This window comes from Saliphagus sp. GCM10025334 (genome assembly GCF_042663485.1).
GTDB lineage: Archaea > Halobacteriota > Halobacteria > Halobacteriales > Natrialbaceae > Natronosalvus.
This window is the reverse complement of the sequence record NZ_JBHTAF010000003.1, coordinates 1-55103: the sequence shown is the minus strand read 5'-3', so window position 1 is coordinate 55103 and position 55103 is coordinate 1. Positions and strand designations below refer to the sequence as shown.

At 65.1% G+C, this 55103-nt stretch carries 56 protein-coding genes and 2 rRNA genes (1 of these 58 running past the window's edge); 23 read left to right on the top strand and 35 right to left on the bottom strand.

From position 1 onward, the window contains the following. Positions 1-2077 carry the 3' portion of a S8 family serine peptidase gene (locus tag ACFQO4_RS12450; protein WP_500261231.1) on the top strand. The gene continues 110 nt to the left of window position 1, outside the view, so the window shows 2077 of its 2187 coding nt (coding positions 111-2187); its start codon lies off the left edge, out of view; it ends in the stop codon at positions 2075-2077. Positions 2078-2155: 78 nt separating this feature from the next. Here ACFQO4_RS12450 and ACFQO4_RS12445 read toward each other — a convergent pair whose 3' ends face one another. Beyond that, positions 2156-3271, bottom strand: coding sequence for a Gfo/Idh/MocA family protein (locus tag ACFQO4_RS12445; RefSeq protein WP_500261230.1), 1116 nt, complete (start codon positions 3269-3271; stop codon positions 2156-2158). Between the two features lie 155 nt (positions 3272-3426). On the opposite strand from ACFQO4_RS12445, the gene ACFQO4_RS12440 reads away from it, so the two are divergent. Next, entirely contained in the window at positions 3427-4668 is a 1242-nt protein-coding gene (locus ACFQO4_RS12440) for a trans-sulfuration enzyme family protein (RefSeq protein WP_500261229.1), read from the top strand. Between the two features lie 45 nt (positions 4669-4713). Here ACFQO4_RS12440 and ACFQO4_RS12435 read toward each other — a convergent pair whose 3' ends face one another. Further along, positions 4714-5814: a M48 family metalloprotease gene (locus ACFQO4_RS12435; protein ID WP_500261228.1), complete on the bottom strand. Its 1101-nt coding sequence runs from the start codon at positions 5812-5814 to the stop codon at positions 4714-4716. A 127-nt stretch (positions 5815-5941) separates the two neighbouring features. Between ACFQO4_RS12435 and ACFQO4_RS12430 the strand changes: the two genes are divergently transcribed. The 6 genes from ACFQO4_RS12430 (at position 5942) to ACFQO4_RS12405 (ending at position 12453) form a co-directional block, all read left to right on the top strand. Then, entirely contained in the window at positions 5942-7075 is a 1134-nt protein-coding gene (locus ACFQO4_RS12430) for a DUF4129 domain-containing protein (protein ID WP_500261227.1), read from the top strand. Next, on the top strand, positions 7072-7734 hold the full coding sequence (locus ACFQO4_RS12425) for a DUF7269 family protein (protein ID WP_500261226.1): 663 nt from the start codon (positions 7072-7074) through the stop codon (positions 7732-7734). The genes ACFQO4_RS12430 and ACFQO4_RS12425 overlap by 4 nt, the downstream gene beginning before the upstream one ends. After that, positions 7731-9371 carry a DUF58 domain-containing protein gene (locus tag ACFQO4_RS12420; protein WP_500261225.1) on the top strand — a complete coding sequence of 547 codons (1641 nt, stop codon included), beginning with the start codon at positions 7731-7733 and terminating at the stop codon, positions 9369-9371. The genes ACFQO4_RS12425 and ACFQO4_RS12420 overlap by 4 nt, the downstream gene beginning before the upstream one ends. After that, positions 9368-11011: a DUF7519 family protein gene (locus ACFQO4_RS12415; protein WP_500261224.1), complete on the top strand. Its 1644-nt coding sequence runs from the start codon at positions 9368-9370 to the stop codon at positions 11009-11011. The genes ACFQO4_RS12420 and ACFQO4_RS12415 overlap by 4 nt, the downstream gene beginning before the upstream one ends. Positions 11012-11233: 222 nt before the next feature. Further along, positions 11234-11824, top strand: coding sequence for a 50S ribosomal protein L15e (locus tag ACFQO4_RS12410; protein WP_253436580.1), 591 nt, complete (start codon positions 11234-11236; stop codon positions 11822-11824). 194 nt (positions 11825-12018) lie between these two features. Next, entirely contained in the window at positions 12019-12453 is a 435-nt protein-coding gene (locus tag ACFQO4_RS12405; protein WP_500261223.1) for a universal stress protein, read from the top strand. Between the two features lie 52 nt (positions 12454-12505). On the opposite strand, the gene ACFQO4_RS12400 is transcribed toward ACFQO4_RS12405, so the two are convergent. The 3 genes from ACFQO4_RS12400 to ACFQO4_RS12390 are packed head-to-tail and all read right to left on the bottom strand — an operon-like array spanning position 12506 to position 14898. After that, positions 12506-13099 (bottom strand): NUDIX hydrolase, encoded by a 594-nt coding sequence (locus tag ACFQO4_RS12400; protein ID WP_500261222.1) that lies wholly within the window; start codon positions 13097-13099, stop codon positions 12506-12508. Positions 13100-13111: 12 nt separating this feature from the next. Beyond that, on the bottom strand, positions 13112-13732 hold the full coding sequence (locus ACFQO4_RS12395; RefSeq protein WP_500261221.1) for a DUF7109 family protein: 621 nt from the start codon (positions 13730-13732) through the stop codon (positions 13112-13114). Positions 13733-13758: 26 nt separating this feature from the next. Then, positions 13759-14898: a glycosyltransferase family protein gene (locus ACFQO4_RS12390; RefSeq protein WP_500261220.1), complete on the bottom strand. Its 1140-nt coding sequence runs from the start codon at positions 14896-14898 to the stop codon at positions 13759-13761. Positions 14899-15127: 229 nt separating this feature from the next. On the opposite strand from ACFQO4_RS12390, the gene ACFQO4_RS12385 reads away from it, so the two are divergent. After that, positions 15128-15298: an HVO_0758 family zinc finger protein gene (locus tag ACFQO4_RS12385; RefSeq protein WP_254157149.1), complete on the top strand. Its 171-nt coding sequence runs from the start codon at positions 15128-15130 to the stop codon at positions 15296-15298. Here ACFQO4_RS12385 and ACFQO4_RS12380 read toward each other — a convergent pair. The 4 genes from ACFQO4_RS12380 to ACFQO4_RS12365 all read right to left on the bottom strand — a co-directional run bounded on the left by ACFQO4_RS12380 (position 15295) and on the right by ACFQO4_RS12365 (position 19149). Then, complete coding sequence (locus ACFQO4_RS12380; RefSeq protein ID WP_500261219.1) at positions 15295-16407, bottom strand: aldo/keto reductase; 1113 nt, start codon at positions 16405-16407, stop codon at positions 15295-15297. The genes ACFQO4_RS12385 and ACFQO4_RS12380 overlap by 4 nt on opposite strands. Before the next feature lie 87 nt (positions 16408-16494). Further along, positions 16495-17640 (bottom strand): DHH family phosphoesterase, encoded by a 1146-nt coding sequence (locus ACFQO4_RS12375; RefSeq protein ID WP_500261833.1) that lies wholly within the window; start codon positions 17638-17640, stop codon positions 16495-16497. Between the two features lie 137 nt (positions 17641-17777). Continuing rightward, a complete protein-coding gene (locus ACFQO4_RS12370; protein WP_500261218.1) occupies positions 17778-18683 on the bottom strand; it encodes an SDR family oxidoreductase in 906 nt (301 codons plus the stop codon). 40 nt (positions 18684-18723) lie between these two features. Then, positions 18724-19149 carry a DUF5791 family protein gene (locus ACFQO4_RS12365; protein WP_500261217.1) on the bottom strand — a complete coding sequence of 142 codons (426 nt, stop codon included), beginning with the start codon at positions 19147-19149 and terminating at the stop codon, positions 18724-18726. A gap of 325 nt (positions 19150-19474) precedes the next feature. On the opposite strand from ACFQO4_RS12365, the gene ACFQO4_RS12360 reads away from it, so the two are divergent. Then, positions 19475-20488: an outer membrane protein assembly factor BamB family protein gene (locus tag ACFQO4_RS12360; protein ID WP_500261216.1), complete on the top strand. Its 1014-nt coding sequence runs from the start codon at positions 19475-19477 to the stop codon at positions 20486-20488. 21 nt (positions 20489-20509) lie between these two features. Here the strand turns inward: ACFQO4_RS12360 and ACFQO4_RS12355 are convergent, their stop codons facing one another. From ACFQO4_RS12355 to ACFQO4_RS12345, 3 genes are read right to left on the bottom strand one after another with little or no spacing between them, the layout of a single operon-like run. Further along, a complete protein-coding gene (locus tag ACFQO4_RS12355) occupies positions 20510-23800 on the bottom strand; it encodes a DUF7286 family protein (RefSeq protein WP_500261215.1) in 3291 nt (1096 codons plus the stop codon). After that, positions 23788-24909, bottom strand: coding sequence for a DUF7284 family protein (locus ACFQO4_RS12350; protein ID WP_500261214.1), 1122 nt, complete (start codon positions 24907-24909; stop codon positions 23788-23790). The genes ACFQO4_RS12355 and ACFQO4_RS12350 overlap by 13 nt, the downstream gene beginning before the upstream one ends. Continuing rightward, complete coding sequence (locus ACFQO4_RS12345; RefSeq protein WP_500261213.1) at positions 24906-25472, bottom strand: DUF7285 family protein; 567 nt, start codon at positions 25470-25472, stop codon at positions 24906-24908. The genes ACFQO4_RS12350 and ACFQO4_RS12345 overlap by 4 nt, the downstream gene beginning before the upstream one ends. Before the next feature lie 88 nt (positions 25473-25560). Between ACFQO4_RS12345 and ACFQO4_RS12340 the strand changes: the two genes are divergently transcribed. Continuing rightward, on the top strand, positions 25561-26646 hold the full coding sequence (locus ACFQO4_RS12340; protein WP_500261212.1) for a tubulin/FtsZ family protein: 1086 nt from the start codon (positions 25561-25563) through the stop codon (positions 26644-26646). Positions 26647-26750: 104 nt separating this feature from the next. Here ACFQO4_RS12340 and ACFQO4_RS12335 read toward each other — a convergent pair whose 3' ends face one another. The 5 genes from ACFQO4_RS12335 to ACFQO4_RS12315 all read right to left on the bottom strand — a co-directional run bounded on the left by ACFQO4_RS12335 (position 26751) and on the right by ACFQO4_RS12315 (position 30290). Then, positions 26751-27107, bottom strand: a complete 357-nt coding sequence (locus tag ACFQO4_RS12335) for a hypothetical protein (RefSeq protein WP_500261211.1) — start codon at positions 27105-27107, stop codon at positions 26751-26753. A 136-nt stretch (positions 27108-27243) separates the two neighbouring features. Next, positions 27244-28428: a DR2241 family protein gene (locus ACFQO4_RS12330; protein WP_500261832.1), complete on the bottom strand. Its 1185-nt coding sequence runs from the start codon at positions 28426-28428 to the stop codon at positions 27244-27246. 55 nt (positions 28429-28483) lie between these two features. Then, entirely contained in the window at positions 28484-29359 is an 876-nt protein-coding gene (locus tag ACFQO4_RS12325) for a CbiX/SirB N-terminal domain-containing protein (protein ID WP_500261210.1), read from the bottom strand. Positions 29360-29444: 85 nt separating this feature from the next. After that, the gene (locus ACFQO4_RS12320; protein WP_500261209.1) at positions 29445-30083 is read right to left on the bottom strand and encodes a DUF7524 family protein; all 639 of its coding nucleotides are present in this window, start codon (positions 30081-30083) and stop codon (positions 29445-29447) included. A 9-nt stretch (positions 30084-30092) separates the two neighbouring features. After that, positions 30093-30290 carry a methytransferase partner Trm112 gene (locus ACFQO4_RS12315; protein WP_312908819.1) on the bottom strand — a complete coding sequence of 66 codons (198 nt, stop codon included), beginning with the start codon at positions 30288-30290 and terminating at the stop codon, positions 30093-30095. A gap of 146 nt (positions 30291-30436) precedes the next feature. Between ACFQO4_RS12315 and ACFQO4_RS12310 the strand changes: the two genes are divergently transcribed. After that, the gene (locus ACFQO4_RS12310) at positions 30437-32107 is read left to right on the top strand and encodes a GAF domain-containing sensor histidine kinase (RefSeq protein WP_500261208.1); all 1671 of its coding nucleotides are present in this window, start codon (positions 30437-30439) and stop codon (positions 32105-32107) included. A 91-nt stretch (positions 32108-32198) separates the two neighbouring features. Then, complete coding sequence (locus ACFQO4_RS12305; protein ID WP_500261207.1) at positions 32199-34424, top strand: hypothetical protein; 2226 nt, start codon at positions 32199-32201, stop codon at positions 34422-34424. An 84-nt stretch (positions 34425-34508) separates the two neighbouring features. Here the strand turns inward: ACFQO4_RS12305 and ACFQO4_RS12300 are convergent, their stop codons facing one another. After that, positions 34509-35897 carry an adenylosuccinate synthase gene (locus ACFQO4_RS12300; protein ID WP_500261206.1) on the bottom strand — a complete coding sequence of 463 codons (1389 nt, stop codon included), beginning with the start codon at positions 35895-35897 and terminating at the stop codon, positions 34509-34511. A 271-nt stretch (positions 35898-36168) separates the two neighbouring features. Here ACFQO4_RS12300 and ACFQO4_RS12295 point away from each other — a divergent pair, with 271 nt between their 5' ends. After that, on the top strand, positions 36169-36474 hold the full coding sequence (locus tag ACFQO4_RS12295; RefSeq protein ID WP_254157134.1) for a hypothetical protein: 306 nt from the start codon (positions 36169-36171) through the stop codon (positions 36472-36474). Position 36475: 1 nt separating this feature from the next. Here the strand turns inward: ACFQO4_RS12295 and ACFQO4_RS12290 are convergent, their stop codons facing one another. From ACFQO4_RS12290 to ACFQO4_RS12255, 8 genes are all read right to left on the bottom strand, one after another. After that, positions 36476-38989 carry a DUF7527 domain-containing protein gene (locus ACFQO4_RS12290; protein ID WP_500261205.1) on the bottom strand — a complete coding sequence of 838 codons (2514 nt, stop codon included), beginning with the start codon at positions 38987-38989 and terminating at the stop codon, positions 36476-36478. 84 nt (positions 38990-39073) lie between these two features. Beyond that, on the bottom strand, positions 39074-39352 hold the full coding sequence (locus tag ACFQO4_RS12285) for a UPF0058 family protein (RefSeq protein ID WP_500261204.1): 279 nt from the start codon (positions 39350-39352) through the stop codon (positions 39074-39076). 110 nt (positions 39353-39462) lie between these two features. Then, positions 39463-40152 carry a uracil-DNA glycosylase gene (locus tag ACFQO4_RS12280; protein WP_500261203.1) on the bottom strand — a complete coding sequence of 230 codons (690 nt, stop codon included), beginning with the start codon at positions 40150-40152 and terminating at the stop codon, positions 39463-39465. Positions 40153-40236: 84 nt separating this feature from the next. Further along, on the bottom strand, positions 40237-40458 hold the full coding sequence (locus ACFQO4_RS12275) for a DUF7976 family protein (RefSeq protein ID WP_500261202.1): 222 nt from the start codon (positions 40456-40458) through the stop codon (positions 40237-40239). Positions 40459-40488: 30 nt separating this feature from the next. Beyond that, positions 40489-41598 (bottom strand): Mrp/NBP35 family ATP-binding protein, encoded by a 1110-nt coding sequence (locus ACFQO4_RS12270; RefSeq protein WP_500261201.1) that lies wholly within the window; start codon positions 41596-41598, stop codon positions 40489-40491. Between the two features lie 90 nt (positions 41599-41688). Further along, positions 41689-42153: a DUF6653 family protein gene (locus ACFQO4_RS12265; RefSeq protein WP_500261200.1), complete on the bottom strand. Its 465-nt coding sequence runs from the start codon at positions 42151-42153 to the stop codon at positions 41689-41691. A gap of 32 nt (positions 42154-42185) precedes the next feature. Then, complete coding sequence (locus ACFQO4_RS12260) at positions 42186-43001, bottom strand: hypothetical protein (RefSeq protein WP_500261199.1); 816 nt, start codon at positions 42999-43001, stop codon at positions 42186-42188. A 112-nt stretch (positions 43002-43113) separates the two neighbouring features. After that, positions 43114-43449, bottom strand: coding sequence for a DUF7969 family protein (locus tag ACFQO4_RS12255; protein WP_500261198.1), 336 nt, complete (start codon positions 43447-43449; stop codon positions 43114-43116). 112 nt (positions 43450-43561) lie between these two features. Between ACFQO4_RS12255 and ACFQO4_RS12250 the strand changes: the two genes are divergently transcribed. The 5 genes from ACFQO4_RS12250 to ACFQO4_RS12230 all read left to right on the top strand — a co-directional run bounded on the left by ACFQO4_RS12250 (position 43562) and on the right by ACFQO4_RS12230 (position 47587). Then, positions 43562-44413 (top strand): eIF2B alpha/beta/delta subunit family protein, encoded by an 852-nt coding sequence (locus ACFQO4_RS12250; protein ID WP_500261197.1) that lies wholly within the window; start codon positions 43562-43564, stop codon positions 44411-44413. A gap of 172 nt (positions 44414-44585) precedes the next feature. Beyond that, positions 44586-45503 carry an aspartate carbamoyltransferase gene (pyrB, locus tag ACFQO4_RS12245; protein WP_500261196.1) on the top strand — a complete coding sequence of 306 codons (918 nt, stop codon included), beginning with the start codon at positions 44586-44588 and terminating at the stop codon, positions 45501-45503. After that, the gene (gene pyrI, locus ACFQO4_RS12240) at positions 45500-46000 is read left to right on the top strand and encodes an aspartate carbamoyltransferase regulatory subunit (protein WP_500261195.1); all 501 of its coding nucleotides are present in this window, start codon (positions 45500-45502) and stop codon (positions 45998-46000) included. Before pyrB ends, pyrI begins: the two co-directional genes overlap by 4 nt. Before the next feature lie 241 nt (positions 46001-46241). Beyond that, positions 46242-47069: a hypothetical protein gene (locus ACFQO4_RS12235; protein WP_500261194.1), complete on the top strand. Its 828-nt coding sequence runs from the start codon at positions 46242-46244 to the stop codon at positions 47067-47069. A 65-nt stretch (positions 47070-47134) separates the two neighbouring features. After that, positions 47135-47587, top strand: coding sequence for a universal stress protein (locus ACFQO4_RS12230; RefSeq protein WP_500191573.1), 453 nt, complete (start codon positions 47135-47137; stop codon positions 47585-47587). 21 nt (positions 47588-47608) lie between these two features. Here the strand turns inward: ACFQO4_RS12230 and ACFQO4_RS12225 are convergent, their stop codons facing one another. The 5 genes from ACFQO4_RS12225 to ACFQO4_RS12205 form a co-directional block, all read right to left on the bottom strand. Continuing rightward, the gene (locus ACFQO4_RS12225; RefSeq protein WP_500261193.1) at positions 47609-48055 is read right to left on the bottom strand and encodes an RNA-binding protein; all 447 of its coding nucleotides are present in this window, start codon (positions 48053-48055) and stop codon (positions 47609-47611) included. A 70-nt stretch (positions 48056-48125) separates the two neighbouring features. Next, complete coding sequence (locus ACFQO4_RS12220; RefSeq protein ID WP_500261192.1) at positions 48126-48356, bottom strand: DUF1918 domain-containing protein; 231 nt, start codon at positions 48354-48356, stop codon at positions 48126-48128. Between the two features lie 84 nt (positions 48357-48440). Further along, positions 48441-48722 (bottom strand): hypothetical protein, encoded by a 282-nt coding sequence (locus ACFQO4_RS12215; protein WP_500261191.1) that lies wholly within the window; start codon positions 48720-48722, stop codon positions 48441-48443. Continuing rightward, positions 48719-49564, bottom strand: a complete 846-nt coding sequence (locus ACFQO4_RS12210; RefSeq protein WP_500261190.1) for a succinylglutamate desuccinylase/aspartoacylase family protein — start codon at positions 49562-49564, stop codon at positions 48719-48721. The genes ACFQO4_RS12215 and ACFQO4_RS12210 overlap by 4 nt, the downstream gene beginning before the upstream one ends. 111 nt (positions 49565-49675) lie before the next feature. Beyond that, complete coding sequence (locus ACFQO4_RS12205) at positions 49676-50368, bottom strand: type 1 glutamine amidotransferase domain-containing protein (RefSeq protein ID WP_500261189.1); 693 nt, start codon at positions 50366-50368, stop codon at positions 49676-49678. A gap of 240 nt (positions 50369-50608) precedes the next feature. On the opposite strand from ACFQO4_RS12205, the gene ACFQO4_RS12200 reads away from it, so the two are divergent. Further along, on the top strand, positions 50609-51067 hold the full coding sequence (locus ACFQO4_RS12200) for an Hsp20/alpha crystallin family protein (RefSeq protein ID WP_500261188.1): 459 nt from the start codon (positions 50609-50611) through the stop codon (positions 51065-51067). A gap of 5 nt (positions 51068-51072) precedes the next feature. Here the strand turns inward: ACFQO4_RS12200 and ACFQO4_RS12195 are convergent, their stop codons facing one another. Then, complete coding sequence (locus ACFQO4_RS12195; protein WP_500261187.1) at positions 51073-52089, bottom strand: DHH family phosphoesterase; 1017 nt, start codon at positions 52087-52089, stop codon at positions 51073-51075. Positions 52090-52314: 225 nt separating this feature from the next. Between ACFQO4_RS12195 and ACFQO4_RS12190 the strand changes: the two genes are divergently transcribed. The 3 genes from ACFQO4_RS12190 to ACFQO4_RS12180 are packed head-to-tail and all read left to right on the top strand — an operon-like array spanning position 52315 to position 54335. Then, positions 52315-52563, top strand: coding sequence for a hypothetical protein (locus ACFQO4_RS12190; protein WP_500261186.1), 249 nt, complete (start codon positions 52315-52317; stop codon positions 52561-52563). 50 nt (positions 52564-52613) lie between these two features. After that, the gene (hisD, locus tag ACFQO4_RS12185) at positions 52614-53909 is read left to right on the top strand and encodes a histidinol dehydrogenase (RefSeq protein ID WP_500261185.1); all 1296 of its coding nucleotides are present in this window, start codon (positions 52614-52616) and stop codon (positions 53907-53909) included. Between the two features lie 57 nt (positions 53910-53966). Beyond that, complete coding sequence (locus tag ACFQO4_RS12180) at positions 53967-54335, top strand: HesB/IscA family protein (protein ID WP_500261184.1); 369 nt, start codon at positions 53967-53969, stop codon at positions 54333-54335. A gap of 5 nt (positions 54336-54340) precedes the next feature. Here ACFQO4_RS12180 and ACFQO4_RS12175 read toward each other — a convergent pair whose 3' ends face one another. The 3 genes from ACFQO4_RS12175 to rrf (ACFQO4_RS12165) all read right to left on the bottom strand — a co-directional run. Continuing rightward, positions 54341-54541, bottom strand: a complete 201-nt coding sequence (locus ACFQO4_RS12175) for a dodecin (RefSeq protein WP_254157105.1) — start codon at positions 54539-54541, stop codon at positions 54341-54343. Positions 54542-54793: 252 nt separating this feature from the next. Then, positions 54794-54915 (bottom strand): 5S ribosomal RNA (gene rrf / locus ACFQO4_RS12170). Positions 54916-54984: 69 nt separating this feature from the next. After that, positions 54985-55103, bottom strand: a 5S ribosomal RNA gene (rrf, locus tag ACFQO4_RS12165); the annotation flags it as partial.

Below are 55103 nucleotides of genomic sequence, written 5' to 3'. Positions count from 1 at the left end.
GGACACGTCGGTGCTCGACGACCAGCTCGACACCGCGACCGACGTGCTCCAGGAGGTGATCGTCGTCTTCGACGACGCCGAATCGGTCAGCCTCCTCGGAGACCTCGACCTGCAGGCGGGCCTCGTCGAGTACGAGGTGCTCCCGATGGCCTACACCGCCCTGACCGGCGATCAGCTCTCGACGGTCGCCGACTGGGACGCAGTTCGGCGGATCGCCAAGGCCGTCGAACTCGAGTTCTACAACGACGATTCGCGAGAAGCAACGGGCGCCGACGCGGTTCAGTCGGACCTCGGCTACGACGGCTCGTCGGTCGACGCGGTCGTCATCGACTCGGGCTTCTCCGGGCCGCACCCGGACTTCGACGGGCGACTCGAGTCGAACTGGCAGTGGGTCGACGATCCGCTGGGTGATCCCGACCCCGACTGGATCGACCTCGGTGCCGGCGCGGACACCGACGACCTGGGACACGGCACTCACTGCGCCGGCATCGTCGCCGGTGATGGGTCGGCGAGCGACGGGCAGTACCGCGGGATGGCCCCCGGGGCCCGCGTGTCGGTGTATTCGACCAACGAAGCCGTCTACCTGCCGTTCGTCGTCGGCGCGTGGGATCACATGCTGGCCCGGGCGGACGACCCCGACGACGACTTCGATCCCGACGTCGTCTCGAACTCCTACGGCGTCGCCCGCGACGTGCGGTACAATCCGAACGACCCCGTCAACGTCGCGTCCTGGGAGGCGTTCCGTCGCGGAATCGTTCCCGTGTTCGCGGCGGGCAACGACGGGCCCGATCCGGACACCCTCTCGCGGTTCGCCAAGGCGCCGCACGTCCTCGGCGTGGCGGCCACCCGCGACGACGAGCACGTTACCGATTTCTCCTCGCGCGGGCGCACGCCAGACGAGGACCGCGAGACCAACTACGACCGCCGAAAGGCGCTGAAGAACCTCGAGAAGTTCCACGCCGCGATGACCCGGGGACAGTACGTCGTCGACACCGAGTCGTGGGCGGGCGAACTCGGCCCCACCGGCACCGGGAGCGACTACTACGAGTGGGTCGCGCCGAAAAACGCCGACGTCCTCGAACTCGACCTCTCGTTGACGCCGGACGGCGAGCAGATCACGCTCACCGTCCACCGGGGTTCGAAAGACGGCGAGGAGGTCGCCAAACTCGGCGAAGAGCCCGTCTACCAGCACCAGACGCTGACGACGGACGTCGAGGGCGGCGAGACCTACTGGATCGAGGTCGAACCCGCGACCAACGTCGTGGTCACCTACGAGATCGACCTCGAGGCGTTCGAACAGCTCGGCGAGCCGTACCGGTATCGGCCGGTCGGGCTCTATCGCCCTAGCGTCGCGGCGCCGGGCAACTCGGTGATGAGTACAGTCGGCCCGACCGATCCCCTCGACGCGCTCGAGCCGGACGAGGAACTCTACTACTCGCCGATGACGGGGACGAGCATGGCCTGCCCGGCCGCGGCTGGCATCTGTGCCCTGGTGATCGACGCCGCGCGAAAGAACGGCCACGACTGGTCTCCCGCGGACGTCATCTACACGGTCGAAGCCCAGGCCCGCGACGCCCACACCGCCTACACGCCGTGGAACGCCGGCGCCGGCTTCGTCGACGCACCGTCTGCCGTTCGGCGAGCGGAGATCGGTGACTTCGCGAAGCACAACGACGTCGAACTGGCCGATCCCGACACGCCCGAGACGCTCGAGGTGGCGGGTGCTCGCGAGGACGACGGGTCGACGTTCACCGCGGGCCAGACCAATCGCGTCGACGTGACCGTCGAGTCGGTCTCACACGAAGCAATGGTGCGGGACGTCGTCCCCGTCGAGTGGTCGGTCGACGACGCCTACGGTGACGTGGAGCGAGTCGAGGAGGACGGCGACGTGCAGTACGTCTACTTCGGGACCGCGGTTCCGGGTGAGACGGCCACGTTCACCTACTTCGCGGAGGCACCTGAAGAGACGGGGACGTACACGTTCGGCCCAGGTGAGGCGAACGCAGCCAAAACGGACGACGACTGGGTGGCGTTCGGCGATTCCGACGACAACACCGTCCTCGGCGTGGAAACCTGAGGCGGCCCCTTTCCGTTTCGGTTCGAGGTTCGACTCGAGCCGCATCCTTCAGGAAAATAGTTCCGCGACGCTTCCCGACTACTCGAGGCCCACCCACTCGCCGCGTTCGTCGCTTCGCTCGACGGCGTCGAGGACCCGCTGGGCGGCCAGGCCGTCCTCGAAGCTCGGTTCGTACCCCTCGCCAGCGTCGACCGCCGAGAGGAACTCGTAGTTCTCGTGGACGAAGGTGTGCTCCCAGCCGATGACGTGCCCCGGGGGCCACCAGTGATCGACGTAGGGGTCGTCCTCGTCGGTGACCAGCACGGTCTCGTAGCCACGGTTGCCCTCGCGCAGGACCTCGAGTTCGTTCAGCCGCTCGAGGGAGAACTTCAAACTCCCCTTCGAACCGTGAACCTCGATCGTGTGGTCGTTCTTGTGCCCCGTGGCGAACCGCGAGGCCTCGAGCGTGCCCATCGTCCCGTTCGCGAACTCGACCTGTGCGGAGTAGGCGTCGTCGACGGTGACGGGGCGCGTCTCCCCGTCCCCGGTGGGCCGTTCGTCGACGAACGTTCGGAGGTGTCCGCTGACGCGCTCGATATCGCCAGCGAGGTCGTCGCTGCCGACCAGAAAGCGCAGGAGGTCGACCGTGTGCGAACCCAGGTCGCCAAGGGCGCCGGATCCGGCCATTTCCTCGTCGTTTCGCCAGGACCACTCGGCTTCGGGGTTGACCAGCCAATCCTGGAGGTAGCGCCCGCGGACGTGGTGGATCTCCCCCAACTCGCCCGCCTCGAGCAGGTTCTTCGCGTACTGAATCGCCGGCACGAACCGGTAGTTGAACGCGGCGCCGGCAGGGACGCCGGCCTCGCGGGCCGCCTCGGCCATCTCCTCGGCGGTTTCGAGTGTCGGCGCGAGCGGCTTCTCGCAGAAGACGGGGGTGCCGGCCTCGAGGGCGGCGATGGTTGGTTCGGCGTGCACGTGGTTCGGCCCAAGGTTGTAGAAGACGTCGACCTCGTCGACGACGTCGGCCCAGTCGGTGGCGGTCGACGCGAAGCCCAGGCGGTCGGCAGCGTCCGCGAGGGCGTCCTCGTCACGGCCGATCAACACCTGCCGCTCTACGTCCGGTGCGTCGGGGAAGAACATCGGGAGCCGTGCGAGCGCGTTCGCGTGCGCCTTGCCCATGAATCGATACCCCAGTACGCCGACAGAGAGACTCATGGCCGCATATTCATTCGCACGGTAGTTATTGGTTTGCGTCTCGACTCGATTCTCCCTGCTTTCGGGTGAAAAATAGCTGCTGATAATACGAGAGTGAGGCAAATATTACTGGTAGATGGAAAGGTATTACCGGCAATCTATCGTGAGCGTCGAGCATGGAACAGGAAGATTCTGACCTTGCTGCGTTCGAGACCCGAGCCGTCACCGCCGGCGAGGAGCCGTTCCGCGTCGGGAGCGAAGCGGGCGACGTCAGCACCCCCATCCACCTCTCGTCGACGTTCGCCCTTCCGGGCCTCGACACCGATCTCAGCCTCGAGGACGTCGATCCCGACCGTGGCGAGTTCCTCTACTCTCGACTCTCGAACCCGACGCGACACGCCCTCGAGAAACGGCTGGCGAGCCTCGAGGGTGGCGAGCACGCGATGGCCTTCTCATCGGGTACTGCCGCGATCTTCACGACCCTGCTCTCGGCCGTCGAACCCGGCGATCACCTCGTCGCCGGCGACGACCTCTACGCCGGTACCCGACGGATGCTCGAGTCGGTGTTTCGCGACCGCCTCGGCGTGGACGTCACGTTCGTCGACGGGAGTGACACGGCGGCCGTCGAGGCCACCGTCACCGACGACACGGTGATGGTCTGGATGGAGACGCCGACGAACCCCCGGATGGGCCTGTGTGACGTGGCCGCGATCGCAGAAATTGCCGAGAGCTACGACGCTCTTCTGGGCGTGGACAACACCTTCGCCAGCTCCTACTTCCAGCGCCCGCTCGAACTGGGCGCCGACGTCGTCGCCCACAGCACGACGAAGTACCTGAACGGGCACTCGGACTCGATCGGCGGCGCCGTCGTCACGAGCGACGACGACCTCGCCGACGAGATCGAGTTCCAGCAGCAGGTCGGCGTCGGCGACATGCTCGCGCCCTTCGACAGCTACCTCGTCCTCCGAGGGCTCAAGACCCTCCCGATGCGCATGCGCCAGCACGAGGCGAACGCGATGGCCGTCGCCGAGTTCCTCGAGGGCCACGAGGCCGTCACCGACGTCTACTATCCCGGCCTCGAGTCCCACCCTCAGCACGACCTCGCCACTCGACAGATGGAGGGCTACGGCGGCATCCTCTCGTTCGAACTCGACGGCGAACTCGAGGACGCGAAACGCTTCCTCGAGGCGGTCGAGGAGTTCACCCTCGCGGTCAGCGTCGGCGGCGTCGAGAGCCTAATCGAACTTCCGGCGGCAATGACCCACGAACCCGTTCCGCGGGAAGAGCGAGAAGCCGTCGGTATCACCGACACGCTGATTCGTGTGTCCGTCGGCGTCGAGTCGGTCGACGACCTGCTCGCGGACCTCGAGTCGGGGTTCGCGGCGCTCGATGCGCCGTCCGTGGCGGCCGACGACTGAGACCGACGCCGTCGGGCGCAGGCCGTTCCGGCGCCTCCAGGATCGTTACGCGCCAACGCGAGACGACGTTTCTAGCTCGGCAGTCAGTTCGCGGAGCCGTGCGATTCGCTCGGCCGTCGGCGGGTGTGCGTACGTGTCCACCTGGTAGGTTTGGCTGTTTTCCTGCCCTCGCCCCAGCTCGTCACTGCCCCCGCAGTCGAACCCGTTCGGAAGCAAGCACATCCCCTCGAGGCCACGGTAGTGGCCGCCCCTCGTCGCCCCGTCCTCGACGCGGGCGTCGTTCGCCGGGACCGTCGCCTCGCCGTCGAGGCGCTCGAGGACACCCGCGAGCGTTGCCGGGTCGCCGGTGGCGAGGGCCCCGGCGCGGTCGGCGACGAACTCCCGCTGGCGCGAGAGGCTCCGGCTGAGGAAGACGACGACGGTTGCGACCACGCCGAGAACAATCCCGCCGACGACGACGGTGACGCCGAGCGCTACCGCGAGTTGCAGGAGTCCGTTCGGGGTGAACACCGGCGCGTCGATGAACGACGACCCGAGGAGTGCCGCGACGAGCAGGAGTCCGCCGTAGACGTACGGCCGGGTCCACCGCGGCAAGTGATCCCCGAAGACGACGTGTTCGTCGGCGATCAGCGCCGGGAGGAACGAGGCGAGGGTCATCACTGCCGCATCACGGTTCTTCAGGTGTGCGAGTTCGTGGGCGAGGACGGCGTCGAGTTCGGCGGCATCGAGCGTCTCGAGGAGCCCCTCGCTGACGACGATGGTCCCCGAGCGGACGCCGCCGACGGCGAAGCTGTTTGCCACGTCGGTGTCGGCCACCGCAACCGTCGGTACGGCAACGTCTAGCTGGGCGGCGAGTCGCGTCACGCGGTCGGTCAGTTCCGGCCGCTCGTCGGGTCCCAGTACCGCGGCGTCGGCTTCCGCCAGCAACTCGAGGCGTGCGTACCGCAACTGGACGGCGAGTAGACACCCCAGCCAGAGCGCCGCCGAGAGGAGGTATGCGACGCCGCGAGAGAGCCCGACGCCGTCGAAGACGGGGACGAGCCAGGGCTCGAGCAGTGCGACGAAGACGAGGGCGAGCACCAGGTTGGCGAGGACGACGGCGCCGAGCGTCGTCGCCATTCGTCCGAGGAGTTCGCGAGAGACCATGCACCGGGTTGAACCTGTCGCTCGAAAATAGTTTCGTCGCGCAGACGTCGCGACCGTCAAACTGTCCGATCGACTACCGGTCACAGTGGTAACATTTTTACGGGTCGACCACGCACGAAGCGATAGTGTGGGATACGACCGCCACAACGCCGCCCTCGTCGTCTGTTGTGTCCTCGCGATCCTCGCCGCCGCCGCGTTCCTCCCCGCGGCCGGCTACGGCGACTACCCCGACCAGGACGCCGTGAGCGACGACCACTACCTCGACCTCGAGTCCGGACCCGAGAGCGACGGCGAGAACGGCACCGACGACCGCGACAGCGAGCGAAGTGACGAACCCGACGCGAACGAGTCGACGCCCGACGACGAGGTATCCGACGACCGGGTAAACGACTCGGACGGCGAGGCGTCGAACGAAACGGACGACGAAAACGAAACCGTCGGCGACGAAAGCGGTGGCGCCGAGACCACCGACGAAGGCGACGACGATAGCAGTGCCAGCATCGGTATCCTTCCGGCCGCCGGTTTACTCCTCGCCTGTCTGCTCGTCGTCCCGATTGGCCTGCTCTGGCGGGCGACGCACCCCTCTCGAGCCCCCGGCGTCGCGAACGCCGATGTGACGATTCCGGACGGCTTCCTCCCCCGATTGCAGTTTCGACTCAAGCGAATTCCCCAGGTGACGATGACGGCGACGATCGGACTCGCACGAGTGACGCCAGCAGTCGTCGACGGCGTCGTCGGAGCCGGCCGAGCTATCGGATCCGGGATCGGGCTGGTCGGCCAGGGTCTCGGCCGTGGGCTCGGTTCCACGCTCGTCTCGATTCCGGCCGGTCTGGCAGGGACTCTGAGTTCTCTCGGCGGGCTCTCGATCTCCGGCGGCGTCGCGTCGCTCTTCGGTGGCTTCTCCCGTCGCCGGGCGTCCAGCCGTTCGGGGTCGAGAACGGCCACTCGAGGCAACGGCGACGGCGACGAAGACGAGGACGAAACACGGGACGACCCCGGTCCGCAGACGGTCGAAGATGCCTGGGCCGCGCTGACCGAACTCGTCTCCGTGCGGCGGGATCGATCGAAGACGCCGGGTGAATACGCCAGTGCGGCGGTCGACGCTGGCTTCCCCGAATCCGCCGTGTCGACGCTCACCGAGACGTTCCGACAGGTACGGTACGGGAACTACCCACCGACGGACGACCGTATTCGTCGGGCTCGAGCGGCCTACGACCGAATTGTCGCGACGGCCCCCCACGAGGACGGTGATCGGGAGTGAAGCGGACGCTCCTGCTCCTCGTCGGAGCGGGCGCCCTGCTGGCGACGCTCCTGGCGACGACCGGATCGATCCCCTCGGCGGCGGGCGCCATCGCCCGGGACGGGGTCGTCCTCGTCGGCGGCGGCGTCGCTGTCCTGCTGGGGCTGGGCGTCCTGCATTCGGTCGCGGCAGAGTCCGATACCGGACCGAACGCACGATTCGGACGTGCGGACGAGCGCGTCGAGCCGGACGTCGAGCGGATCGGCGCCGATCTCGAGCGTGCGCTCGAGCGAGGGCCCCTCGACGAGCCCCGGGACCAGCGTGTGCTCCGGGTGCGGGCCCGAAACCGGACCCGGGTCGCCGTAACTGACGCGGTGATGACGACGCTGATGGCCGGCGGCCACGGCGTGGACGAGGCACGAGAGCGGGTGCAGTCGGGGACGTGGACCGACGACGTGCGGGCGGCCGCCTACCTGTCTGGATCGGTTTCGGTGCCGCCGAAGTTGCGACTGTTCGACTGGCTCGCCGGTCGCCAAGAACAGCGACAGCTCGAGGCGGCGCTGGCCGAGTTAGCGGCGCTGCGGGAGGTACCGATCGAGAATCACCTCGCGACGCGGTCGGATTCCGGAACCCGTCGATCCGACGCGTCTTCCCGACCGCGAGGGAGGGCGGACCCATGAGCGACGCGAACGCGCTCGATCTCGGCGGCGACGGGGGCCACGAGGGCGGCTCCGAGACGGTTCTCGACCAGGAGACCGGCGCCGACTTCCGTTCGGAAACGGGATCGCGGGTCTCACAGACGGCGGCTTCGCCGGATTCTGGTACCACCTCCGGTGAGGAGAGCGAGTTATCACGATCCTCGAGTGATGGCGAGAACGGAGACGAGAGCGCTGGCGGGAGCGGAGACGAGACTGAGCGTACAGGCGTCCTCACAGACGACGAACGGTCCGTTCGAACGGCGGGGACCGTCGCCGACCAGCAGACTGACTCGAGCGACCGCTGGACAGTCGCTCTCGGAATCGCTCTGCTCGCTATCGGCACCGGCGTCCTGGCTCGCGACGCAACCATCTTCCTCTCGTCCGTCGTCGCCCTCACGTACGCGGCTTACGGCTATGCGACGACGCCGCCGTCCTCGACGTTCGACGTCGAGCGCGGACTCGAGCCGTCAGCCCCGGTCCCCGGCGAGTCCGTTTCGGTCACCGTCGAGGTGACCAACCGGGGGAGCGACGCCGTTCCGGACGTTCGGGTGGCCGACGAGCCGCCGGTCGACCTGGCGGTCGAGGGGGAAACCCGGGCGATCGGCAGTCTGTCTCCGGGCGAATCGGTCGCGCTCGAGTACGTCGTCCGCCCTCGACGGGGCACGCACGTCTTCGGTGACGTCGTCGTCGAAACCCGGAACGTCAGCGGGAGCGAACGGCAGATGACGCGGTACGAGTTCGGGAGTGACGGCGATGACGATAGCGACGGTCCCGGCAACGGCGAAGACGACAGCGATAGCGGTGACGAGGAGGAGGAAGCGAACGCAGGCCGCCTGTCGTGGAACGACGCACTCGAGCGGCTCCCGCTCGCGGGCCAGACGATCCAGCACACCGGCCGAGTCGAGACCGACGTCGGGGGCGAAGGGCTCGAGTTTTACTCGCTTCGCCCCTTCCAGCCGAGCGACCCGATGCGTCGTGTCGACTGGAAGCGACTCGCCCGCACCGGCGAGTTGACGACCATCGAGTTCCGCGAGGAGCGGGCCGCGTCGGTCGTCGTGGTCGTTGACGCACGAGACGACAACGTAGTCGTTCGCGAACCGGGCGAACTCGACGCCCGGGCGCTCTCGGTCCGGGCGACCGAGTGGCTGGCGACCACCCTGCTGGCCGAGAACAACCGCGTCGGCGTCGCCCTCTACGGCGGTCGCGGCGATTACCTCCTCCCGCGAACCGGTCGAGACCAGCTGGCTCGCGTTCGCCGGTTGCTCGACGGGGAGTGGTGCGGATCGTTCGGTCGCCCCTCGTGGCTCGCCCACGGCGATCGCGCAGTCGACCGGTTCTGCCGGCACCTGGCCGACGAGAAACAGCTCGTCTTCGTGACCCCGCTTCTCGACGACGACCCGGTCGCGTCTGCCCGGCGATTCCGCGCGTACGGCCACGAGGTGACGGTCGTCTGCCCGGCGGTGGCCGAAAAGTCCGACGGCACGGCGGCACTCGAGCGCCTCGAGGCGGACCGTCGGCGGTCGACGCTTCGCAGCCACGGCGTTCGCGTCGTCGAATGGCACCCTGACGAGTCGCTCCACGTCGCGATCGACCGGGGCAAACGGCGGTGGTCCTCGTGAGTGCGGAGTGCACGAACGAATCCGCGGATCTCGGAACGGCCGCCACACTCCTGGCGGTGTTGACGACGGTCGGCGTATGCTGGGGGGCTGGCGTCGAACTCCCGGGGACGGTGGCTGGCCTCGGCACACTCGGAGTGGTTTGGGGCGTCACGCTCGCCGCGTCGGATCGGCTCGGTCGACGGGCCGTCGGCAGCGTGCTCGTTACGGGAGGTCTGTTCGCAGTTTTCGTCGGGTTCAACGTGGCCGTCGTCGAGGGTGTCGTCGAGGCGCTCCTGGTCGCCGGGGCTTCCCTGGCGATCCTCGCCGTCGGCGCCGCCGGGGTCGACGCGACGACCGACTGGGCGTCGTTCGCCTGGCCGGTTCGCGATTCCACGGTGACGTCCCTGCCCGTCGTGGCCGGGACGTACCTGCTGGCGACTGGCACTGTCGGCACGCTGTTTTTCGCGACGGCGGTGATACTCGAAGCGCTGACGAGCAGTACCCACGCGAGTGTTCTCTCCGTCCTCGCGTTGCTCGCCGTGGCGGTGCTCCTGGCTTCGTGTGTAGGGACCGTCCTCGAACAGGCCTATCCCGACCGGAGGTCACCGCTGACGTTTCGGTCGGTGGTGGGCCGCGTCGCCGACCTTCCAACGGGTTCCTACTACGTCCTCGTCGTCGCCGGCTTCGTTCTGGCGGCCCCGGGAACGGGTGACGCGATCGACTCGGTGCTGCGGGCGATGGGACCAGTCGGAACGCTCGTGCTGGTCGTCCTGGGGAGCGGCGGCCTCCACGTCGTTCTCCTGGGTGTGGCCCTCGGCGCGGTGGTGATCTGTTTCGGGTGGCTGGCCGCGCCGCCGCTTCGCGCCTGGTTCGGACCGTACCCGCTTCGAACAGCCGCGTTCGCGACCGGCGGCGTGGTCGTTCCACCCGTGGCGTTCCTCGTCGCATCGGCCGTCCCATCGATCGATCCGCTGCTGGCGGTCTGGGCGGTGTTCGGTTCGCTGCTGGCCGTCGTCGTCGTCGAGGTGGCGATCGCGTCGCTCGCCTCGGGAGTCGACGAACCGCGGCGCTGGCTTCGGCGATTCGGCTGTGGCTCGATACTGGGCGTCGCCTTCGTCGGATCGCGCGTGGGTACGAGTCCGCTCGGCGTATTCCTCGCCGTCGCCACGGCGATCGCGGTCTGGGACCTCTCCGAGCGAACCCAGGGGATACGAACGCACCTCGGCCCGTCGATCGATAGCCGGCAGACGGAACTCGTTCACGCGGCGGCGACGGTCGTCGTCGGCGGCCTCGGGGTCGGCCTCGCCGCCCTCGCGATGTACGGCATCGGCGCCGTCGATCCCCCGAGTCAGCGCTGGCACGCCCTCGCTCCTGTGACGCTGGCGCTCCTCGCCGTACTCGCGCTCGCCGGTTCGATCGGCGTGGACGCGGACTGGGCCTCGATGTCGACCCTCCGCGGCGTCGCTCGAGACGGCCTCCGGATCCAGGTTGCCGCCGTGCTCGTCGTCATCGTACTCGTGCTGGCCGCCGCGACCCTGGTCGGCGCGGTCGACGCGCTACTGGCGGTCGCTCTGTTGATCGGCCTGCCGATTGCCGCACTATGGATCGTCGGTCGCCTCTCCGGCGGCGACTTCAAACAGCCACCGCCGGGCGGATATTGACGAACGAATTCTGTGCCTCGAGCGATCCCGTTCAGTCGAGTGCACTCGCGAACGGACGGTTCGAAGCGCTTATACCCGCCACGCTGATAGCACCAATCGACTCGTCGGTCCGCGGGCGACGGCGGGCACCTGTTCGGCTCGCGCCACAGGTTGGAATGTGGAAGCTACTCGCGTCTCGAACGCGAGATCGCTTCTGAACCGGGAAACGCCCGCAGACTACCAATGGCACGAAGCTTCTACTCCCACATCAAGGAGGCATGGAAGAACCCGGGCGACGGCAAGCTCGGCGAACTGCAGTGGCAACGCAAGCAGGAGTGGCGCAAAGAAGGCGCCATCGAGCGAATCGAGCGCCCGACGCGACTGGACAAGGCGCGCGAACTCGGCTACAAAGCGAAGCAGGGGATCGTCGTGACGCGCGTCGCCGTCCGCAAGGGGAACGCGCGCAAGCAGCGACACAAGGCCGGGCGCCGGACGAAGCGCCAGGGCGTCAACCGCATCGGTCGCCGGAAGAACATCCAGCGCATCGGTGAAGAGCGCGTCTCTCGCAAATACCCCAACCTCCGCGTCCTCGCCAGTTACTGGGTCGGTGAAGACGGCGGGCAGAAGTGGTTCGAAGTGATCCTCGTCGACCCGAACCACCCCGCTATCCAGAACGACGACGACCTCAACTGGATCTGTGCCGACACGCACAAGAACCGCGCCTTCCGCGGGCTGACCAACGCCGGCAAGTCCAACCGCGGTCTCTACAACCGCGGCAAGGGAACCGAGAACGTCCGTCCCTCGCTGAACAGCGGCAAGCGCAGTTCCGAGTAATCGGCGACGTCGAGCGGTCGAGCACTCGAGTCGCACTTTTTGCTCCCTCGCGAGCGTCGCTGTCGTATTCGTTCGCGTGTACGGTCACCCGAGCGCCGCTGCCGTTTCCATTCGAATCCAGCTACGCGAGCGAGCGTTCCAACCTACCAGGGACGGTGGCTGATATTAACATACTGGAACGTGTACGTCCACCCATGCAAGATCGAATCCTGGTTCCAGTCGACGGCTCCGACCGCGCGGCAGACGCCCTCGAGTTCGCGTTCGAGGAGCACCCGGACGCGACCATCGTCGCCCTCCACGTCATCGACCCGGCCGACCTCTACGGGGCGCCCGGTCTCGAGGGAGGTGCGATGATCAACTACGAGGAGATCCACCGACAGAGCAAGGAACGTGGTGAGACACTGCTCGGGAACGTCGACGAGAAGGCGGCCGACCGCGGCGTCGACTGCGAGACCGAACTCGTCGTCGGGCGCGTCGCGCGCTCGATCATCGACTACGCCGAGGAGAACCCGGTCGAGCAGATCGTGATCGGGAGCCACGGTCGGCGGGGTGCGAGTCGAATTCTCCTGGGAAGCGTCGCGGAGACGGTCGCTCGTCGCTCGCCAGTCCCCGTGACGATCGTTCGGTGAGTCGGTCCATACGGGTCTCCTGGCACATCCCTACCACGGCGGGTCGTCGATACTAATACTGCGAGCGTTCGACCCGCTCGGGCGCCTCGAAGGGCGTCGACAGCTCGAGTAACTGGACGAGAATGCGCCCGGTTGCTCCCCAGACGGTGTAGCCATCGACGTGAAAGTAGTGGATAACGATGTCGCCGTAGTAGGGGTGGTCACGTCTGTCGTACTCGTAATTGTCCGGGTCGAGGAACCCCGAGAGCGGCAGGACGACGATTTCGGCGACTTCGCGCTCGTCCGGGTCGTACGATCGATCGGGAATTCGCCCGACGAACGGCGTGACGGCGTACTCCGTGACCGTTCGAATGTCGTCTAGCTGGCCGACCACGTCGACCGCCGACGGCTCGAGACCGATCTCCTCGTCGGCCTCCCGGAGAGCTGTCTCGAGGATCGAGTCGTCCTGGGGCTCCCTGCCGCCGCCGGGAAAACTCATCTGGCCGGGGTGTTCCCCGAGGTGATCGGCCCGGCGCGTAAAGAGGAGGTGGTCCTCGCCGTCGCGGTCGATCACGGGGGCGAGCACGGCGGCGTCGTACGGCTGGTCGTCGATCTCAGTCGGCTGGAAGTCGGTGACCGCCTCGAGTGTGAGCCGTCGGGTCGTCATACTGATCCTCGGTCAGGCGTCCTCGAGCGCCTCGATGAGTCTAGTTCGTTCGGCTGTCAGATCGAGCGGCGCCCATGCCTCGAGGTCGTAGCTCAGGTCGATCAGGTTCTCGATGGCCGTCTCGTCTGGGTGCTCGCTACCGTCGTCGCTCTCGTCCACGTTCTCGGGCTCGTCCATGCTCTCGCCCTCACCCTCGAGCACCGCCTCGACGTCCGCCAGAAACCGGTCTCGAGCGGCCTCACCGACCGCGTCCTGGTCGGGGTCGCGCGGCGACACGTCGAGAATGTGTGGGAGGTCCTCCGCGTGCTCGGGGGTGCGAGGGAACGCGGTCGGCCCGGGGACGAAGAGCGCGCCCCCGTCCTCGTTGGCGTTGCCGTCGCTGTCGCTGTCGTCGTCCTCGGAACCTCCATCGGTGGCACGACCAGCGTCACGAGGTTCGTAGCGAACCAGTGCGAACGCGTCCAGCGACGCCTCGATCGCACCCGCCGCGGCGTCCTCGTCGACCGACTGCCCGTCTGCGCGGAACGCGACCTCCGAGAGGGCGCGCTCGAGTTCCGTCCGGGTGAGCCCGCCGAAGAGATCGACGATCCCGGCGAGTTCGTCGCTCGTCCGCTGGTCGAGTCCGGTCCCCATAGCTCCTGCAACGAACGAAGCGGTGATTAGTCTTGCGTGGCCGACTCGAGCGAGGGAGCCGAAGGAGCCCACCGCGTCGCCGCCTGGACGAGCGCGTCCGGATCGACGGGCGCTGACGTCCAGGGTGGGAGCCGTCGTTCCCGTTCGGGTGGGGTGAGCGACCTCGCGTAGCGAGTTACCTGCTCACGTTCCCCGTCTCGATCGTACGAGAGACCGTTGAACGCCGCGTCGGCTCGGTACTGGTCGATCAGCCGGTCGGCGACCGTGCGATATCGTGTCGTCAGCGTTCCGTAGTCGATATCGACGTCGTTGGCCTCGAGCACGCGAAGAATAGAGGAGGCGACGTCCCGGCTCATCCCCTCGAGGCCGGATTCGCCGTCGACGACCCGGTGGTCGTGTCGGTGGATACCGAGATCGACCTGCGCGGATCCCTCGAAGCCAGCGTGTTCGAACGCGTCGCCGAGGGTCGCCACCTCGAGCCCCCACGCTCGGGGCGGCCGGAGTCGACTGGCGAAGTCGGCCGTCATCGCGAACTCGCCTGCCAGCGCGTATCGAAACGCGGCGAGGTACTCGACGACGGGATCGTCGTGCTCGGCACGGAGCGCCTCGATGAGCGGTTCGTAGAGGAGCCGACAAAGCCGTCCGTAGAGTTTGCCGTCCTCGACGCGCGCGTAGTATCCCTTCGAGAAGTCGTAGCCCATCGCCAGCGGCTGGAGCAACCGGGCGACGTGGTCCGGTCGAAAGCTCGTCGCGTCGGCGTCGTGGACGACGACGTACTCCCCCTGGGCAATCGCTGGACCGAGCGCGAGCCACACGTCGCGCCCCTTCCCTAGTTCGCCGTCGAGCCCTTTCCTCGTCAGCAGATCCTCGACGGCGGGTGCGTTACACCACAGTACCTGGGTCGGCAGGTCGAACGACTCGACCCACGCCCGAAACGACTCGATCCGGTCAGGGTCGGCCCGGACCGGAACGATCACGCGCTCGGGCGCCGACCGAATCGACTCGAGTGCCGACAGGACGCCCGTCGCCGCGGGACGCTCCTGTTCCCGATCGGTCATCGGCACGACGACAGCCGTCCGGTCGAGAACGGGCTCGAGGCCGTCGAATCCGATGGGGGCATCCGTCAGTCGGTGGAGCGTGGCGACGCGCTCCTGGGTGTACTCCATCGATGAACCGTTCGGCTGGAGGGTAAAAACGGCGACGAATTCGGCGAAGCCCGCCTCGAGGCTGTTATTTCGACTATCTCAACTCTACGAACGGGACGACCAGCCCGTACGAGGCCCGGAACCCGTGGCAACGCGCTTTGGCCCGTATCTACGCGGGGTCAGTGACATTCGAATCGAAATAGTTCCGAGACACCGGTCTTTTTCTTCTCCACCTTCGTAGAAGGTCAACATGAAATCTATCCGGAAGGCGCTCCGTGAAGGGGAACTCGAGAAAGACACCTACGAGCGAGTGACCTGCGCCGAGTGCGGGAAACCGCTGAAGACGGAGAACGACCCGGACACGATTACCACGATCCGGCGGTGTCCGAACTGCGAACGGGAGTGGAAGGAGATACGTTAGGACTCGTCGGAATCGCTATCTGGCCCGACGAAGAGGTCGTCGAACGTCGACGCACCGAGCGGGTCGAATCGTCCGGCGTCGACGTTCTCCTCGACGTGTTCGGGTCGGCTCATGCCGACCAGCGACGTCGTTACCCCCGGTGCCGACCGCGCGAAGTTGATCGCCCGCTGGACCGGCGAGTCGCCCTCTAGGACCGCCGCCACGTTCTCGGGGAGGCCGTTCGTCAGCTCTCCCTGTGCGATGCTCGCGCTCGTGAACACGTTGAGCCCGGCTTCGGTGGCAAACTGGAGGACGCTCTGGGGCCCCTCCGGACCGGGCTGACTCGCGACCGTGAACGCGTCGGCCATCGCGACGTTGAACGGCAGCTGAATCGCCCGGAAGTGCGTGCCACCCGTGCCCGCTTCGCGTGCGGCGGCGCGGGCGCGCTCGACGACTTCGGCGAGCGAGAGGTACGACGGGTGATCGTCCGGGACCCGGAACGCCTCCCAGGTCGCCACGCCGTAGTGTGAGAGGTCCCCCGCGGCCGCCCGCTCCTCGAGACGAACGAACGTCGCCTCGAGCTGGTCGTAGACGGCCTCTCGGGACCGCTCTCGTAACTGGGTCTCCGGGTTGTGCACGTAGTAGAGGTCGACGTGCGTGTCGAGGTTCTCGAGGGACCGATCCAGCTGGTCCTCGATGTAGTCGGGGGCGATGCAGTGGCTCCCCGCGACGAGATCCTCGCGGTCGACGAGTCCAGGCTCCACGTAGGTTTCCCTGACGTACTCACCTGGGTCGTCCGGGCGCTCGCCGTCGAAGGAGACGAAGCCGCCCTTCGTCGCGACGAAAATCGCGTCGCGGTCGACATTCGTCCGCTCGAGGGCCCGTCCGACAACGCGTTCGCTTCGCTGGCACCGGTAGTTGATCGCGGTGTCGATCACATTGGACCCGCACTCGAGCGCTCGCAGGATGGCGGCCTCGTAGTCCTCGTCGACGTCGTCCGTTGGTTCGCCGAGGTAGGTCCCGAGGCCGATGCTCGAGAGCAGGCCGTCGCCGTAGCGCCGGAAGTACGTTCGCCCGAACGCCTCGTAGTGGTCGTCGCGGTACTCCCAGGTCGCCGGTCCGGAAGCCATGTCCTCCACTTGGAGTGTCGGCGGTAAAAGCACAACTCTCCCGGGTTTCGAGTCGTGCGGTTCGACGGGCAGCCAGTAGCGACGGCGTCAGGAACGCTCGCCCGACATCGCCGAGAAGACGCGGTTTTCGAACTCCGGTTTGCTCACGCCGTCGGAGGGACCGATCCCGTTCATGTGATCGACCGACACTTGGCCGCCGCCCATGCGCGCGTGACCGCCCGCGTTTGCCATCGGGATGTCGCTGACTGCGTGGCGAAGGGCTTCACCCATGTGAACGCGGTCGTCTCGAGAGCGACCGGAGAGGTGAATCGTGCCGTCGTGTTCGCCGTAGACGACGACCGCCGTCACGCCCTCCAGGTGCATCAACTCGTCTGCGGCCTGGGGAATCGCGTCGACGTTACCGATCTCGCCGACGTCACAGATGGCGAACGATCCCTCGATGCGCTTCTTCTGGATCGCGTCGGCCTTGATCTGGAGTACGTCGTCGCTCACCTGCGGATTCGCGATCCGGTCGAGTTTCTCCTCGTCGATGGCGCGAAAGAGAAACGACGCAGCCTGGAAGTCGGCCGCCGAACACCCTTTCGTGAGGTGGTTCGTATCCGAGAGGATGCCGTAGAGCAGCCCCGTCGCCAGTTCCTCGGTCAACTCCACGTCGCCACCACCGGAGTCCTCACTATCGACCAGGTCGACGCCGGTCTCCTCGAGGTACTCGACCAGGATCGTCGACGCGGCGCCATACTCCGTTCGCACGTCGGTAAACGTCGTTCCCGTACCGTTTCCAGGGTGGTGATCGACGACGACGAGCGGTTCGACCATCTGAGCGCCGGTGAACCCCCTCGGCGTGTTGTGATCGACCAGTACGACCGTCTCGGAGTCGATGTCCGAAGCCGACTCGACGGTCTCGAGTTCGAGTTCGAGTACGGTTCGAAACGCTCGATTCTCCTGGTGGCGGATCTCGCCTGGATAGTAGAGCGTCGCGTCGGTGTCGACGCTCTCTGCGATCGCCGCAACGCCCATCGCCGAAGCCATCGCGTCCGGATCGGGGTTCGGATGCATCATCACCGCCACGTCGTCGTACTTCGTGAGGAGCCGTCGCAGCCGATTCCCTGGCGATCGGTTGAACCAGCGAAGAACCCACCAGCCACCGAGTGCGAGGGCCACGAGTCCGACGACTCCCAGCGAGAGGACGAGCGGGTCGATCACCCGTAACGACTCGATGGACTCGCTGACCATCCCGACGCCACCACTAGCACCATCGGCCACGGGATCGATTCGTGTGCCGCCCCGGGTTCCCATACCCCACACTCAAATTGAATGCCCATGAAGGTTCCCCTCGATTGTAACGTCCAAGAACCGCCTGTAATAACTGTCTACGATGGAGAATTCTCCAGATATGCCGTGATCGCTGACTCGTATCCTTCTCGATAGGTCGGGTACTCGAGATCGTATCCCAGTTCGCGCAATTTTGCGTTCGAACACCGCTTTGCTGTGAGGATTCGTCGCCGGGCCGCCGCCGAGAGATCCCCGGTCTCGAGTCGCTCTGCTTTCGTTCGCTTCTCGGGCGGCTCCAGGCCACATCGATCGGCCAGCCAGTCAGCGAACGCCCACTTCGACGCCGGTTCGTCGTCGACTACCTGTACGATGTCGCCGCGAGCGAGGTCGTGCTCGAGGAGGTATCGGATCGAACCGGCGGCATCGTCTCGGTGAACCATGTTCAGGTACCCCTCGGTGACCGGTCCCTCGAGATAGCGCTCCAGGCGGTACCGGTCCGGCCCGTAGAGGCCGGCAAAGCGAGCGACCGTCCCCTCGAAACTGTCCCCGTACTCGGGCGGCCGCTCGAGGGCGATTCGCTCGGCCGCCGCCAGCACCTCGGTCTTCTCGGTCGTCGGCTCGATCGGCGTCTCCTCGTCGACCCAGTCCCCGCCGTGGTCGCCGTGAACGCCCGTCGAGGACGTGTAGACGAGGCGTGTCGGCTGATGGTCTCGTTCGCCGAATACTCGGATCGCGGTCTCGAGTCCCTCAACGTAGACCTTCCGAGCGGCGTCAGCTCCTCGACCGCCGCTGCTCGCAGCGAAAACGACCGCGTCGGCGTCGGGGACGTCTTCCAGCGACGATGCGTCGGTTACGTCGGCCTGGACGGCCTCGAGACCGACGTCCTCCAGCGTCGCGAGTCCGTCGGCGGATCGACGAACGCCGATGGCCTCGTGGCCTCGTTCCTCGAGCTGACGGCCCAGTTCCAGACCCACGTATCCACAGCCGAGAATAGCGACGCGCATACCCGTACTCAGGAAGCCGGGTGCATAACGACTGCGCTCTTCACGTACCGCGCTCGACAATCGCGTGTTGAATCGCGACGTACTCCTCGAACGTCATCGGTGCGCGGCGTTCGATCTTCTGTTGAATCTCCGTGGGACCGAGGTCGCCATCGACGTCAGCCGCGAGTGTATCTACGTCGACGACGGCTGTCGTCATCCCTAACAGCAGGTGTTCACCCGCGAGCTCGACGATCGTCTCCGGGTCAGGTTCGCCGTCCTCGAGCGACTGAATTTGGGCGGCCTCCTCGAGGGTCAGGTTTGGTGCCTCCCCGTCGCGGAGCGCCTCCAGTTTCGATCGGTCGACGTCGGTTTTGGCCTCGGATTGGTCGAGGCCAGCGTGTTCGAGTGCCGAACGAAGGTCGTCGGCGTATTCGGTTCGAAGCGCGGTAGCGGATTCAGGGACGGAAAGGCGCTGCTCGTAGAACATATCTGGGAGAAGGTTGGTCAGCACCAAGTCGGTTTTCATCGACGTGTTTCGATTCGATATTCCGATATTGAGATCATAAAATCAAGTCAGTACATTATTATACTTTTGCTTCATCTGTCGGTCAATGCCTTCCCAGACGAGACGACGATGGCTCGCAACGTGCATTGGTGCAAGCGTCACGAGCCTCGCCGGGTGTGCAGATTTTGGCAGTTCCGATTCGCCAGAGACTAACTCGAACGACTCTAAATCCACTGGTTCGAACGATGGCGGACTCGTTTCGGGTGGACCCCGAGAAGGATCATCGGTCTCGAGCGACGAGTGGCCGATGGCCGGCGTCGACATTCAGAATACGGGATATCATCCGACAGCAACCGGCCCAACGGACTCGGTTTCGGAGCGATGGCGACTCGAGACCGGTGGCCGGATTACGGGTGGAGCAGCGATTGCTGATGGGACGGTGTATATTGGAAGTTGGGATTCAACATTTTACGCGATTGATTTGCTCGAGGGAGAAGTCGAATGGTCAGTAGATCGAGGTGCGTCAATGTTTCCAGAGAGTGCTGCAGTAAATGGGGAAGACATCTATGTAGTTGATGGAACAGGTAACTTAATTGCATGGAATAGACAAACCAGCGAACGCGTCTGGGATACGTTCAGTGAAAACCTTGCTATATTGAGTAGCCCACAAGTATTTGGGGGAACAATTTTTGCAAATACAGACGAGGATCGAGTTGTTACGATAAATTCTGAATCAGGAGAAATTCTGTGGACATACGAAGTTGAAGGTCGAGGATCAGAAGTGATCGCTGTATCGAACGATATCTTGTACGCAGCGAGTGTCCCTTCAGCAGTATATGCTATCGACATTAACACGAAGGAGTTAGTGTGGAAAACAGATATTGACGAAAGAGTCATGGGGTTATCTGTTGGAGAAAACCATGTTTACGCCGGAATCCGTCAAAGTCAATCCGTATATGCATTAGACTTAGAGACTGGTGATATTGAATGGCAATGTGATGTTAGCAATACAGTTGTCACTCCAATTAGTTATCATGATGGTTTCGTCTATGTCACCACTCGAGACGGTGTTGCATGTGTAGACGCAATTACTGGTGAACTAGAGTGGACGACTCAAACTGGTGGAGTTTGGGGGAGCGTTTCCCTCTCAAACGAATTGGCATATACGGGATCAAAAGATGGAGTCTATGCATTCGACAGAACAACTGGTGATGAACGGTGGTACTTCGAGACCGATGGAGAAGTCGCGTCGGAACCAGCTTTTGTTGATGGCATCCTTCTCGTCGGAACGAGAGAGGGAACGATCTATGCGCTCGAGTAAGTGGAGTTTCGAAGAACTCTCTTAGGAGCTACAGGCTACTGTCTCGCTGTTTTCGAGATGCCCAACATCGGGCCACGTTTCCGTACATTCAGTTCTAACCCCTGTACGATCACCAACTCCTTGTCCACCAGGTGGAACAACAATTACGACGACCGTACTCCCTCGAAACGATATCGCCTTATTCGAACCTAGTCGCTTCTGGTTGCCACCGATATTTACTGAAACGTTCTTGTCCTCTCGAACATAAGTCGTTCCTCCAGTATCCAGCGGCGTTCCAGTATTGGCTGCGACTTCAAATCGAGCGTACTTTGCTGCCACATCCACGTCCCACACGTTCGCCGTCGCAACCCAGTATCCCGGAACTGGTGTAATTGGAATGCCAGCAGGAACACGTTTCGGTGCATCGCCTGTCAACCAGTTCTCTTCATCACTAATGACAATATCACCATCTTCGTTGATAATCTCTGCATTTTCTAACCGTTTCTCGATTACGTCATCAGTTATCTGGTCGATCTCTGCTCGTATTTCAGCATCTATCTCCTCTAATCCAGATTGGAAAGAGATAGTCTCGTTCGCGATATTCTCAGTAATAATTGGGCGGGCAATCGCCATAACCTTTGCTTCCCATGCACTTTGTCGCCCATCAAAGTCACTGGGGTAATCCTCAGCCACTTCTTCTACAATTACTTCAGAAATTGGTTTCGTAATATTCCCATCTCCGAGGTCGATAGCTGTCTTATCGATCGATCCATGTCCGTCAAGATATGATTCAATAGCTGATTCGATGCTAACACGTTTCTGTTCAAAATCTGGATCTTCTATACCATATAACTCCGAAGAGACACTGTCTGAGATATCGTAAGAGATACTTGAGAACCCGGTTCCAATTGCAGATTCAATCTGTGTTATCTCCCCCTCTAAATCAGCACCCACCGCCTCCGCCAACTTCGCCGCCCGCAACGTCTCCCCCGCCGTCCGCATCGGCACCCGCTGCTCTTCCTCCCCGAGATCCAACCTCGGAATCTTCGACAGAATACCCGTCATCACCGAATCGTACGGAATCGAGAAGTAGTTCGCATTTCGCGTCGCCATCGGCGCAAATTCCGAATCGTTCCCCACCGCTGGCACCCGATCAGCCGTCACGTTCTCCGTCACCAGATACGACGGCGATCCCGACACCCGATAGCTCACCCCCTCGAGCAACGGAACCTCCTCGATCGGCTCCGGTTCCGGTTCCGACGCGCTCATCGCCTCCTGCATGTACGCCGTCGCATCGCCGAGCCCCGAATTCGCCTCCTCGAGTTCGTCGTCCAATCCGGCCATCACGTCGTCGTGCGTTTCGGCAACGGCTTCCAGGTCAGAGAGCAGGAGTTCGAAGTACGCGAGACGAGCCTCGTACATCGCCTTTTCCGCCGGGTCGGCGTACGGACCTTGTCGATCGAGGTAGGCGTCCCGTTCGCCCTCGACCTCCGCGATCAAATCCTCGACGGGTCCGTCCTCGCCAGATTCTTTGATCATGTCCGCACGTTCGAAGGTCACCTCGAGGCCCTCGAGGTCGTACTGGATCGCGGTGAGATCCTCGACCACGTCGGCCTCGAGGACGCCGTATTCGTAGTCGGCATCGAGTCGTTTTCGCGACGGGATCCCGAGGGAGCGCTCGAGGTCGGCTCCGGAATGAGCCTCGACGGCGGCGTCCGAAATCAGCGTCTCGAAACTGGTTTCGGTGCGTGCGCCGACGAACGCGTTCGCCGCTCTGTCGGGGACGTCACTGAAGTCGCTCGAGTAGACGCCGGCCCCGCCGTACTTTCGGTGAACGCCGTACTCGGTTCGGGCCTTGACCTTGGAGTCCGGGCTGTGATCGGCTTCGTACAGACGAACGCGCACGTCGAACGTACTCGTCGCGGTCGCGTTGGTCTCGATCCGTTCGGTCTCGTTCGTGCGAGTATCGTTCCAGGTCGCGGTGCGTTCGAAGCCGTTGACGACGGTGGCGTCGTAGGTGTAGTACGAACTCGCCCGACCAGGATTACGGACGGTGACGTCGGTGACCGTCGTGTTACGGTACGTTCTCGGCGAGCGATCCAGACGCTCCCAGTGTGCGCCTTCGTCGGGCGGGGCGGGTTCTGCTCGCGTGTGTGTTTCGTCGATAGTGACGCTCGAGGCGGCGTCGACGGTATAGACCCGATCGAACGCCGCCGGGATCGAGTGCTCGTTGTCTTCGTCGAACATGTATCGAAGCGGCATGTACGCACTCTCGCTGACCGCGATCGTCTGTTCTTCGTCCATCCCGGGTGCGTGACCGGAGAGGTCCTGTAGTGACGGCGCTTCGGGCGGGTTGCCGCCGACCTGATCGCCGTAGACGTACTGGAAGGAATCACACACGTCCTGGCTGTCGATGCTCGGCGATTCGCCGTCGTTGTAGCCGCCGTAGAGGTCGTCGCCGTCTTTGGCGGCGAGACAGAGCCAGGCCTGGCGCATGGCGTCGCCACCGTCGACGTCCTGGGTCCCGAAGACGCCGCGCTGGGTCGCGTAGGCGGCGCTGTTGGCCGTCACCTCGACGTGGCGATTGGCGATCACCTCCGAGACCGGCATCCCGGCGTACTGGGCGTAGCCGCGGGCCCACGCGAGCGGGTATAGCCGCCCACTGAATTGCCGGCCAAAGCCCGATCCCTCGAGCGCACCGGTGTTGAGTGCGGTCTCGTAAGCGGCTGTCCGGCGCTGGAGTTCGAATAGTGGCGTCGGCACGGAGACTGCCACGGGTTCGACGCGGCTCGCGACCGTCTCGCCGTCGTGTTCGACGGTCGTTCGGACACCGTCGATCGTCACCTCGAGCCGGCCGGTGTCGTCCGCCGAGACCGTCACCCGGTCCATCCCACGTTCGAGCGACTCGAGGTCGGTCGCTGGCGGGACGGAAACGGTCGTGGTCGTTCCGCGGACGTCCTGCCCGGCGCCCGCGAGGTTCCTCTGTACGTTCAGGTAGATCCGAAGGGCGAAGTAGTTCTCGAGAATTTCGCGGTCGCTACTGGCGTTGACGAGGTCTCCGTAGGGAGTGTTCGCGGGTTCGATAATCGGCTCGCTAGCCACCTGGTCGGCCGCGTCAAGGGTCGCGTGTCGGATGGCCGTTTGCGTCGCGGCGGTCGTTCGGTCCATGGCGATAGCGGGATCGACGTCGGTTTCGGGGGCTGGTCGTGACTCGAGTGCGCCAACGAGGGTGATACTGCTGACGAGCAGCAATACGCCGATGAGCGCGAACGGGACTCGTCCGCGGTCGTCGTCCGCGAGCGAGATGGTGGGCGTTCGGGTCACGTCTCCCACACCCGTACGACGATGGTGACGTCCTCGACCGCGATGGTGTCCACGGCTTCTTCAGGGGTATCGAACCGCGCTTCCATGTCGGCAGCCATCGATTCGGCGAGGGCGCCGACGAGGTGTGCGTTCGCCGCCTGTGCGTCGCTATTAGACTGTTCGAGCGGGCCCTCGAGATCGGCAGGGTTGATCCCGTCCAGGGCAGTCGCGAACCGTTCGTACCGATAGACGGTTCGATCACGGTCGAGGCCGCCGCGTTCGAGTACGAGCGACGTCTGCTCCGGCGGGAAGTACCCCTCGACGATTGCCGTGGAAACGCTGGTTGCGATTGGGTGGTACGCCTCTATTCCCGGATTCTCGTCCTCGTCCTTGTTCCCGTTCTCGCCGCGACTCTCACCCTCGTCCCCGCCCCCACCCTCGTCTCCGCCGAAATCGGCGGAGTCGAAACGGTCGAAATTGAAGCCGCTGGGTACGGTCATCGAGACGCTACTCACGTCGGCGGTCGGTGAGGGGGTCGGACCGATGCGTGCTCGGCCCTCGAGCGGCGCCCCCTCGTAGGGCGTCCAGTGGGCCGCCACGGCGACGTCACCGTCGACGACAGCGAATTCGCTGACGATCGGTCCCTCGATCGCCGTCGCGAAGAGGCGACCGTCCTGCGTGAGCGGTTCGTCCTCGAGCGACACGTTCGCGAGTGCGGCGTCCGCGAGAACGCCAGCGGCCGGACCGTGTGTTACGCGCGTGAGTTCGCTCCTGCTGTAGTCGTCCGGATCGTCGTAGGCGTCCTCGGGAGCGCGCTCGAGGGCCGGTTCGAGTGTGTATTCGACGCTGACTGTCGTCGAGCCGAGCAGTTCGACCGCGTGGGTCGCCGTTTCGGGGGTGTGGCCGGTGTCCTCGTCACCTGCGAGATAGATGCCGAGAACGCCGACGGCGGCGCTCATCAACACGAGACAGAGTGCGACGTCGAGGACCGTGCTGACGGCTCGTTCGTCGCCGATGTAGCGCCGCCGAGTGCTGATATTAGCCGCGGCCGTCTCGGTATCGGCCGTGGACGACTCGAGGCCAGGTACTGGCGACAAGAGGCCAGATACTGACGAAAAGAGATCGGGTACTGACGTCACGACCGGACCTCCACGTGGAGCGTAGCGCTCGACACCTTCCCTGAGGGGTCGAGGATAGCTATCGGACGGGTCGCGGTGTCGTGAGCGTCCGATTTCCCTCCGAGAGTTGAGGCGGATGAGGGCGGGCTATCACCCGTTGCAGAGCCACGCTCGTACCCACCGTCGACGTACCTCGCCCAGCGTCGCGTTTCTGGGTGACCTTCCTCGAGTGCCAGTATCGTCACCGTCACGGTCCGGTCGCTGGGCAGTCGATCCGTCGGGATCTTTGCGACCGGGTCGTCCGGTCCGGTCGGATCGTAGACGCCGTCGGCGGCGATGGTCGCGTGCACTGCCTCGAGCGTAGGTTCTGCAACGAAGCGGTCGCTGCTCGTCTGTCCCATCCCTGAGAGTGCGCCGGCGTACACGCCGAGTGCGAGACAGACCGTGGCGACGGCCACGAGTGCGGCGAGCGGTTCGGTTTGGCCGCGCCGGTTCGAGCGGTCTATCGGTGGACCCGTACTCGGGTGAGGCAGGCCCTCGAAGTACCGTCGAATTACCCGGCGAGCGGTGGGAAACAGGAACATGCCCCTCTCTGGCCGCCCCATCGTATATAAACGTCAGACCGTGAAAATGATCCGGAACGTTCAACTTGATTCCCTCGGAGTCCTGCATATGAAAGTAGCCCTGATTGGTATCGGCCAGGCCGGCGGGAAGGTGGTCGAGCACCTCACGAAATTCGACGCTGAAATGGACTTCGACGCCGTCCAGGGAGCGTTCGCCATCAACTCCGCGACCCCGGACCTCCAGTCGCTCGAGCACGTCGAGACGCACCTGATCGGTGCCGACCGGGTGAACGGACATGGCGTCGGTGGCGACAACGAACTCGGTGCGGAGATCATGCAGTCGGACGTCCAGGAGGTACTGGGCGACCTTGACGGCCACGTCACCTCCAGATCCGAGGCAATCTTCGTCGTGGCCGGTCTCGGCGGCGGCACCGGGAGCGGCGGCGCGCCGGTCCTCGTCCACCACCTCCAGCAGGTCTACGACATTCCAGTGTACGCGCTCGGCATCCTCCCCGGGCGAAACGAAGGGTCGCTGTACCAGGCGAACGCGGGCCGATCGCTGAAGACGATCGTTCGCGAGGCTGACGCGACGATCCTCGTCGACAACGACGCCTGGCACAGCCAGGGCGAGAGCGTCGAGAGCGGGTTCGAGTCGATCAATCAAAACATCGCGCAACGATTCGGCTTGCTCTTCGCGTCGGGCGAGGCCGTTGAGGGCGTCGGCGAGAGCGTCGTCGACTCGAGCGAGGTCATCAACACGCTCCGGCAGGGCGGGATCGCCGCACTGGGGTACGCGAGCGCGCCGTCGAGCGACGACAGCACGCAGAACATTCGAAGCGTGATGAGCGTCTCCCGGCAGGCGTTGCTCACCGGGACGAGTTTGCCGGAGGCGCGCGTCGGCGACGCGGCGTTGCTGGTCATCGCGGGGAAACCGGAGACGATTCCGCGCAAAGGCGTCGAGAAGGCGCGGCGCTGGCTCGAGGACGAGACCGAGAGCATGCAGGTTCGAGGTGGGGACTTCCCGCTCGATAGCGATCGGATCGCCGCGCTGGTCCTGCTGGGCGGCGTCGAACGCTCCGACCGGATTCAGGAGTTCCTCGACCGCGCACGTGCGGCACAGCGCGCCGAAGACGAGAAAGCGGCCGGCGACCCCGCGGACGCGTTCGCGAACGACGAACTCGAGAATCTGTTCTGAAGGCTGTCGGCCTTCAAGGGAGTGCCGGGATTCCCTCGGTCGTCGAGCCCCCTCGATTATCGACCATCGATCACTCGACGTGGACTCCGCTCACCACTCACCGCTCACTCGCTCGGGTTTTCGTCCTGTACCTCGACGATCTCCGCCTGCTCGAACGTTTCGATCCCGCCCTCGAGTCTGACCTGGATGGTCTTTCCGGGGAGCGCCGAATTGTCGTCCTCGTTCGACCGTTGGGGGACGGAGACGGCGGTGACGCCGTCGATCGTGACGTCGCGACGCTGGATGGGATCGCCCTCGTACTCGACGGTTTCCCAGGTTTCGACGTCGAACTCTTCGATATCTTCGCCGAAGTACTCCTCTGACTCCCGTTCGATCGAGTCCGCGGTCTGGGATTCGCCGGTCGTTCGGTTGTCGTCGAACTGGACTTCCTCGTGTTTGTACTGCTCGAGCTGGACGAGCATGCCATCAGTTACCACTCGAGCGGGCAAAACGCTGTGTGCGGCGTATGCAAGAGACCCGTACCTCGAGCGTACGGAGAAGGAGCGGTACTCGAGACTCGAGGAGGCCGACGATCCCATCTCGAGGGGGTTCGGCTCGCTAGCGACCGGCCGCTTCCTCGCCGAGCGAACCGTCGTCCATTCGCTTCGCGCGGAGGTATCGCGCACGGTAGCGGTTCGCGCCGTCGTAGACGTCCGCCTCGCGGATCTCGCCGACTCGTCCGTCGGCGACGGCGTCGACAATTTCGGCCAGCTGGTTCATCTCACTGGTTGTCAACTCGAGTTCCCACGTCTTCTCCTCCTCGCTCTCGAGGATGGCCCACTTCCGGGCCGCCGCGATGACGAGCGAGCAGGGTTCCCGGCAGGGGAAGACGCCGTCGCCGGGGTCGGTGTCGATCGGATCGTCGGGTGTGTACTCCCACTCCCGACGTTTGAGACACTGGGAGTCGACGCAGCAGGCCTCGGTCAGCCACTCGAGGGCCTCTCGCGGGAGTTCGTCGATCATGTCGTAGATGCCGGTCTGGCGCTCGGCCGTCTCAAGCCAGTGGTCGACGTCGAGGTCGCCGCGTCGCTCGCGGTGCCAGTTAGCGATGGTGGCCGGGTAGATCGTGCGGACGGTTTCGACGAGGTCGTCACCCGACAGGTCGGCGAAGCGCCACCCCGTTACGAGCGTCGGCGCGGTCTTCAGCGGCCGGTACCGCCCGTCCTCGTCGTAAGTGACGATTTCGCGAGCGTCGCGAGGGTCGTCGTGATCCTCGAGCGTCTCGTCGGTGGCGTCGGCGTCCTCGACGTGACGGATCTCGTAGACGCGCTCGCCGCGGCCAGCGCGGTCGCCGTTTTCCGTCGCGAGGCGAGCCGTAATCTCGAGTTCGCCCCAGTGACGGACGAAGCCCGACTCGAGGGCGTCGTATCGTTCGCGGACGTCGCCCGCGTCCGTTTTCGTCTCTCCTGTCTCGACGTCCGGATCGTCCAGCGGCGCCCCCTCACACCATCGCAAGAACGCGCGCCGAGCGGTTCCACGGCCGCCGACCGTCTGCTCCCAGACGTACCAGTTCGTGACGTAGGGGGCGATCGGTTCCAGCGTCCGGCGGAGGTCGTCTCTCGACGCTGGGCCCGCGCCCGCGTCAGCGACGGTCGACGTCTCGAGTTCGACGATCGCGGTCGGGGTCTCGAGTCGGTAGGCTGACTCGTCCGTGACCCGTTTCGCGATCAGTCCGTCGAAGTCGATCGTCGGTTGGCCGTCCTCGTCAGACTCGCGGATCGTCTCGAGGAGCGCCTCGAGCACCTCTTCGGCTACTCGCCACCCCGTCGCCTCCAAGTCGGGAGCGTCTTCGACCACGTCAGTCACCCGCCGCCGGCGTCTCGCTCGTCCAGGACTCGACTTGCTCGAGCGCGTCGCCGACGTCGGCGCCGGCGTCGATCGCACGTTCGAGGATCACGTCGGCCATCAGCGGTTCCGTTCCGACCGCTCCGGCGTACCAAATGCGCTGGCCGTCGACGATGCCGGGCACGTCCCAGCCCGTTCGGTAGTCGTCGGTGAGCCGCATGTCCTCGGGGATGTCCTCCTGGGTGTGAAAGCCGTCGGCGACGAACAGCGGGACGACGACGACGTCCTCGGTTTCGAAGAAATCGGTGACGTCGTCGACTTCCGGCTCCTCGTCCATGTAGAGGGCCCGCACTTCGTCGAAGCGATCCATCTCGCGGATGCGCTCGGTGTGGTGTTCGATGGCCTTCGCGGAGTTCTCGTTTCGCTCGGTCCCGTGACCGACGACCGCGAGCCCAAACCCGGGGCCGACGTCGGGGTCGTCGGTCACCGTCTCGGCGCGCTTGACGATCACGTCGGTCATCGCGTCGTGGGTCCCAACGGGGCCGCAGTAGTGGACCGTCTTCTCGGCGTCGCCGACCTCGAGCGTGACTTCGGTGGCGTCGGTGCCGTCGGAGTCCCACAGGTCGGGGTCCCAGCCTTCGAGGCGGAGTTCTCGCGGGATCACCTGTTCGGTGAAGTATCCCTCGCTGATGAACAGCGGGACGACGAACACCTCGTCTGCTTCCACCGTGCGTATCACCTCCCGGAAGTGGGGCTCTTCCTTCCAGAATCCCTCCCGAACCTCGTCGAAGGCGCCCGTCTTCCGGATCGTATCCGCGTGGTCGTACGTCGGCTGTGCGGAGTCCGGATTCAGGTGCGATCCGTGTGCCACGATGACCAGCGCTTGCATACTTGGCCGTTAGGATGGCAGCGGTTTATCGACTTCGCTGTCGGTACGTTCGGTGTCGGCGTCGGTGTTTTCTATCTCCTACCCTCTACCCCGGAGGCTCGAGCCGTCCGACCAGCAGGGCGACCGCGACGACGACCCCGACCGAGACGATCAACACGCTGACGTACGCGACAGTCCCGCCGATGACGGCTGCCGTCGACCAGGCAATCGCGATCGCGAGAACGGCGAGAGCGAGGACGCCGAGGGTCCCGGGATCCAGGCCGCTGACGGCTCGAAGCTGTTCGACGGTGCGCTCGAGCGCCGTCGGCTCCGGCTCCTCACGGGCGGGTTCGCCGAGCGTCTGGTCGACGTCGACCGGCCGGGTCGTCGGGAGCAAGGTCACCGCGAGCGTCGTTTCGGTCGCGCCGTACCCCGTCGAGAGGACGATCGATCCCTCGAGCGGCGCCTCGAGCGCCACCGGATCGAAGTCGATCATGATGGGGGTCGGTCGGTCGGGGTCGACGTAGTGGTTTCCGTCTCGAGTGTTTCCATTGCCCCCGTTCAACGCCTCGATCGACGCGGCACCCGCTAGCTCGCCGGTCAGCCGGCAGTGAACGTGTGCCGGCCCGCCCTCGCTCTCGAGTCGGATCTCGAACGGGTGGCTCGCCTCGAGCGAGCTGGCGCTGGCGGTGAGGCTGTCGGACCCGGTTCGATCGACGGTGACGGTGGCCGCGTGACGGGACACGAGATCACCTTATGCCGGCGATTGTTCGCGCATGTCCGGAGGGAGCAGGTTCGGAATGCCGTCTTCGATCGGGTACGATTCGCCACAGCTGGTGCAGACGAGCGATCCCGAGATAATCTCGTCGTCCTCGTCGTACTCGGGGTCCTCGAGTTCGAGGTCGTCTTTGTCGAGCGGGCAGCAAAGGATCTCCAGCAACGACTCGTTCATGGTTCGACAGGGGACCGCATCCAGCAAAAGGTTTCGGGAACGGCCGCGTGTCGACGATTGGCTGACGGTCGTGAACATTTATATGAGTGGGTGAGAAGGAGAAAGCGAGACGACGGCGTCGAACGCTGGTCTCTCTCCTCTCGACTATGGTTGCTTCGAAGACCGTCGAATCCATCGGGCGACTGGGCGATATTGCGACGACACTCGATGCGTGTGCGTCCGTCGAATCGGTCTACGAGCACGCGGTGATCGCGGCGGCGGACGCGCTGTCGTTCGAGGCCGCGAGCATCTGCACCCTGAGAGATGGGCACTTGTTCCCCCGGGCAGTGTACGCGAACCACCTGATCCCAGGCCAGGCCCTCTCGGCTGACGCCGGCATCGCCGGCCGAACGCTCGCAACCGGGTCCACCATCGTGGTCGACGACCTCCGAGACGACGCCGACGCCGCCCCGACGTGTGACTCCTTTCGCTCGGTCCTCTCCATCCCAATCGCCGACGACAGCGTATTCCAGGCGTTCTCGTCGGAACCAGGCGCGTTTTCCGACCTCGACCGACAAATCGGCGAGACGCTCGTCGCAATCGTGGTCAACGCTCGAACCAGCGTCGAGCACGAGGCAGCACTGGAGGCCGAACGGGATCGATTCGCCGCGCTGTTCGAGAACATTTCCGACGCGGCTGTCCAGTACCGAATCGAAGGCGAGAGTTACCGGATCGAACGCGTCAATTCCGCGTTCGTTCGCGTCTTCGGGCGCGACGCCGAATCGATCGTCGGCGAATCGATCGCGGACGTACTCGAGGCACCCGACGACGGAGGTGACGACCCCACCCGAACACCGCTGGTCGAACACGTACCCGACGGCGAAACCGAAACTGAAGTCGTCAGAAACACGCCCTCCGGACCGCGGCCGTTCTTGCGTCGAACGGTCTCGGTCGCTACGGGCGGCGAAACGATCCGAGGATACCGGATCTACACCGACCTCACCGAGCTGAAAGTCCGGGAGCGCGAACTCGAGCGACAGAACGAGCGTCTCGATCAGTTCGCGAGCATCGTCAGCCACGACCTCCGAAATCCCCTCACCGTCGCGAACGGCTATCTGGGGTTCGTCCGAGACGAACTCGGCGACGACCACGATGCCGTCGCCGCAATCCAGCAGGCTCACGCCCGAATGGAACAGCTCATCGACGACGTACTGGCGGTCGCTCGCACGGGTGACGCGACGGGGAGCCTCGAGCTGGTCAGACTGTCCGCCGTCGCCGAGCAAGCCTGGGAACACGTCGACACACGAGACGCCTGTCTCGAACTGGACGACAGCGGTGTCTGGATCGATGCGGACCCGACGCGTTTGCTCCAGTTGTTCGAGAACCTGTTCCGGAATTCGGTGGAACACGGTTCGGCACGCGATCGCCGTGGGTCTCGTGGTGCTGACGTGGTGGAGCACGGCACCGCTTCGGATCAATCCGGGTCAGAATCCGACCATGGCGGCGATTCGCCAGGAACTCGAGACGAAGCGGCGGTCTGCGTCCGGGTCGGCACGTGCGACGACGGGTTCGTGGTCGAGGACGACGGCCCCGGGATCCCCCCGTCTGAACGGGAGGCGGTGTTCGAATCCGGCTACAGTTCGGACTCCGGAGGGACCGGACTCGGTCTCGCGATCGTCGATCGAATCGCGGACGAACACGGCTGGAGCGTCGAGTGCACCGACGGGTCGGCTGGTGGAGCGCGATTCGAGTTCACGGGTGTCTATCTCATCCACGAATCCGCGGTTGAAACGACCGACTCGTCAGCGGTGACGGAATCGAACGGTGATGGTCAGTGATTCGGATCGTTCGGCTCGCTCGACTCACCCGACCCATCCAACCTACTCGAGCCCACCGAGAGGCCGCCGCGTTGGTATCGGGGGTGGTGGCGTGAACGGCGCCAGCCCCGGGCCCGGCCCCGGCCCGGACGTCGACCTCGTCGACGTCACGTTCCATACCGCCAGTTCGTCCCTCGACGTAACCGACATCGCAGGGAACGAACTCTCGTTTGGACTGACCGGGTGGGACCCGTTTGTGGACGAGCGCGACGTCGACGAGCAGGTCGACGCGGCGATCACGGCTCGTGTCACGGAGGTCAGGTACGATCTGCAGAACTTCCTCAAAGTCACCCGGTCCGATGGCTCGTTTCAGGTCGAACGGAACGGGCAAACGACGACTACTATCCGCGACGACGTCGGCACCGACCGACCGGTCCGGTACTCGTTACCCGATGGACAGTACCGGTGTTCGGTCGAATCGAGCATTATTGTCCACCTCTGGTTCGACGGTGCCGGAACGATCAGGTACCGACCGGAATCAGGCCTCACGATTTCGTTTCCCCATCCCACGACGGTCACCTTCGGCTTCAAGACGTACGTCGACTACCCGCGCCACGAGTTGACCGTCGAACCCACGACGGCGGGGTTTGCAACGGCCGTGTCTCACCTCGGCGCCGCCATCACGACGACGTCGGTCGACCGAGTCCACCGAAATCATCGGGGCTATCCGCCGACGATTCGCCTCGGTTCTGAGACGACCGTACCGGCGGCCGTCGAGGCCTCGACGCCCGATACCGGGATCGAGCTCCTGATCCCGGACTCGCTGTCGGCACTCTTGCCGGCGGCCCCACTGGCGTACTATCTGGGGGCTCGCGTCCGCGTCCAGGACGACTCGGCACCGATCCTTCGTGCGCCTGCTGTCGATGTCCACCACGAGTTCGACCCGCTCCCGGCGTTCGAAGGGCAGGCGGCGGCGCTGTTGAAGCGAGTCTTCTTCCTCGACATGCTCGCCACGTGGTACGACGATTCGGAGTGGACCGTTCGGGCGCACGGTCTCCTCGAGTCGGCGGGAATCGACCTCGAGCCGTGCGTCGAGGCACCGATCGCGGAGCGTCTCGGAGCCTATCTCTCGTTTCCACGGGGACCGCTCGAGGAGGCGCTTCCCTCCTGGCCGTACCGGATGACGGTCGAGCCGTCGCCTGAGGCGGCCGCTCAGCTTCCTCATCTGTTGTACGATATGGCGGCGATCGAACTTCCGAAGGCGATTGAGTCGTCAGAGGTGACAGAGGTGACAGAGGCAACGGAGACGAAAACGACCGAGAAAACTCGATCGGCAGCCGGGTCCCCCTCGAGTGACGAACGGCATTTCGAGGCGATTACTCGGCTGCGAGGTCGCCTCCGGTCGGGTGAAGCCGCGTCGGACCCAACCGATGCCGCGTTCACGGCGACGCCCGTCGCCTACCGCAATCGCCTCGAGTATCTCGGCGGCGACCACCGACGGCGAGCGGTCGTCGTCGCGTTCACGGACGAAACCACGGACGCGGAACGATCAGCAATCGTCGATCGCTACCGACGACGAGACGATGTGCTCTCACCGACCGTGACTGCGCTCGAGGCCCCCTCTCGCGAGGAACTCACCGACGTCTTCGAGACGGGTGTGGACTTCCTCCACGTCGTCGGCGACTGCTCCGAGGCCGGCATTCGCTGTCGTGATGGCGTCCTCGACCCGGCGTCGCTGGCGGAGAACAATGTCCAGCTTTTTCAGATCGACGGTCCTCGATCGCTCGCCGTCGACCTCGTCGAGCGCGGGAGCGTCGCCGGAGTCGCCGGGGCCGCTGGAGTGAGTAGCGATAACGACGATAATGGTGATCACTCGAGCGACACGACCGTCGGCGAACTCCTCCTGTACGGTCACAGCCTGGCCACGGCGACGCAGTGTGCGGCCAGAACTGACAACACTCAGTCGCGAGCCGTCGTCGGTGACGGCAGCTGCCGGTTCGTCGCTAGCTGGTGGCCAACCCTGGTTTACGTGCTGACCGCTGGCGGCCGTCGAGCCAGTACTGAGGACGGTGACGAGTGCGCAGCCAGCGACGGAGACACACGAGGAGAGACAGATGGCCTCCGGGTAACGGCCGTTCCGGTCCCGATCGATCCGGTCGGCGGATACGCGGTCCCGAACTGGGACGACGAAAAGCGCCTGCAACCGAATCCGCTCTCGTTCGACGTCGATCCCGAATCGGTGACCGACTTCCTCGCGGAGTCCGAAGCCCCGATCTACTACGACGGCCGATTTTACTGGCCGGAAGAACAGCTCCTGCTCGCCTACCCGATCGCGTGAGGGACCGTGACGAAACGGACCCTGATCGTACTCGAGAACGCGCCAAAATCGGCTCGATTCATCGAACGGGCGGCCTGGAGGGCGCTACTCGTCGTAAGGCGACTCGAGGACGACCGTCTGTTCACGTCCCGGACCGACGCCGATGGCGTAAAGCGGCGCGTCGAGTTCCGTCGAGAGGTACTCGAGGTACGCGCGCGCGTTCTCGGGGATGGCCTCGTAGCCCTCCTCGGCGACGGCTGCCCAGTCGACGTCCGGCCAGCCTTCGAAGGTACGGTAGGTGGCCTCACAGCGGGCCCACTGCTCGGTCGTCGGCGGGACGGTGAAGATTTCCTCGCCGTCGAACTCGTAACTGTGACCGACCTCGACCTCCTCGAGTCCGGCGAGGACGTCGATGTGGTTGACCGCGAGGCCGGTGAAGCCGTTTGCGCGGGCGGCGTGGCGCAACATGGGGATGTCGAGCCATCCGACGCGGCGGGGGCGCCCGGTCACGGTCCCGTACTCGCCGCCCTCGTCGCGGATGTAGGTCGCGAGTTCCTCCTCGTCTTCGTCCTCGTTCTCGTCAGCCGCATCAGCCTCGTATCCGGGAGTCTGACCCTCGACGCCCCCGAGTTCGGTCGGGAGCGGGCCGGTACCCACCCGGGAGAGGTAGGCCTTCACGATGCCGATGACCTCGCCCTGGCCGACGACGGTCGGTCCCAGGCCGGTGCCGACGGTCGCGCCCCCGGCGGTCGGATTCGAGGACGTGACGTAGGGATAGACACCGTGGTCGATGTCGATCGAGGTGCCCTGTGCACCCTCGAGGAGAACGTTCTCGCCCGCGTCGACGCGCTCCTGGAGGAAGGTGCCGCAGTCGACGGTCATGTCCTCGTTCTCGAGGCGCTCGCCGTAGGCGCGGTAGGTCTCGAAGAGGTGATCGACGTCGAACGCTGCCGCCGTCTCGCCCTCGAGGGTCACGCCGAAGACGTCCTCGGCGAGTGCGCGCTTCTGGGGGACGACGTACTCGAGGCGCTCGAGCAGGACCTCGGGGTCGAGGAGGTCGCCGATGCGAACGCCGCGGCGACCCGCTTTGTCCTCGTAGGTGGGGCCGATGCCGCGTTTGGTCGTGCCCGCGGCGAGGTCCGCCTTTTCTTCCTCCTCGATACCGTCGAGCACGCGGTGATACGGGAGTATCACGTGCGCGCGCTCGGCGACGCGAACGTCGGGTTCGAGACCGCGTTCACGGAGTTGATCGAGTTCGTCGAACAGCGTCTCGGGGTTGACGACGCAGCCGTTGCCGAGGACGCCGGTCTTGCCGCGCACGGCGCCGGACGGCACCAGCGAGAGTTTGTACGTTTCGCCGCCGTGAACGACGGTGTGGCCGGCATTGTCGCCACCCTGGTAGCGAGCGACGACGTCAGCAGCGTCGCCGTAGAGGTCGACGACGCCGCCTTTGCCCTCGTCGCCGAGTTGCGACCCGACGATTGTGACAGTCATACAGGCGCCGGATTCTTGCCCGGCCGATAAACCGGTTACGGTCTGTGGGGCGCGATTGGCGACATTCGATCCACGTTCGTGTATAGGAGACTCCTTTTCGAAGAGAAAATTTGGGTAGTCGTGAATATCCGCTCGAGAATTCATCGCCCTCTGCCCCGATATCTGAACCCGAAACGTTAACTTCTGTCACGACAGAGTGTCAGGTGACGGTTCATTTTGCCGCGACTCGAGGGCAATCTTTAAAAGGTGCAAAGACAAGTTAACAAATGCCATGATAGACCGACTTGAGAAGGAAGTCGATATGCTGGAACGACATCTGCAGGTCCTGAAGATGGTCATCGAGAACGAACCGATCGGGATCGTCAAGATGTCCAACGAAACCGGGTACCCTCACCACAAGGTTCGGTACTCCCTGCGCGTCCTCGAGGAAGAGAACCTCATCGAGCCCTCCAGCCAGGGTGCGATCAAGACCGAGCGGACAGTCGAGTTCGTCGACGAACTCGACGGCAAACTCGACGAGATCGTCGACAAACTCGAGGGCATGAAGATCGAAGACGTCGCCGAAGTCGAAGGCTAGCTTAGAGTTCTGGGACGTTCATGTGGAAGCCGCCCGAACGCGACTCCACGAGACACAGGTGATACCCACCTTGTTTTCGCGACAGCGACACGTAACTCAGCCGTGAGTCTCGCGTGAGGAAGCCGCCGCCGCCGGTCGCTTGCTCGGTCACCTCGAGGGCGCCCGGTTCGAAGAAACTCGAGGTGACGAAAAACGCCGCGGCGAGTTCGCCGTGGTTGGCCTTGACCGCCGAGACGGACTCCTCCAGCGTCTCGAGATCCGTCTGGCTGGCGGGATCGCGCGATCCGTCGAGGTTGGCCGCGAGCAACGGGTTCCCCATCTTGTCGAAGGCGACGACGTCGAATGCGACTTCGTCGGGGACGCCCTCGGTGTCGTCCCCGTCGAGGGAGATCGAGGCGTCGAGTTCGGCTCGATCGATACGGGGGAGGGCGTCGTACAGCTCACCGAGGCCGTCCGCGTGGCCGGTATCGCGGATCTCGAACGGAAGGGTAGCGACGAGCCACTCGACGAACTGGTACTCGATCCGCGACCCGAGGAACGCCTCGTAGGACTGGCCGTCAACGACGACTTCACTCGCGTCGAACTGCGTGTGATGTTCGAGACGGAGGTTCTCCGCGACGTCCTCACGACTCACGTTATCGTCGTGAGCCGTCGCCAACGTGGGCTGGCTCTTCGAGGCGTACCGGACGAACAGGTTGGTCCTGGACAGCGCCTCCTGGGGCGAGAGGCTGGTCCTGTCGACGGGGACACCCGCGGCGTCGGCCGCTCGAACCTGCTCGAGTTCGGTCTCGAGCGTCTCGATGCGCTGTTGCAATCGGTCGACGGTCGCCGAGAGTTCCTCGGCGCGCTCGCGGTACCGGTCGCGCTCGGTCGCGAGTTCCTGCTGGCGCTCTTCGAGTGTTCCCTTCTCTCGCTCGAGTTCGTCGACGCGCTGAGTGAGTCGATCGATCTTGTCCTCGCGCTCGAGCATGTCCTCCTCGAGAGCCTCCCGGGGGACGTTTCTCGTGGTGCTGGCGTTGGAGCGAGCGCGTCCCTCTCCCGATCCGTCGGGGTTTCCGTCCCGCTGTGGCTTCGATCGGTCCTTACTCGCGTTCGACGCCTGGGTTGACGAGGTCCCACCTGCCGCCGACGAGGTGGTCGTCGATCCGGTCTGGCGCGACTGACCGCTCGCCGTTCGGCGCCGTCCCCCGGCGTTCGATTTCGACCGTGATCCGTCGTCGTCCGTCCGGTCGGGACGCGAGGACTTCTTCGGGTCGATCGAGGGGATGTTTCGGGTTTCCCGCCACTGCTCTTCCTGTTTGAAGCGTTCGTCGAGCGGATCGGTCTCCGACGACTCGTTGTCGGGTTCGGGTGCTCGCTCGGCCGTCTCTCGTTCGTCGTCGTCCTGAACCTCGCGGGCCTCACGGTCCTCGCGGGCCTCTCGAGCCTTGGCCCCCCTGTCGTCTTCGTCGTCTTCGTCGACACCCTCCCAGGGAACGCCGTCGGCACCGAGTTCCTCCGCGGCTGCCTCCACCTCCTCGGGATCGGGCGACTCGCTCGAGGCCGGCGGCATCGGTTCGGCATCCTCCACGGGCGTCGCCGCGTCCGGCCCGTCGCCGGTCGAGGTATCGGGCGCGTCGGAGTGGTCGCGACTGGGCTCGCCACCCGCGTCTGATCGGCTCTCACCGCCCGCCGGGGGCATCGGCTGCGCGTCGCCAGCCGATCCGTCATCGGCCGGCTCGGCGTCCGCTCGAGTGTCGGCTTCGGTCGCCGGTTCCGTGATGCCGGACGTCTCGACCGGCTTCGATTCGGGTTCGGCTGTCGCACTCGCCGTGATTCCACCGGCGGTATCGCTCGTTCCCTCGGAGACCGGTTCTGACGACGATTGGCCGTCGCGCTCGCCATCGGTCGACGCACTGGACGCATCGGCTATCCCGCTCGCCGCGCCGGACCCGGCCGCCGATGCCGTCGAGTTCCCGGACGTCGGCTCCGGTGCCGACCCCGGGACGTCCTGGATGTCGATGTCGACGTCGACGACCTCGTAGATGCCGACCTCGTCGTCGGCCCGCTCGAACGCCTCGTCGCCGGTCAGGAGTCGCTGTGCATTCCCGATGTAAGCCGCGGCCATCCGCCGGCCACCGTAGTACACGAGGTAGTAGTCGCCGCTGAGTACCTGTTCGCTCAGTTCCACGTAGCCGGTGAACGACCCCTCCTGGAGCGTCTGGTCGACCTCGCTCAGTGGCGTGTCGTTCGTGTAGTACTTCGCCCTGGTTTCGCCGCCCTGTTCGTCCATCGTACACAGCAACGGGAGCGAGGGGTGGGGTGCGACGTACGTCGTACCGCTCGCTCCGTCGAACTGCTCGAGAGCGCCGTCGACGACGCCGACGATGCGTCCGTTGAGCATGAATGCCCAGGCACCACCGGTCGTTACAGCACCGGAGAACTCCTCGTCGGCGAGTGAAGAGAGACCGTCGTAGCCGCCGGAAAACGGACGGGAGTCCCATCGCTCGACGCGCTCTTGCGTGCGCGGATCCATGTTTCAACAAGCGGGAACCGGTGTAAATACGTTTCGCCTGGTTCGGTGGCGAATCGGAGGTCTATCGTCAGCCTCGAGTTCCAGCTAGATCTTCGACTCGGCGTCGTCGGCCAGTTCCTTCATGCGCTTGCCGATCCGGCCGGCGCTCGAGAACTCGTCCTCGCTCATCGCGTTCGCGAGCGCATTACCGAGGACGAAGACGGCGTGTTTGTGCTCGCTCTTCGACTTGTGGACGTCGTTGGGGTCGACGTCGAGTTGGTGGTAGGCGTCGAAGAGGCTCTCGTCGACGTGCTCTCGCTCGGAGAAGTACTCCATGATGACGACGAGTTCGTCGTGGAGCTCGAGCAGTTCGTCCTTGTGCATACTCGCGACTATGAACGGTTCCGATTTAAGCGTTGTGTGGCTCAGCGTGCCAAATTCGGGCGATCAGTCCCGGCGTCTGCGATCTCGGCTCGGCCCTCCTGGCGGCCCCGTCAGCGACCCTGTCGTCCCTTCGTCTGTCGATAATCGGACGCCATCAGGTCGACGAAGTGCTCGAGCCAGGCCTGGGTCTGGGCCTGGGTCTGGGCCGCAGGCTCGAGCATGGGCACGAGTTCGAAACCGCGACCCCGGATCGTCGTCGCGTGGTGGGTCTCGATCTCGAGGTTGTCCGCGGCCGTCGTCGTGTACTCGGTGCCGATTTCGGTGAGCGCGCGCTGGCCCACGGGGACGATGATCTCGGGGTTGATCATGCGAATCTCGGCGTTGAGGTACGGTTCGCAGGTGACGACCTCCTCGTCTGTCGGCGGGCGCTCAGGGTCGCGACAGCGAGTCAGCAGGGTGAGGTAGACGTTGGCGAGTTCCGGTTCCTCGGGGTCGCCCGTGCTCGCACAGAGGCCGAGTCGCTGGAGGATTCTGTAGAGGCCGCCGTTAGCCCTGCCTTCACCCGTGCCACCGTCGTCACCGGTCCCGCGTTCGCCTTCGTCTCTGGGACCCGCCTCGAGGAACGGAATCCCGACCGTGTCGGCCCGCGCGCTCGGTCGCTCGCCGACGAACAGGAAGTCGGCTCCCACGTCGCCGTAGCCGTGGACGACCTGCGTGCGCGGCGCACAGAGTTCCGGGCAGTTCTCGCAGGCCTCGTCCATGCCGAACGGGTTCGCCGTCGACTGCTGATTCGCGTCCACGGTCGTCCTGGGGTCGGCGGCTACAAAAACGACGCGCTCCGGCCTCCGTATGGCCCTCGGCGCTCGAGGCACCAGATCCGAATCTCAGCGCCCAAGGCCACCGCGTTCCGTGACCTCGAGGATGAATTTGACGTTCCGGACGATCTCCTCGGGCGAGGTGTCCTCGGCCTCGTCGTAGAGGTCGCTCGTCCGGTAGAGGATGTTCGCCAGTTGCTTGCTCTCGCTCGAGTCGCCGCGCACGTCGTCGGCGATTTCTCGGAGCAGGGCGACCCGCTCGGAATCGGGATCGAACTCGTCGTCGCTCATGGTCTCTCAGTGTGCTCTCTCATGATCGGCTCAGCGTTCGTCCTCGCCCGCGCCCGTGCCTTCGCCCGCGTCGACCGGCGGCGTTCGCTCGGCGACCGACTCGGAGACGGCTCGCCGGTGGACGATGCCGGTGTTGTTCGCGACCGACGCGGTCAACTCGCGAAAGGCCTCGCCGGTCTCGCTCTCCTCGTCGAGGACGGTCGGCTGGCCCTCGTCACCCCCCTCTCGAACGCGAGGGTCGAGCGGGATCGAGCCGAGGAAGGGAAGGTCGTGCGTCTCGGCGAACGCCGATCCGCCGCCGGCTCCGAAGATGTCGTGTTCGCCGCCGCAGTCGGGGCAGACGAACGTGGCCATGTTCTCCGCGATGCCCAGGACGACAGTGTCGTGGCGGGCGAACATCTGGAGCCCCTTCCGGGCGTCGTCGAGGGCGACGTCCTGGGGAGTCGTCACGATCACCGACCCCGTCACCGGGATTGTCTGGAGCATCGTCAGCTGCGTGTCACCGGTCCCCGGCGGAAGGTCGATCACGAGGTAGTCGAGGTGACCCCACTCGACGTCCTCGGTTAGTTGGGTGATCACCTTGTGGACCATCGGGCCCCGCCAGATGACGGGGTCGTCCTCGCCGACGAGGAAGGCCATACTCATCAGCTTCACGCCGTACTTCTCCGGCGGAACGAGCGTCTCGTCCTCGGTCGCCATCGGTGGCTCGTCGGCGTCGACCATGCGGGGGACGTTCGGGCCGTAGACGTCGGCGTCGAACAGGCCGACGCGGGCGCCCCGCCGGGCGAGTCCCGCCGCGAGATTGACCGCGACGGTCGACTTCCCGACGCCGCCCTTCCCGGAGGCGACGGCGATCACGTTCTTGACGTTCGGCAGCACCGCGTCGCCGCTCGAGTCGTCGCGGTCGGGAATGCTCGCGGAGAGCTCTGGGTCGATCCCGTCCTCGGCGAGGGTGTCCCGGACGGCGCCAGCAATGGCAGTTTCGGTCGGCGAGTACGGCGCTCCGAGGGCGAGGTCGACGGCGACCTCGCCGTCCTCGCTCACGGTTACGTCGTTCACGAGGCCGAGCGTGACGATGTCGTCCCCCAATTCCGGGTCCTCGACCGTTCGCAGGCGGTCTCGGACGGCGGCTTCGTCCATACCTACTGGTGGCCGCTGGCGCTCGAAAAGCGTTGTGCAACGCTACTCGTTTTTCTCGCGGAATCAGTCGGCTTCACGACCGCCTCGTACTCAACTGCGCTCGGCCAGCGCTTCGCTCTCGTACAATCTGACCATTCGCCGGAAAAAGGCGAGCATGAAGAGCAGTGAAAACAGCGTCCCAGCCGCGGTTCTCACGGGCTGGCGTTCGACGGCTGCTCGAATTGTGTATAGGTATACCGGGGCGCACGCCGCCGCAAAGTGCGTCTCCCTTGAGGACGCCAGTCCCCGCTCGATCCACACTCGTTCGCCGAGTACGACGCGGGTTGCCCACGCGTCGTCCGTCGTTGCCGGCGGTGAAACGAGCGGGTTTACCAGCACGAAAAGCAGCGTTCCGGCCAGAAGCGGCTGGTTTCGGCGGTAAAGCGCCACGATCAGTGTCGGATAGGCCACGACGAACGTCCAGACGCTCCACGGATTTGCGTGTCGAGACCAGAGCGGTCGGTCCTCCGTGCGCTCCGATCCATTCATTACCCTATCGAAGGAGTCCAGTAGCATAACTCTCGGGACCACCGGCTACCTGCCCCTCCTCAATAGATGACGTCATCGTGGGGAAACAGGTCCCGCTCCGTTCGCTTCGATTCCGGCCCTTCGTCCACGAGCATCGGCTCCTCGACGGGTTCCGAGAATCGGTCGGGATCCGGGTCGACGCGCTCGAGAAACGCCGAAAAGACCGATCCTCGGCGGCCACCCGCCGAGACGATGCCGCCGTACTTCCGGTCCTCGAAGTCAGTTTCGTCGGGGTCCGGAAACTCCTCGCGGATGACGTCCGCGGTCTCCCTGAGGTAGTCCGCCGCCTGCTGCTGCGTAAACTGGCTCTCCGCGTAGTACGTCTCGAGGTGGTCGTCCGTCAGCTCATCGGTCGAGTGTTCGGGCGACTCGTAGAACACCGACCGCGTCGTCGCGACGCCGTCGACGAACCGAATGTTCGTCGTGAAGCTCTTCGGGTAGCGAACGATCACCGGCGAGAACAGCACGTCTGTCACGGTTGTTCGTTGCTGGATCCGCCACAGTCCCTCGAAGTAGTAGGCGGCGAGTTTCCCGACTCGATCGTCGCGGTCGCCCCGGTTGTACGCCCTGGCGACCGATGCGGCGTCGTCCCCCGCGACGCGACGGAGTCGTCGGTCGAAGCTCTCGGCGACGCGTTCGAGTTCGGCCTCGTAGGCGTCGAGCAGTGACACGTCGGGATCGGCGAGCATGTCCGCCTTTCGCTCGCGCGCGTCTGCAACGGTCAGCATGTTCCGGTGGAAGAGGCGCTCGGCTTCGACGGTGGGAAGCGGCGTCCGCACCGCTTTGCGGTACAGCACGCCTGGTTCCCCGTTGAACCGCTCTTGTTTCCCCCTCACGGTCCCGACGTATGCAACGAGAGACTAAGAAGTTGATTGCCGCGAGAGGCGTCGAGACCGCCCGCTCGAGGCTGTCGTCGCAGTTCCGGACGCCGAACCGCAAGCCACCTTCTCAGGTTCGGAAATCGAACCGCGGGCCGCCGTAGGTGGGCGGCTCCGGCTCGAGTTCGACGCCGTGTTCGAATCGAACGAAGTTGAGGTAGTAGGGGCGGCCACATCCATCGATCACGTTCCCGTCGCGATCGGTCACCGGCCCGTCCTCGCCGCAGCGAAAGGCGATGCCGTCCGCCGCCTCGCGAACCTCGAACGGGTCGGTTCGCGTCGCGTACTCCCAACCGGGCTGGCGGACGGTCGTCACGGACCGATCCGCGAGGTCGGGGGCTCGCTCGAGGCTCACGACGGCGTCACAGTGCGGGCAGGTGTAGCGAACGGTGACGGTGTCGGTCATACCGACTTCCACGCCGCGGCGGGCCAAAAGCCGTGCGCCCGATTTCGGTCGGAACCGACGGCAGAACCAACCACCCGGAACACCTTTTGTGCTGACTGCAGTCTGCTCGAGTATGATCGACGAGACGGCCGAGGAGATCAAGGAAATGCAGACGCACAGTTCCTCGGTGGTAGCGATAAAGGCGACGCGCGCGCTGACGGACCTCCTCGAGCGGGAGTTCGCGACCGTCGAGGAGTACGTTCGCGACCTCGACCGAAACGCGACGGCCCTCCGTCGGGCCAACCCCTCCCACGCCTCGCTCCAGAACGCGGTTCGCGAGGTCGTCCACCAGGTCGAAGACGCCGACCCCGACACCGTCTCGGAGGCCAAGACGTTCACCGAAACGGCGATCGAGGACGTCGTCGCTCGCGTCGAATCCGGGAAGACCCGGGCCGCCGAGAACGCCATCGAGTACCTTTCGGACGGCGAGACGATCCTGACCCACGACTTCTCCTCGACAGTCATCGAGGCCCTCGAGCTGGCCACCGAGCGCGGGATGAGCTTCGATGTGTACGTCACCGAGGCCCGGCCGCGCTACATCGGCCGGAAAACGGCCCGGCGTCTGGCGACGCTTCCGAACCTCGACGTGACCCTCATCACCGACAGCGCCCACGGACACTACCTGCCCGAGTGTACGCGCGTGCTCATCGGCATGGACTGCATCGTCGACGACTCCCTCTACAACCGTGTGGGGACCTTCCCCATCGCGTCGACGGCGGCTCAGCTCGAGGTGCCGGTCACGGTGCTCGGCTCCGCCGCGAAGATCGTCTCCGAGGGCTTCGCCTTCGAGAACGAGTACCGGACGCCCGTCGAGGTCATGGCCGAGCCGACGGAGGGGTTCTCGATCGAGAATCCGGCCTACGACGCGACCCCTGTCGCCCTCCTCGAGAGCGTGATCACGGACGAAGGGAAGAAGACGTTCTGAAGGCGGGAAGGCGGGGAGGGGGACAAACGAGGCGGAGCAGGGGCCAGGACCAGAGGCAGAACGAACAAACGACGAACAGAGTTGGAGAAACCGACGGCCAACGGGGATGGAGAAATAAACGGCGAACAGGGATGGAGAGATTCAAGAGGCCCGCGCGTGCCATCTCGAGTAGATGCGCCACGATCACCTCATCACGAGTAAACACCTCACGCGGGAGGACATCGAGGCCGTCCTCAACCGGGCCGCCGAGATCGACGCCGATCCGGACGCCGTCGCCGGAAAACACGAGGGGACGATCCTCGGCCTGCTCTTTTTCGAACCGAGCACCCGGACGAAGATGAGCTTCGAGACGGCCATGAAACGCCTCGGCGGGGACGTCGTCGACATGGGATCCGTCGAGTCCTCGAGCGTCAAGAAGGGGGAGACGCTCGCCGATACCGTCCGCGTCATCGAGGGGTACGCCGACGCTATCGTCGTTCGCCATCCCAGTCAGGGCTCCGCGAAGATGGCGAGCGAGTTCGTCGACGTCCCGCTCATCAACGCCGGTGACGGGGCGGGCCACCACCCGACACAGACGCTTCTCGATCTCTACACGATTCGGGAAAATGCCGGCCTCGACGACCTCTCGATCGGTATCATGGGCGACCTGAAGTACGGACGGACGGTCCACTCGCTGGCCTACGCGCTGTCGAACTTCGACGCCCACCAGCACTTCATTAGCCCGGAGAGTCTGCAACTGCCACGGGAGGTCGTCTACGACCTCCACCAGGAGGGGGCGTCCGTGCGCGAACACGAAAGCCTCGAGGAGGTCCTCGCCTCCCTGGACGTGCTCTACGTGACCCGCATCCAGCGCGAGCGGTTCCCGGACGAAAACGAGTACCAGCGAATCGCCGGCGAGTACCAGATCGACCTCGAGACGCTCGAGGGCGCGAGCGACGACCTCACCGTGATGCACCCGCTCCCGCGGGTCGACGAGATCGCGCCCGAGATCGACGACACCGACCATGCGGCGTACTTCGAACAGGCCCACAACGGGGTGCCGGTTCGGATGGCGCTGCTCGACAGCGTTCTCGGAGGTGACTCCCGATGAGTGACGGTCACGACCACGACCACGGCCACGATCAGGACGACGACCACGAACTCCGCGTCAGCAAGATCAGAAACGGTACCGTGATCGACCACGTTCGGGCCGGCCAGGCGCTGAACGTCCTCGCGATCCTCGGCATCGACGGCAGCCAGGACGAGGAGGTCTCTGTCGGGATCAACGTCCCCTCCGACCGACTCGCCCGCAAGGACATCGTGAAAGTCGAGGGCCGCGAGCTGAGCCAGGAGGAAGTCGACGTGCTCTCGCTGATCGCCCCCGACGCGACGATCAACATCGTCCGCGAGTACGAGGTTGCCAGCAAACATCGCGTCGAACGACCCGAGGAGGTCGAGGGCGTGCTCACCTGCCCGAACGCGACCTGCATCACGACCGAGAACGAACCCGTTACCTCCCGCTTCGACGTCCTCGAGGACGGCGTTCGTTGTTCGTACTGCGAAACGATCGTTCGCGACGAAATCGCCGACCTGATCGACTCGCGCTAGCTGGCGAACCGATTTCTCGTTCTATTTCCGAGACTATCCAGAATCTCTAAGTGTTAGGGGATTGACTCTCTACGCGTACATGTCACGTACGATCAAATTCATGTTCGTCCTGGTCGCCGTCGTCGTTCTCTGGAAAGTCGTCTTCAGCACGTCCGAGGTCGACGTCGAGTACGAACCGACCGAGTAGAGAGGAACCGAGCAAATCAGAACCGCTTACCGTCTCGACGTCCTATCGCCGCCCATGTACGGCGTCGTGACGCGAAACCCCGACGAAGTCGCGTGGGACGACTTCGGCCGGGCGTTCTACGAAGTCAAGGACGTGACCGGCCGGTCCGCCGAACCGCTCCCCGGCGCAGTGAACATGGTCTCCTGTTTCGGCGACAACGCGGCGGCCGACGCCGACCCCTCGCTCGTCCCTGTCGACGACGAGGGCCGTCCGGCCACGCGAGAGCGGCCCTACTTCGACTGGGCCTACATCTGTCCCTCGCGAATCGAGTATCGGGAAGGGCTCCTCGAGATCATCGACGACTGCGTCGCCGCGAACGGGGACGTTCGACTCGACGACGTCGGCTTCCCTCGTGCGGAGTACTGTCGATGCGAGGTGTGCGAACGACGCTTCGCCGAGAGCGAGTTCGACGATCGCTTCGCGTGGCGCGCGAACGTCATCACCGAGTTCGTCGAGGCCGCTGCCGACCGCATCCCCGGTCGAGTCTACCTGACGCTGTACCCCGATCCCTACCCGGGTCACCTCTACGAACGCGCCGGCCTCGACCTCGCAGCCCTCGAGCCCCACGTCGACGAGTTCGTCGTCCCCCTCTACGACATGGGTTACACGACGACCTACTGGCTCGAGACGATCGCCAAAGGGTTCGAGAGTGCGCTCGAGACGCCGTTCAGTATCGAACTCTACGCGGTGAACATCGACCTCGAGAACTTGTGTCGGGCGGCCGAGGTGGCCGGACACTACGGCAACGACGTCATCTTCGGCTACGAGGCGGGCAACGCACGGGCCGCGGTGCGACGTCTCCAGGCCGACCAGCGCGAGGGAGTCTCACACGGCGACCCCTGAGGCGATTGCGGCAAACGCCGACACATACTATTTGACCGTGGGCATCGAACACACGACTCACAGCGATGTACGAGCGAATCCTCCTCCCCACCGACGGCAGCGAGACGACGGGTCGCGCCCTCGAGCACGCCATCGACCTCGCGAACCAGTACGATGCTGCGTTACACGTTCTCTACGTAATCGACAAGGCCGTCTTCGCGGGTGACGTCGAAACCGGCCCCATCGTCGAGCAGTTCGAGACCGTCGGCGACTCGGTCCTCGAGGACGTCTCCGGCGAGGCCGCCCGGGCCGGCGTCGAGCCGGTTATCACCACGCTCGAGCGCGGCAGCCCCCACACGAAGATTCTCGAGTACGCCGAGAGTCAGGGGATCGATATGATCGTGATGGGGACGCACGGCCGGACCGGGCTGGACCGCTACCTGATCGGGAGTGTGGCCGAGAAGGTGGTTCGGCTCTCCGACGCGCCGGTGTTGACGGTACGCCAGGCAGAAGACGTTTCGGGCGGAGGCGAACGATAACCGGTAACGAAGCGTTATCAGTCACTCCTCGCCAGCATCGGCCGCCAGCTCCTCGAGCACCGTCTCGGCGTTTTCGACGGCCTGTGGCTTCTTCGCCGGGTAGGCCTCGACTTTCGCGCGGAACGTGATTCCCTCGCCGAGTCGGACATCCCCGCCGAAGGCGGCCTGCTTGTCCAGACGGAGAAACAGTTCGCAGTTGTCGGTGACGCGGTCGTCGAGTTCCGCCAGCAGCCGGTCGAACGTCTCGAGGTCGGTCAGCTGAGAGAGTACGTAGCGAACGTCGTCGGCGTTCTCGACGCGGGCTGACAGCACGAGGATACGGTCTCCGTAGTGGCCCTCGCTCTCGACGCGTTCGATCTCGAACTCCTCGGGGAGGAAGCGTCTCAGCGCCGCCTCGACGCGCTTGTCGTCTTCGGTGGCGTAGCAGAACGTTCGCAAGTCGACGTAGTGAAGCGGAATCTGTGGCATCGGCGTGTTCTCGAGTCGGGGCCAAACGGCCGGTGGTGATACGCGCTACTGAGGGCGGGTTCGAGACCGATTACGCGTCGTCTTCTTCGTCGTCCTCGACGGTAGCCTCGTCGACGTCCTCGTCCTCGGCTGCTTCGAGGGCATCCTCCGGAACGCCGGCCTCCTGGCCGTCCTCGAAGCTGATCGTGTAGGTCGTGTCGCCGAACATCGACTCCATCGTCTGGGTGATGGTGCCAGTTTCGCCGTCGAACTCGCTGTGCTTGTCGTGCAAGACGACGTGGTCGTCTTCGTCGAAGCTCATACCGGCTTTTCCCCGTCGTCGGGTAAAAAGGGCGTGATTCCCGCCAGCCTCAGCGAGTCCGTTCGAGCTGGGCAGACCGACGGATTACCGGGAGATCGCGGCTCGCGTCCACTCGTATACCGTTCCGACGACGACCGAAATCCCGTAGCACCCGGCGACGAAGGGGATCCAGTAGACCCAGAGCTCGAACTGTGGCGCGAGCCTGTGGCCGATCGCTGACCCAATCGAGTAGATGATGTAGCCGGGAAGCGCGAGCGGGGAGAACAGGGCCGTTTTGAGCCAGCCGAGGCCGAACGGAACGACCAGGAAGAGAAACGTGGCGACGGTCGCCGGGCCCGCGAGCACGCGTCGGAGAGTGATGGTCATCGGGCCACCTCCGTGTCCGTGTCCATGTCTGTGTTCGTTTCCATCTCGAGCAGGCCGTGCAGTGCGAGAACGCGGGCCGCTGCTGCTCGCGTAAACGCGTTTTTCGTGGACCGGTCGAGCATGAAGCGGGTCGTCTCGAAGAGGTAGGCGGTCGATCCCAGTTCGTGCGCTGCCTTCTTGAACAGGAGGGGACTCGGTTGGGTGCTCTCTCGAGCAACGAACCGGTGGGCGGGCATGTACCAGGGAACGAGGTCCTCGTTGAGAGACGCCGCGAGGTCGTCGCCGTGGGCGTCAGGCGTGTGGAAAATCGCCTGGCCGACGTACCGGTCGTGGAGGCCGAAGATGCCGAGCGATCGATGCAAGTCGAGTACGACGTCCGGGTCGTAGCGTTCGACGGCGTCCCAGATGCCGCGTGCGAGGTCAGTTATCGGTTCGCGATCCAGCGGAAACATCCGGTTGAGGTCCCCGTCGATGCCTTCTCGCTGTTCGTTCTCGACGGCGACGCGGTTCGTCTCGGGGACGACGACGAGCGTCCCTGCATCGGGGTTCCAGTCGGCCATCTCGTTGGCGACGTCGATGCCGTTGTGCTCGTCGCCGTGGACCCCGCCAAACACCATCACCGCCGGACCGTCCGTCGGCGGGTCGATCGCATACAGGGGCGTCTCGTGTTCGGTTCCGGGGAGGAGGCGCTCCGTCTCCCGTTTGACCCCATCCGCCGCTGCCGGCGCTCGAGCCGCCGAAACGAACGGATCGGTACGAAACGTCTGACTCGCGGCGGCCGCGACCGTGACCATCCCAGCGGCGAGCGCCCCACCGGCGCTCAGGACCGTCCGTCGGTTCATCGTTCAGAACGATAACGTACTCCCTTAAGCGGGTTTCCATCGGCGAGATCAATGTCAAAATGGATATGATTCGGCGACCTTTTTCCCCGGTGCGAACGCTCGAGTGCGTTCTCACTGACCGTTCTGATCGAGTTCCTCGAGCAAGGTCTCGGCTGCGGCCCGGGAGGATTCCGGTCCGCGGCCCGTGATCAGTTCGCCGTCGACGATCACGTCTGTGTCGGCTTCGACGTCGGCGTCCCAGTTGGCGCCGGCGGTGGCGACCTCATCTTCGACCCAGTAGGGGAGCTTGCGGCCGTCGGGGAGCAGGTCCCGGTCGTCGACGATGTCTTCCTCCCAGGCGTTTGGGAACCCGGTGACGCGTTTCCCGTTGGCGACGAACGCGCCGTGGCTGTCGCGGGCGAACGCGAGGATGCCGACGGCGTGGCAGACGACCAGGGCCTTTCCCTCTCCCTCCAGAATCGTCCGCAGGGCGGCACGAGCGTGGTGATCCTGGTTGACGTCCCACTCGGTGCCGTGCCCGCCCGGGAAGACGACAGCGTCGAAGTCCTCGGCGTGGACGTCCGCGATCGCTTCCGGATCGCGCAGTCGTTCGTCCGTCTCGTGGCGCTCCTCGACGCGTTCGGCGGTCTCCTCGCCGACCGTCTCGGGATCGATCGAGCGCTCGTCGATCTCCGGCGGCCCGCCAGAGGGTGTCGCGATCGTCACCTCGATGCCCGCGTCCTCGAGCGTCTCGAGCGGGTCGATACACTCCTCGCCCCAGTAGCCGTACTCGCTCACGACGAATAGTGCGGTTGCGTCCGTCATCGACCGAATGGACGAGTGCCACGGGGGAGTATCCTCCCCTGTCGTGTGCAGGGGGTGCCTCGAGCGCCCTAGCGACCCGATGGCCCAGTGCCTCGGCGCTCCAGCGTCCCAGCGCCCGGTGTCCTGGCGTTCCAGCGTTCCAACGCCTCACCCGTGTGCCCCAGCGCGCTCAGCTAATCGTGACGGTCACCCCGACGTGCAGAGGACTTTTCGGTCCCGGCGGCGTTACTCGAGACGACCATGTCACGACGTCCCAAACCACTCGACGATCTCGGTGCGTTCCTCGAGCGACTCGGCCGCGAGTTCACGGCCGCGACCAGTTCGTGGAACCCCGAGTTCACCCCCAGAGGCGGCCTCGGCTGGTCGCTCCACGATCGCGAACCGAACGTCGACGTCACCGACTACGGCCACGCGTTCGTCGTCAGCGCCGACGTCCCCGGCTACGACGCGGACGACCTCGAGATCCAGGTGTCGGCCGAGAGCCTGCAGATACGCGGCACTCGGGACCAGACGCGAGATCGCGACGATGCGAGCATCATCAGACACGAGCGGCGAGCCAGTTCTTTCAATCGGCGAGTGGCGTTTCCCGACCCGGTCGAGACCGACGCCGTCGACGCGACGCTCAACAACGGCGTGCTGACGGTCACGCTCGCGAAACGCCAGCCGGCGGACGAACCCAGGCGGATCGACATCGACTGAATGATTCACTCCTCGGAACTGCTCCCGGAATCGAGATTCAGCGCCTCGAAGAACCGTCGCCGAACCCTGCTGCCGACGAACGTCAACACGCTCTCGTCGTCGTCGGCCTCGTCGGCGAACAGTCCCAGCCCGATTCGGCCGCCAGCCATGTCGTGGTGACCGCCGACCGAGCCGAACTCGCCGTAGGCGTCCTCGAGAACGTCGCCAATGTTGATCCGCGGATCGATCGACCGTCCACTCAGTCGAACCGTCCCGTCGACGATGCCGTAGGTGAGCGTCGTGTCGACGCCCTCGATGTTAAGGAGGTAATCGGCCGCCTGGGGGAGCGCGTCCGTCTCGGTCGTTCGTCCGACGCTCGCGATCACCGACGACCCACGGCGCTCACGAGAGGTAATCGCCCGACCGATCGCGTCGATCGTGGCCGGCGAGAAGGCGCTGCCGTACAGCTGTTCGAGCGTCTCGAGGTCGGCTTCGGGGTACACCGCCAGCGCGGCTTCGTACTCCCGCTGGGTCGGCTCGCGGACGAAGTCCAGTCGCTCCCGGTGGAGCGCGAAGAGCAATGCGGACGCCAGTCGCGTCGTCAGCGGGACCTCGAGTTCGTGGAGGTACTCGACGAAGATCGTCGCCGTCGCCCCGTAGTCGGTTCGGACGTCGACGAACGCCGCGTCGACGGATTCGCCGGGGTGGTGGTCGACGATCACGTCCGGTTCGAATCGCGCGTCGAGTGCCGTGTTCGCCGTCGGCATGGAGTGGTCGACGAACGCGAGACAGCCGTACTCGCCGATATCGAGGTCCTCGAGCGGGTCCACGTCGACCTCGAGGCGGTTGACGAACGCCCGGTTTTGCTGGTGGGATATCTCGCCGCCGTAGGCGATGGCCGTCTCGGCGACGTCCTGGTCGGTCGCGATCGCCTCGAGTGCGAGCGCGCTCGCGAGCGTGTCCGGGTCAGGATTGTCGTGACAGACGATCACGAGCGACGAGCAGTCGGTGAGGACGTCCGCGAGGTCCGCTGCACGGGACATACCCGCCGTAGGACGGGGAAACGCTTCAACGTCGCTCCTGTGTTCGACGTGTCGTCATCGAAACGAATACTGTCGGTTGCCGATTGAGGTGTTTCCTCGACGGCACGCTGTCCCTCGGAGTCCCCGGCCGTCGCGGTTCGAGCGGACCAGCGTTGACGAACCGCCTCGCTCTCGAAGCCACACACGTTTCGACACCACTTAGCGGCGATGCCACGAACCTCGAGTATGGACCAGCACGACTTCGTTCGGCTCTCGCTGCTCGCCTTCGGACTCGTCGTCCTGAGCTTCGTCGTGCTCGGATTCAGTCGGATCGTCTTCCCGTTCCGAACCGCTCAGACGATCGCCGCCCCCATTGGCCTCGTCGGATTCGCACTCGTCGTCTTCCTCTTCCTCCGGGCGACCGCCGCGGCGATCGGCCTCGCCCCGATCGAGGAAGACGCGGACGCGGACGCCGGTGGGGATGAGACCGCGTAACTCCGGCCACGAACACAACCGTTTTTCACCGTTCGCCCGAATTCGAGCGTATGAGCGCGTTCTCAGTCACCGAAATCGCCGACCTCGGCCTCGAGACCCGGGCGGCCTTGTTCCAGCGCGACGCCGGAATCGACGCCGCCAGGAACGACGCCCGCGAGATCGTCGAGCGCGTCCGTGAGGAAGGCGACGTCGCCGTCCGGGAGTACTGCCGCGAGTTCGACGGCGTCGACGTCGGCAACCTCGAGATCACCGACCAGTGTGAGCGCGCCGTCGAGGACCTCTCGGGTGACGTCCGCGACGCCATCAACACCGCTATCGAGAATGTCCGTGAGTTCCACGAGGCTCAACTCCCCGAGGACTGGCGACGCGAGTTCGACGATGGGCGCGAACTCGGTCGACGATTCCGGCCGCTCGAGCGCGTCGGCGTCTACGTCCCCGGCGGTACAGCGGCGTACCCCTCGAGCGCGGTCATGGGCGTCGTTCCCGCCGTCGTGGCGGGCGTCGAGCACGTCTCCGTGGTAACGCCGCCGGCCGAGGAGATCAACCCGGTCACGCTCGCAGCGATCCACCTCGCCGGAGCCGACGCCGTCTACAGCGTCGGCGGCGCCCAGGCCGTCGCCGCCCTGGCCTATGGGACCGAGTCTGTCACCTCGGTCCAGAAGGTCGTCGGACCCGGCAACCGCTGGGTGACCGCCGCGAAAGCCGAGGTTCGCGACGAGGTGGAGATCGATTTCCTCGCGGGCCCGAGTGAGGTCGTCGTCGTCGCCGACGAGACTGCCGACCCCAACTACGTCGCCTCCGAACTCCTCGCCCAGGCCGAACACGACCCGAACGCCTCCGTCGTCGCCGTCACGGACGACGAAGCGACCGCCGAGGCCGTCGTCGACGCGCTCGAGGAATCGCTCCCCGAACGCGAGCGCGAGGAGACGATCCGGGAGGCCCTCGAAAACGACGCCAGCGCCGTCTTGCTCGCCCGCTCGATGAGCGAAGCGATTCTCTTCACCGAGGAGTACGCTCCCGAACACCTCGCCATCGTGGCCGACGACGACGAGTCCATCCTCGAGCGCGTCGACAGCGTCGGGAGCGTCTTCCTCGGCCCGAACACCCCCGTCGCAGCGGGCGACTACGCCAGCGGCACCAACCACGTCCTCCCGACGAACGGCGGCGCGAAAGTCGCGGGCGGTCTCTCGGTGGAGCACTTCCTCCGGGCCACGACGGTGCAACGGCTCTCGGGCGACGGACTCGCGGAACTGGCTCCCGCCATCACCACCCTCGCCGACGCGGAGGGCCTCGAGGCCCACGCCGAGAGCGTTCGCGTCCGTCTCGACGACCGGGACGACGAGTGAGTTCCCCCTCCCTCGACGAGCGTCACAGTTAACACCGAGGCAGCCGTTGAGTGCACTATGAGCACGGAGAGCGCAGACGGTGGATCCGCCAACCCGCGAATCGAGGTGACCGAGACCGCCGCCGAGCGTGCCCTCGAGTTACTCGAGGCCGAAGACTACGACACGACGGAGGCCGGACTCCGACTGTTCGTCCAGCAAGGCGGCTGCGCCGGTCTCTCCTACGGGATGAGATTCGACGAAAAACCGGAGGGCGACGATGCGATCTACAACCACCACGACCTGCGGGTCTTCGTCGATCCCGCGAGCCTGAAGTACATCGAAGGTAGCATCCTCGACTACGAGAGCGGCCTCCAGGCCGAGGGCTTCCACGTCGAAAACCCGAACGTCGTCAGCGAGTGTGGCTGCGGCGAGTCCTTCCGGACCTGATTACGCTACTCCTGGAGTTCGAACGCGACTGTTACTTCTGCCTGATACTGTCGCTCCTCTACGGACGCGATTTCGACGCCGAGTTCGTCGACTTCGACCCAGTAGACGTTGTTCAGCGTCGACTCCGCCCGGTCGATGGCGTCGTCCGCTGCGGCGTCGAAGCTCTCCGTACTCGTTCCGATCAGAGTGATCTTCTTGAAGACCATTGCACGGCCCCCTACATCGGTCGTCGCCTTAAACGTACGCTGAGCACTGTTCGAATCCGAGCACGGGCACCGCCGCTGGTCCCCGCTTCTGGGCTCGAGGTGGGCCCTCGAGTTCTGTATTCGGCGTCAGCGCTGTAGTCTTCGACGTCATGGAGTTGTCCGAGCAGGTCGTCTAGACGTCGCGCTCGAGAAACGGGAGTTCGGCGGTGCCTCGAGGGGTGCTGCGGCTCTTCAGTATGAAAACGATATGATTGGAAGCGGCGAGTCGGAGTTTCCAGCGGATCTCTCACGCCAGTACTGGCCGAAACGCGGGCGGGCTTAACTGCCGTGTTCGGGATGGGTACGGGTGGTGCCCCGCCGCTGTGGCCGCTCTAATGCCGATCGGCGGAATCGAACCGCCGCGAGGACGCCAGTATCGGTGGTTGATGAATGCGATATGAGTGGGTCGGCGGCGAGCCGGGGTTCCCAGCGGGTCTCCCACGCCAGTACTGGCCGAAACGCGGGCGGGCTTAACTGCCGTGTTCGGGATGGGTACGGGTGGTGCCCCGCCGCTCTGGCCGCC

Bases quoted from the DNA above. Each gene is read 5' to 3' on its own strand.
- ACFQO4_RS12445 (WP_500261230.1), bottom strand. From the start codon at position 3,271: ATGAGTCTCTCTGTCGGCGTACTGGGGTATCGATTCATGGGCAAGGCG.
- ACFQO4_RS12440 (WP_500261229.1), top strand. From the start codon at position 3,427: ATGGAACAGGAAGATTCTGACCTTGCTGCGTTCGAGACCCGAGCCGTC.
- ACFQO4_RS12435 (WP_500261228.1), bottom strand. From the start codon at position 5,814: ATGGTCTCTCGCGAACTCCTCGGACGAATGGCGACGACGCTCGGCGCC.
- ACFQO4_RS12420 (WP_500261225.1), top strand. From the start codon at position 7,731: ATGAGCGACGCGAACGCGCTCGATCTCGGCGGCGACGGGGGCCACGAG.
- ACFQO4_RS12410 (WP_253436580.1), top strand. From the start codon at position 11,234: ATGGCACGAAGCTTCTACTCCCACATCAAGGAGGCATGGAAGAACCCG.
- ACFQO4_RS12405 (WP_500261223.1), top strand. From the start codon at position 12,019: ATGCAAGATCGAATCCTGGTTCCAGTCGACGGCTCCGACCGCGCGGCA.
- ACFQO4_RS12400 (WP_500261222.1), bottom strand. From the start codon at position 13,099: ATGACGACCCGACGGCTCACACTCGAGGCGGTCACCGACTTCCAGCCG.
- ACFQO4_RS12395 (WP_500261221.1), bottom strand. From the start codon at position 13,732: ATGGGGACCGGACTCGACCAGCGGACGAGCGACGAACTCGCCGGGATC.
- ACFQO4_RS12390 (WP_500261220.1), bottom strand. From the start codon at position 14,898: ATGGAGTACACCCAGGAGCGCGTCGCCACGCTCCACCGACTGACGGAT.
- ACFQO4_RS12385 (WP_254157149.1), top strand. From the start codon at position 15,128: ATGAAATCTATCCGGAAGGCGCTCCGTGAAGGGGAACTCGAGAAAGAC.
- ACFQO4_RS12380 (WP_500261219.1), bottom strand. From the start codon at position 16,407: ATGGCTTCCGGACCGGCGACCTGGGAGTACCGCGACGACCACTACGAG.
- ACFQO4_RS12375 (WP_500261833.1), bottom strand. From the start codon at position 17,640: ATGGTCAGCGAGTCCATCGAGTCGTTACGGGTGATCGACCCGCTCGTC.
- ACFQO4_RS12370 (WP_500261218.1), bottom strand. From the start codon at position 18,683: ATGCGCGTCGCTATTCTCGGCTGTGGATACGTGGGTCTGGAACTGGGC.
- ACFQO4_RS12365 (WP_500261217.1), bottom strand. From the start codon at position 19,149: ATGTTCTACGAGCAGCGCCTTTCCGTCCCTGAATCCGCTACCGCGCTT.
- ACFQO4_RS12360 (WP_500261216.1), top strand. From the start codon at position 19,475: ATGGCCGGCGTCGACATTCAGAATACGGGATATCATCCGACAGCAACC.
- ACFQO4_RS12345 (WP_500261213.1), bottom strand. From the start codon at position 25,472: ATGTTCCTGTTTCCCACCGCTCGCCGGGTAATTCGACGGTACTTCGAG.
- ACFQO4_RS12340 (WP_500261212.1), top strand. From the start codon at position 25,561: ATGAAAGTAGCCCTGATTGGTATCGGCCAGGCCGGCGGGAAGGTGGTC.
- ACFQO4_RS12335 (WP_500261211.1), bottom strand. From the start codon at position 27,107: ATGCTCGTCCAGCTCGAGCAGTACAAACACGAGGAAGTCCAGTTCGAC.
- ACFQO4_RS12325 (WP_500261210.1), bottom strand. From the start codon at position 29,359: ATGCAAGCGCTGGTCATCGTGGCACACGGATCGCACCTGAATCCGGAC.
- ACFQO4_RS12315 (WP_312908819.1), bottom strand. From the start codon at position 30,290: ATGAACGAGTCGTTGCTGGAGATCCTTTGCTGCCCGCTCGACAAAGAC.
- ACFQO4_RS12310 (WP_500261208.1), top strand. From the start codon at position 30,437: ATGGTTGCTTCGAAGACCGTCGAATCCATCGGGCGACTGGGCGATATT.
- ACFQO4_RS12300 (WP_500261206.1), bottom strand. From the start codon at position 35,897: ATGACTGTCACAATCGTCGGGTCGCAACTCGGCGACGAGGGCAAAGGC.
- ACFQO4_RS12295 (WP_254157134.1), top strand. From the start codon at position 36,169: ATGATAGACCGACTTGAGAAGGAAGTCGATATGCTGGAACGACATCTG.
- ACFQO4_RS12290 (WP_500261205.1), bottom strand. From the start codon at position 38,989: ATGGATCCGCGCACGCAAGAGCGCGTCGAGCGATGGGACTCCCGTCCG.
- ACFQO4_RS12285 (WP_500261204.1), bottom strand. From the start codon at position 39,352: ATGCACAAGGACGAACTGCTCGAGCTCCACGACGAACTCGTCGTCATC.
- ACFQO4_RS12275 (WP_500261202.1), bottom strand. From the start codon at position 40,458: ATGAGCGACGACGAGTTCGATCCCGATTCCGAGCGGGTCGCCCTGCTC.
- ACFQO4_RS12270 (WP_500261201.1), bottom strand. From the start codon at position 41,598: ATGGACGAAGCCGCCGTCCGAGACCGCCTGCGAACGGTCGAGGACCCG.
- ACFQO4_RS12265 (WP_500261200.1), bottom strand. From the start codon at position 42,153: ATGCTACTGGACTCCTTCGATAGGGTAATGAATGGATCGGAGCGCACG.
- ACFQO4_RS12255 (WP_500261198.1), bottom strand. From the start codon at position 43,449: ATGACCGACACCGTCACCGTTCGCTACACCTGCCCGCACTGTGACGCC.
- ACFQO4_RS12250 (WP_500261197.1), top strand. From the start codon at position 43,562: ATGATCGACGAGACGGCCGAGGAGATCAAGGAAATGCAGACGCACAGT.
- pyrB (WP_500261196.1), top strand. From the start codon at position 44,586: ATGCGCCACGATCACCTCATCACGAGTAAACACCTCACGCGGGAGGAC.
- pyrI (WP_500261195.1), top strand. From the start codon at position 45,500: ATGAGTGACGGTCACGACCACGACCACGGCCACGATCAGGACGACGAC.
- ACFQO4_RS12235 (WP_500261194.1), top strand. From the start codon at position 46,242: ATGTACGGCGTCGTGACGCGAAACCCCGACGAAGTCGCGTGGGACGAC.
- ACFQO4_RS12230 (WP_500191573.1), top strand. From the start codon at position 47,135: ATGTACGAGCGAATCCTCCTCCCCACCGACGGCAGCGAGACGACGGGT.
- ACFQO4_RS12225 (WP_500261193.1), bottom strand. From the start codon at position 48,055: ATGCCACAGATTCCGCTTCACTACGTCGACTTGCGAACGTTCTGCTAC.
- ACFQO4_RS12220 (WP_500261192.1), bottom strand. From the start codon at position 48,356: ATGAGCTTCGACGAAGACGACCACGTCGTCTTGCACGACAAGCACAGC.
- ACFQO4_RS12215 (WP_500261191.1), bottom strand. From the start codon at position 48,722: ATGACCATCACTCTCCGACGCGTGCTCGCGGGCCCGGCGACCGTCGCC.
- ACFQO4_RS12210 (WP_500261190.1), bottom strand. From the start codon at position 49,564: ATGAACCGACGGACGGTCCTGAGCGCCGGTGGGGCGCTCGCCGCTGGG.
- ACFQO4_RS12205 (WP_500261189.1), bottom strand. From the start codon at position 50,368: ATGACGGACGCAACCGCACTATTCGTCGTGAGCGAGTACGGCTACTGG.
- ACFQO4_RS12200 (WP_500261188.1), top strand. From the start codon at position 50,609: ATGTCACGACGTCCCAAACCACTCGACGATCTCGGTGCGTTCCTCGAG.
- ACFQO4_RS12195 (WP_500261187.1), bottom strand. From the start codon at position 52,089: ATGTCCCGTGCAGCGGACCTCGCGGACGTCCTCACCGACTGCTCGTCG.
- ACFQO4_RS12190 (WP_500261186.1), top strand. From the start codon at position 52,315: ATGGACCAGCACGACTTCGTTCGGCTCTCGCTGCTCGCCTTCGGACTC.
- hisD (WP_500261185.1), top strand. From the start codon at position 52,614: ATGAGCGCGTTCTCAGTCACCGAAATCGCCGACCTCGGCCTCGAGACC.
- ACFQO4_RS12180 (WP_500261184.1), top strand. From the start codon at position 53,967: ATGAGCACGGAGAGCGCAGACGGTGGATCCGCCAACCCGCGAATCGAG.
- ACFQO4_RS12175 (WP_254157105.1), bottom strand. From the start codon at position 54,541: ATGGTCTTCAAGAAGATCACTCTGATCGGAACGAGTACGGAGAGCTTC.